This is a genomic window from Micromonospora sp. NPDC005367 (assembly GCF_040606825.1).
Taxonomy (GTDB): Bacteria; Actinomycetota; Actinomycetes; order Mycobacteriales; family Micromonosporaceae; genus Micromonospora.
This window is the reverse complement of the sequence record NZ_JBEXFP010000002.1, coordinates 1-55,339: the sequence shown is the minus strand read 5'-3', so window position 1 is coordinate 55,339 and position 55,339 is coordinate 1. Positions and strand designations below refer to the sequence as shown.

Sequence of the window (55,339 nt, the reverse complement as noted above, 5' to 3'; positions counted from 1 at the left end):
GCTGGTCTGCCTACTGGTCACGATCGCGGCGGTCGCCGGTGACCAGGTGGGGTACGCGTTCGGCCGGAAGGTGGGGCCATCGCTCTTCCGGCGACCCAACTCCCGGCTGTTCAAGCAGGAAAACGTGCTGAAGGCGCACGAGTTCTTCGAGAAGTACGGTGCCCGCTCGATCGTGCTGGCCCGCTTCGTGCCGATCGTGCGGACGTTCACGCCGATCGTGGCCGGGGTCAGCGGGATGAACTACCGCACGTTCGTGACGTACAACGTGATCGGCGGGGTGCTCTGGGGCAGCGGTGTGACGGTGCTCGGCTACTTCCTCGGCCAGATCCCGTTCGTGAAGGACCACATCGAACTCATCCTGGTCGCGATCGTCGCAGTTTCGGTGATTCCGATCGCGATCGAATTGCTCCGGGCGCGGATCGCGGCCAAGCGGGGTGCCAGCGCTGCGGAACGGGCCGCCACCGAGGAGGCGATTCGAGAGACCCGGCAGCACTACGGCAAGCACTGACCGGCCGGCCGTCCGGCGCCGTCCCTGTTCGGGGAGGGCACCGGACGATCGGTACGGGTCAGCGGGCCTTCTTGGTGGCCCGCTTGCGCGGCGGGGTCAGCAGGTCGGCGATCGTGGCGATCGCCGACGGCACCAGCCGGTAGTAGGCCCACACACCGCGCTTCTCCCGCTCCAGCAAGCCGGCCTCGGTGAGGATGCGCAGGTGGTGGCTGACCGTCGGCTGCGAGAGGCCGAGCGGCGCGGTCAGGTCACAGACGCACGCCTCGCCCTCTGGAGCCGACTGGATCAGGCTCAGCAGCCGCAGCCGGGCAGGGTCGGCGAGGGCCTTGAGGACCCCCGCGAGACGCTCGGCATCGGCACGTTCGATCGGCTCGCCGGCGAGCGGCGAGATCTGAGGCATAGTCATTTCAGCCAACGCAGTTCCCACGTTTTCCATCCTTCCACCAGCAGCATCGATCCGCCTGCATATCAGCAGATCCGAATCGGCAGACTTTTACGCCACAAGGCCGAGGTCAGCCAACGTATAGGCCGCCCGATAAGGCAGTCCGGCGGCTCGCACCGCGTCGCCGGCGCCTCGATCAACAATAACCGCCACACCGATGACCTCGGCCCCGGCCTCGCGTAGCGCTTCCACCGCGGTCAGCACACTCGACCCCGTCGTCGATGTGTCCTCAACCGCGAGTACTCGACGACCGGCGACATCCGGTCCCTCGATCCGTCGCTGCAACCCATGCGCCTTACCGGCCTTGCGCACCACGAAGGCGTCCAGAGGCCGATCGGTCGGAGCAGAGGCGTGCAGCATCGAGACGGCGATCGGATCGGCACCCAGGGTCAGGCCGCCGACCGCGTCGTACTCCCAGTCGGCGGTGAGGTCGAGCATCACTCGACCGACCAAAGGTGCCGCCTGGTTATGGAGCGTGACACGTCGTAGATCGACGTACCAGTCCGCCTCGATGCCGGAGGAGAGCACCACCTTGCCGTGTACCACGGCCAGATCGGTGATGAATTTACGCAGGTCGTCGTGGTCCCCCATGGCGATAGAGGGTACTGCTCAAGTCTGTGAGCCGCGTCTGGGGTCCACCGGTATCCATCGCTCGGGCGACCGATGCATGGCGATATACGACTACTCTGCGCGACGAAGCCCGATCCGATCGCCACCTACCGAACGAGATCCGGGCGGTGCCGGTCCCGCGCGACGGATCAGTTCGCGTCGCGGCCGATCCGGCCCCGGGCGTCCCTGGCGACCGCGTGCAGCAAGCGCCGCGGCGCGTGCCGAAGACCGGCGGCAGCGAGCTTGTACTTCCACGCCGGAACGCTGACCAGCTTGCCTTTCCGCAGGTCACGCATAGCTTCGTCGACCACGTCGTCGGCTTGCAGCCACATCCAGTCCGGCGTCTTGGACATGTTGATGCCGGCTCGCTGGTGGAACTCGGTACGCGTGTAGCCGGGGCAGAGCGCCATCACACGTACGCCGAACGGCCGCGCCGACTGTCCGATGGACTCGCTGAAGTTGGTGACCCATGCCTTGCTGGCCGAGTACGTCGAACCGGGCATGACAGCGCCGAAACCCGCTACCGAAGAGACATTTATCACTGCCCCGCGCCGCCGCCCGGTCATCGGTCGCAACGCGGCGAGGGTCAGGCGCATCACCGCGTGCACGTTGAGCCGCAGCAACCGGGCCTCGTCCTCCGCCGAGGACCGCAGAAATGGCATGTTGAGGCTGATCCCGGCATTGTTGATCAGCAGATCGATCGGGGGGTCGGCGGCGAGCCGCCCCTCCACCACGACACAACCGTCGTCCGTGGACAGATCGGTCGAGATGATTTCGACGTCCCGTCCGTGGCGCTCCCTCAGCTCGGCGGCCATGCCGGCGAGGCGGTCGGCGTCGCGGGCGACCAGCAGCAGGTGCCAACCGTCGGCTGCCAGCCGGCGGGCGAACGCCGCACCGATGCCGGCCGTCGCACCGGTCACCAGGGCTCGCTGCTCGTTGGGCGCAGAGTGGGACGTCACGGGAGTCCTCAGCTGTACGGCGGCAGGATCGGTACTGGCAGGTGCGGGGCGGGTGGGGACCCGGGTGGTGCGGCCGGCGCGGATCGAGGCCGGAACCACGCGTTCGCCGCCGGCAAGGCCAGCAGCACCGCTACCACAAGGTAACCGAGTGTTTGGCCGATCGAAAGCCCCCCGCCCAGGGGGATCCACCATGACGGGTAAGCATCGGCGATCAGGCCGAACAGTTCGGCGTCCGCCTGGTCCTGGGCGCCCAACTGCAACGGCACCGACCGCTGGCCGACGACCAGCGCTAGGCCACCGCAGCCGCAGATCGCACCGATGCCGCTGACGGCCCAGACCGTCACCCGGGCGCCGGCGCGTCCACCACCCACACCGATAGCCAGGCCGGCGAGGAGCAGGCCGGCCAGCAGGCTGACCACGGCGGAGACCACGGCGCAGGCGTGCAGCAGCGCGACCGTGCCGTCGACCTGGTCGGCGGAGGCACCGCTCGCGGCGGAGCGGAACCGGTCGACGGTGCCGTTGAGCACCAGCAGCCCGGCCACGGCGTACGCGAGGGCGACGACCGCCATCAGCAGCAGCGCGGCCATCGCCAGCGTGACCGGGGCGGGACGCCGGGCCGGCACCGGATACGGGTACGACACGACGGATCCCTCCGATAGACGTCGACTGCAACCTATCGAAGGGATCCGTCAGCGTGGCCGTTCTCCGGCCGTCAACTCATCGGCGGCGGGGTCGGACCGGGCCGGTCCGACGAGGGCGGCTGGTCACCGGGCTGGCCGAACGTCGGCGGCTGACCGGCCGGCGGCTGACCGGGAATCGGCGGGTAGGAGGGGTCGCCGGAGGACGGATAGCCCGGCTGGCCCGGACCCTGCGGATAGCCCGGCTGGCCCGGACCCTGCTGGTAGCCCGGCTGGCCCGGACCCTGCGGGTAACCCGGGTAGCCGCCGGGGTAGGCGGCGCCGGGCGTCGGCGGCTCCCAGACGGGCTGCGGCTTGCGGAAGAACTCGTTCGCCTTGGGCAGCGCGAGCAGGATCAGCGCCGCGAGCAGCGCGAGGACAGCGATCAACGAGATGGCGGTGCTCAGCGGATTGAACCAGCCGGGCAGCGCCGCGTCGACCTGACGCTGGATCTCGTCGGGGCTCGGTGCGTTGCCACTGGCACCGCTGGTGGCACCACCGGTGAAGCCGCCCGCGGCACCGCCGGCCACGTTGCCACCGGTGCAGCAGACCATGATGCCGCCGAGAACCCAGGTCGTGATCCGGGAACCGTTCTTGCCGCGGTTGTTGAGCAACGCCAGCACGACCAGGCCGGCCGCGATGAGCAGGCCGAAGATCGCGCCGCCGATGCCGACTGCGTAGGTGATGCCGCTGACCGCGTCGGCCATCTCGGGATCGCTGCTGGCGTACGCGTCCCGCATCACGTCCCGGATGGTGCCGATGCTGGACAGCGTGATGATGAGACCGACGAGCTGAAGGACGGCGAAGAGGATCAGCAGATAGCTGGAAATTGTCACCACACCCGGCCGTGACCGGGCCGGCGTGCTGGGGGAATCGACCACGATGCTCCTTCCCTAGATCGCGCCCACACCGTATCGGCAATCGGCCAGCACGGCAGGCCGCGACGCCGCCGCGAGGCACCGACGCGGTGCTGCGGAAATGCGCGGATCAGTAGCCGCGCCACTCCGTGCGGGCGTACTCCAGGACCCGGGGTTGCAGCAGGGTCGAGGCGGGCACCACGATGCGGCCCCGGTCGACGGGGAAGGTGGCCGCCGCCGCCAGGGTCGCCGAGTTCAGGAAACGCAGCCTCGGCGCGTCGGTGGGCAACGCCAGCGGGGGCGGCTCGGCACCGGGCGCGGCCAGCAGGAAACCCCAGTCGCCGAAGGACGGCACGTCCACGTGGTACGGCACGGTGGCGAAGCCGGCCTCCCGTACCGACGCCTCGATCGACCAGTACGACCGAGGTGCGAAGTAGGGAGATCCCGCCTGCACCACCAGCCTGCCGTGTTCGGTGAGCACGGCACGGATCAGCGCGTAGAACTCGACGGTGTAGAGCTTCGCGGTTGCGGTCTCGTCCGGGTCGGGCAGATCCGCGACCACCGCGTCGAACCGTTGACGATTGCCCCGCAGCCACCCGAAGGCGTCCGCGTTCACCACGCGGACCCGCGGATCGTCGAACGCGTCCCCGTTCAGGCGCCGCAGTTGCGGCTCGGTACGCGCCAGCGCCACCACCGCCGGGTCGAGGTCGACGACCGTGATGCGCCGGACGTCGGGATAGCGCAGCAGTTCCCGTACGGCGAGCCCGTCGCCGGCCCCGAGCACCAACACCTCGCCGCGTGGGCCGTTCAGCACCGGATGCACGAGCGCCTCGTGGTACCGGTACTCGTCCACCGAGCTGAACTGGAGGTCGCCGTTGAGGTACAACCGCAGGTCGGTGTCGGCGTGGCCGACCTCACGTACGGATCGGGTCAGCACGATCTCCTGGTAGCGGCTGCGCTCGGCGTGCACCACGGGATCGCGGTAGAGCTGCTGGCGCGCGGTCACCTCGAAGTCGTGCGCGGTCAGCCAGGCGTACCCGAGGCAGAGGGCGACCACCGTGGCGCCGGCTCCGAGCGCGACCCGCGACCGGGCGGTCAGCTCGCCGCGGAAGACCGTGAAAACCAGGACGAGCCCGGCCACCGCGTTGACCGCTCCGACCACGATCGCCCCCTTGAGCTGGCCGAAGACCGGCAGCAGCAGGAACGGGAAGGCGAGCCCGCCCAGCAGCGCGCCCACGTAGTCGGCGGCGAACAGGTCGGCCACCGCGCTGCCTGCGGCCTGCTTCCTGATCCGTTGCAGCAGCACCATGAGCAGCGGGATCTCCGCGCCGATCAGGAGACCGAGCAGAAACGCGGTGCCGACGAGCGCCGGCCCGTAGAGGTCCAGCCAGGCGAACGCCGCGTACAGGCCGAGGACGGAGAGGCCGCCGAGCAACGCGAGGGACAGCTCGATCGCGGCGAACGCCGCAGCGGCCCAGGGCTGCAACGGCTTGGCGGCGAGCGCGCCGACCCCCATCGCGAAGACCATCACACCGAGCACGATCGACGCCTGGCCGACGCTGTCGCCGATGAGGTAACTGCCGAGGGCCACCAACGCCAGCTCGTACACCAGGCCGCAGGCGGCACAGACGAAGACCGCGGCGAGCACCGCCGCGCGGGCCACCCGTCGCCGGGGAGGCTGCGCCGCGCCGGTGGTCACCGCTCCTCCGGCGTACGTCCGGACGCCGTGACCGCGGTGGCCGGCGCTGTCGCCTCCCGGCGCTCACGGCGCCGCTGCACCAGCCCGACGGTGACCAGCAGTGCGGTCAGCAGCAGCATCCCAGCGGCGGCGAGCAGGTAGCCCCAACGGTCCCGCCACAGGTCGTTGCCCGCGGCGGGCAACGGTGGTGGCGGCGCAGCGGCCGGAGTGGTCGTGGCGATCGGCACCGGAACGGCCGCGCCTGCCTCGGCGAGCAGCAGCGGAAGGCTGACGGCGGCCCGGGTCACCGCCCAGCCCGGCTCGTCGAGGAACGCGTCCTCGTTGAGTCCGAAACGTTCGAGCCCAGCGGCGACGGCCAGCAACGGGCTCTGGTCCAGGTCGGTCGAGCCCTCGACCGTCACGTACGCGTAGTCGTTCGACTCGCTGCTCTCCGACACGTAGGTGATGTCCGCGACGACCCGAACCCAGCGCGGGCACCGTGGGTCGCCCTCGACGACCACCCCTTCGCCGAGGTTGGAGCCGACGCTGACCACGTCGGTGCCCGTCTGGAGCGTCCAGCCGTAGCAGATTCCCTGTGCGGCGGCCGCCCGCTGGAGAATCGGCACGGTGTCGGTCCGCTCGGTGGCGGTCGGCGGGGAGACGGCGGGCCCGTCGTCCCCGCTCAGCGCACCGGCGCCACAACCGCCCGTCAGCACGACCACGGCACCGAGTCCCGTGGCGATCTGCCACCCGGTCTTCTTCGCCGGCCCTGCCTTGTGCGGCTGCGCGGTCGGTCGTCCACCCGCCATCAGCTGATCGCGGCGGCGATGATCGCGCCGGTGGCCAGGTGGACGACCGCGGAGACCCAGACCGCCGGGTGTGGCTCGGGCTCGACCAGGATCTGCCCGAGTCGGCCCGGCGTGAGGGCGTCGAGCAGCAGGAACGCGGCCGCCATGATGACCAGCCCCAGGATTCCGTACGCGGCCGCGCCGATGATCCCGAGCACGAAGTCGTCCTCGCTGGTGGCGATCGCGGCGACCACGATGACGCCGACCCCGATCAGGTTCGAGGCGAGCAACAGGGCGGCGTTGCGGTTGCGGTCGACCCAGATCAGCTCGCTGAGCCGACCGGGGGTCGCCATGTCGACCAGGGCATAGCCGATGCCCATCAACAGCACCCCGACCACCCCGTAGGCGAGGGTGACCAGGAGATCGGTGACGAGGGTCTGCACGGGGGCTCCAGGGGTGAGGGGACTGGGTCGACCGCTACTTGCCGGCGCCGGGGCCGCCGCCCCGGACCGTGCTGCCACGTCCCCAGCCCCAGTACGAGCCGACCGTGGAGTGGTAGCGCGGGTACGCGGTCCGAAGGTTTTCCAAGAGGATCACCGAGCCGGTGGCGGCCGGCAGGATCACCACCGAGTCGTCGTCGTAGCGCAGGTAGACCCCGCTGCCGTCGACGTACTGATCAGCCGGCTGCCACGCGTCGGTGATCTCCTTCGCCACCCGGCTGGGCGTACCGGCCGAGGTGTAGGCGACCGCCTCCCGACCGATGTCCCGGCCGGCGTCGCGCTTGTAATGGTCCTCGACGTACCCGCGGGGGGAGAAACTGCCGTAGAAGACGGCGAAGGCGGCGACGAGTGCGCCGATGACCGCGAAGGCCGCACCCACCACGAACCACCGTCGGTACGTCATCGCAGCGCCACCACCGTCTCGGTCAGGACCAGCTCGTTGGTCTGTGGATAGGCGTGCCAGGTCCGCCAGGCCACCGTGCCGCCGGGCAACCCGGAACGAACCGCGAGCGCGGTCACCGCGTCCGGGTCACCGGGGAAGACACCGACCAGGGCGAGCCGGTCGTCGGCCAACTCCGCGCGGAGTGCGGTGACCCGGTCACGAAGGCCGGAGTCGGGTGGCCGGAGCACCGTCGCGACGAACCGGTAGCCGGTCGCCTCGTCGAGCACCGTGGCCGGCAGTTCGGGTGGTCGCCCGGGCAGGCAGGCCACCGTCTCGGTCAGCCTGCTGTCGCCTGCGCGCAGCACCACCTGGTGCGAGGCGCCGAGCAGCCGCAGCTCGAGTCGGACCGGCCCGGGCAGGGCGAGGTCGAGCACGTGCAGCGCGGGCCGCTCCACGTCGTCGCGGGCCAGGCTGAGGTCGGCCGCGCTGGTGTCGACGTACGGGGCGTCCAGGGTGACCAGCACTCAGTGCTCCCCGCTCCGGTTCTCGCCGGCCTGCGGATAGATCATCACCTCGGTACGGTGCAGGAGTTCGCCGCGCGCCACCTCCCAGCCGGCTTCCCCGTAAGCCTCGAAGGAGAGCCGTGCCCCGCCCGGTGCCTGGTAGTCGTGGTACCGCATGCTGCCGGCCGGGTCGAGGCCGGTGGTGCCGGTGGCCGTGAACCGGGCCTGCCCGGACTCTTTCCAGCTGTATCGCCTGTCGGCGAAGTCGATGGTCGGTGCCCCGGGAGTGACGGTGGCACCGGTCTCGGCGGTCCAGAGCACCAGTTCCAGCTCTGGATCCTCCTCCACGGAGAGCCAGCGCCGTACGCCCTGCGCGTCGTCGAGCAGGTGCTCGACCCAGCTCCAGCCGCCCTCGACGAGACGGATCGTGCCCCGCACCAGGTATGAAACCTGACGGATCTCGACGATGTCGCCGGGGCGCAGCCGGCGCGGGTCACCGCGCAGCACATCGGCGTCGTGGTCCCGGAGCGGATCGGTCGGTGCGGCTTCGGGTGGGCGGCTCCGGGACCGACGCAGCGCCACGACGGCGATCACCACTCCGACGGCTCCGACCAAGCAGCCCACCGCCGTCACCAGCCACGCCACGGACCCGTTCACCGACCACCCTCCCCGGTACGTCGGCGCGAACGGTAACAACCCCGTGCACCAGGCTGAACGTGACGCAGGCCGAGTGAGCATCCAGTCACCCGGTGTCCGTCGGGCGCAGTCCGGTCGCGGAGGTTCACGCCTCGGCGAGACGGCTCGCGGCGTACTCGCCCAGGGAGGAGCGGCCCATGAGACAGCCGCTGAACGTGTTGAACTCGCCCGGATCGCCGCTCATCGCGGTCCACGCCGCCCGCGCGGCCGGCGGGTCGACCCGTTCCAGCAACGTCGCCGCGTAGGCCCGGCCGGCCGGCGAGCCGTGCGTCAGCAGCCGATCGAGCTGCTCGCGTAGGGTCTCGGGCTGCTCGGCCAGGGCGGTCTGGACAATGCCGTACGCCTCGGTGACCGGCAGCAACGCCCCCGCGAACCCGACCCCGCCGAAGGCGAGCGTGTCCGCCCCCGCCAACTCCTCGATGGCGTCCCCGATCGCGCCGCCACTCTCCGCCGCTCCATCCACACCCACACCCTTACCCCACCCGAGCCCACTCACCCACCCCCGATCGGCTCGCCCCCTTCCGACGATCAAGAGGTTGACGGGGCTTCCGAAGATCGAAGCCGCCGCCAACCTCGTGATCGACTTGTCGGAATCAGGGGTGAGGGGTGGTCGTCAGGCCGAGGTCACGGTCAGGGCGTCCCCGGTGGGGGTCAGGTCGACCTTGACCGTCTGGCCGTCGCGGATCTGACCGGCCAGCAGAGCCTTGGCGAGTTGGTCGCCGATCGCGGTCTGGACCAGGCGACGCAGCGGGCGGGCACCGTAGATCGGGTCGTAGCCGTGCTCGGCCAGCCAACCGCGAGCGCCGTCGGTGATGTCCAGCGCCAACCGGCGGTCGGCGAGGCGGTTCCGCAGCCGGACCAGCTGGATGTCCACGATGGATCGCAGATCCTCCCCGCGCAGCGCGGCGAAGACCACCACGTCGTCGAGCCGGTTGAGGAACTCCGGCTTGAAGTGCGAGCGGACCACCGACAGCACGCCCTCCCGGCGCTGCTCCTCGACGAGCGTCAGATCGCTGACCACCGAAGACCCGAGGTTGGACGTGAGGATCAGGATCGTGTTGCGGAAGTCGACCGTCCGGCCCTGGCCGTCGGTGAGCCGGCCGTCGTCGAGCACCTGGAGCAGGATGTCGAAGACGTCCGGGTGGGCCTTCTCCACCTCGTCGAGCAGGATCACCGAGTACGGCCGGCGACGCACCGCCTCGGTGAGCTGTCCACCCTCCTCGTAACCGACGTACCCGGGCGGGGCACCGACCAGGCGGGCGACCGAGTGCTTCTCGCCGTACTCGCTCATGTCGATGCGAACCATGGCCCGCTCGTCGTCGAAGAGGAACTCGGCGAGCGCCTTGGCCAGCTCGGTCTTGCCGACACCGGTCGGCCCGAGGAAGAGGAAGCTGCCGGTGGGCCGGTCCGGGTCGGCGACGCCGGCCCGCGCCCGACGTACCGCGTCGGAGACCGCGCCGACCGCTTCGCGCTGGCCGACCACCCGCGCGCCGAGCGACTCCTCCATCCGCAGCAGCTTGGCCGTCTCACCCTCCAACAGCCGGCCGGCCGGGATGCCCGTCCAGGAGGCGACCACGGCCGCGATGTCGTCCGCGCCGACCTCCTCCTTGAGCATCGCGCCGTCCGCCTGGAGTCGGGCCAGCTCCCCCTCGGCCTGCTTCAGCTCGGCCTGCAGCGCCGGAATCCGGCCGTACCGCAGCTCGGCAGCGCGCTCCAGCTCGCCGTCGCGCTCGGCCCGCTCGGCCTCGCCGCCCAGCCGCTCCAGCTCTTCCTTGGCGGTCGAGAGCTTGGTGATGTGGCCCTTCTCCAGCTTCCAGCGGTCGGAGAGCGCGGTCAGCTGTTCGCGCTTGTCGGCCAGCTCCCGGCGCAACCGCTCCAGCCGCTCGGCGGAGGCGTCGTCCGGCTCCTTCGCCAGCGCCATCTCCTCGATCTCCAGCCGCCGGACCGCCCGCTCGATCTCGTCCACCTCGACCGGACGGGAGTCGATCTCCATCCGGAGCCGCGACGCCGACTCGTCGACCAGGTCGATCGCCTTGTCCGGCAGGAAGCGGTCGGTGATGTAGCGGTCGGAGAGGGTGGCGGCGGCAACCAGCGCGGCGTCGGTGATCCGTACGCCGTGGTGCACCTCGTAGCGCTCCTTGAGCCCGCGCAGGATGCCGATGGTGTCCTCGATGGTCGGCTCACCGACCAGCACCGGCTGGAAACGCCGCTCCAGCGCCGGGTCCTTCTCGATGTGCTCGCGGTACTCGTCCAGGGTGGTCGCGCCTACCATGCGCAGCTCACCACGGGCCAGCATCGGCTTGAGCATGTTGCCGGCGTCCATCGACCCCTCGCCCTTGCCGGCGCCGACGACGGTGTGCAGCTCGTCGAGGAACGTGATGACCTGCCCGTCGGAGTTCTTGATCTCCTCGAGCACCGACTTCAGCCGCTCCTCGAACTGCCCGCGGTACTGCGCGCCCGCGACCATCGCGCCGAGGTCGAGCGAGACGAGCTTCTTGTCCCGCAGCGACTCCGGCACGTCACCGGCGACGATCCGCTGGGCGAGCCCCTCGACGATCGCGGTCTTGCCCACGCCGGGCTCGCCGATCAGGACCGGGTTGTTCTTGGTACGCCGGGAGAGCACCTGAATGACCCGCCGGATCTCCGAGTCCCGGCCGATCACCGGGTCGATCTTCCCCTCGCGGGCGCTCGCGGTCAGGTCGACGCCGTACTTGGCCAGTGCCTGGTAGGTCTGCTCCGGGTCGGCGGTGGTGACTCGTCGGTCCCCGCCCCGTACGGTCGGGAAGGCGGCGACCAGGTTCTCCTCGGTGGCGCCGGCGGCCTTCAGCGCGTTCGCGACCGCGCCACCGACCCGGGCCAGGCCGGCCAGGAGATGCTCGGTGGAGGTGTACTCGTCGCCCAGCGGGCGGGCGATCTGCTCGGCGGCGCCGATGGCGTTGACGAACTCGCGGGCCAGCGTCGGCTCGGCGATGCTGGAACCGCGCGCGGCGGGCAGGGCGTCGACCGCGCGCTGGGCCGCCCGGCGCAGCTCGGCGGGGTCGGCCCCGACGGCGCGCAGCAGGCCGGCGGCGGTCGAGCCCTCGGTGTCCAGCAGCGACGACAGCAGGTGCCAGGGCTCCACGGTGGCGTGACCGCGCTGATTCGCCATCGCGACGGCACCGGTGATGGTTTCGCGGCTCTTGGTGGTGAGACGTTCCGTGTTCATGACTCCCCCGGATCGACAGGTCCGCTAGGAAGGACACAACCAGAGTTGAGCCTATTCCGCTCAACCCTGGAGGTGTGACTCCTGTCACTCGCCGCGGCGGCCGGCCCACCGACGGCGCCACGCGGCCGCGCCCGTCGAGCTCAGGACCTGAGCAGACGGTGCGGCCCCGGGCCCCGTTCGGCGAGCGCATCACCGGGATTGACCAGGGCACACTCGTCGAACGACAGGCAACCGCAGCCGATGCACCGGGTGAAGCGGTCACGCATCCGTTCCAGCCTCGCGATGCGTTCGTTGATCTCCCTGCTCCAGCACTCCGAGGCCCGCTCCCAGAACTCCTTCGTCGGTGGGGCATCGGCCGGCAGCAGGGCGAGCACCTCGCGGATGACCGCCAGCGGCACACCGGTGTGCTGGGAAGCCCGGATGAACGCGATCCGGCGCAGGGTGGCGCGGTGGTAACGGCGCTGGTTCCCGGCCGTCCGCCGACTGTGGATGAGTCCCTGCCGTTCGTAGAACCGCAAGGCCGTGTGCGGTACGCCGCTACGCCTGGACAGCTCCCCGATGGTCAGCAACTGCGCGCTCGTCGGCGCCGAATCCGTCACGCCGAGCACCGTAGCTTGACCTCCACATTTGTGTAGGTACCAGCCTTGGCGTTGGCCGGGCACAGCCGTGACCCGCTCACCGACAGATCCCGGAGTCGCCATGACCCGTCAACCACTTCAGCTCGCGGTCATAATCGGCAGCGTTCGCCAGGGCCGCTTCGGCCCGACCGTGGCGAACTGGTTCGCAGGTCAGGCCGATGAACGCGACGACCTGACCGTCGACGTCATCGACCTGGCCACGGTCGCCCTACCGATGACGCTGCCGGCGTTCGGCGCGCCGCCCGTACCGGAAGCGGTCCTCGCGCTGCGGAACCTGACCCCACGGCTCTCCGCCGCCGACGCTTTCGTCGTGGTCACACCGGAGTACAACCACAGCTTTCCCGCAGCGTTGAAGAACGTCATCGACTGGCATCACCAGCAGTGGCACGCCAAGCCGGTCGGGTTCGTCTCCTACGGCGGGATCAGCGGCGGGCTGCGGGCGGTCGAGGCCCTTCGCCTCGTGTTCGCCGAACTCCACGCCGTGACCGTTCGCGAAACGGTCAGCTTCCACGATGCCTGGCGCCAGTTCGACGCCGACGGGTCACCACTGAGCCCGGACGGGTGCAACCGGGCCGCCGACAGCCTGCTCGACCAGCTCACCTGGTGGGCCCATGCCCTGCGGGACGCGAAGGCGACCGCCCCGTACCTGGGCTGATCAACCCCCGATTCCATCCGGACCGATCAGAGGAGATCACATGGAACCGCTCGCTCCCGCATCCGCGGACACCGCTCCCTCCGGACCAGGCGTGGTGGTGACCAGCCGCTGGCAGGTCGCGGATCGCCACGCCCAGCGCGCCACCGCCGACAGCGCAATGGCTCGATGGCGGCGCGTGCCCTGGCCCGAGGGATGCCTCTCGGTGACCTGCCTGCTGAGCACCGACGGCCACCTCGTCATGTTCTACAGCCGATGGGCGAGTGAACCGGACTACCGGCGGCATGTCGCCAACGTCGTCGAAGGGGACACCGCGGACGGGGTCGGCGATCACCACTCCGGCGTCACACATCTCGACGCCATCGTCTCCAGGCTCGCCACCTCGCCGGGCAGCCCGTCCGGCGACGCGCCCCACCCCGGCTGCGTCGCGCTGATCAGCATCGCGACCGACGGCCACGAACTCCAGCGACAGGCGGCGGAGAGAATTGCCGCATTCCGGGCAGACGCGCACCCGGGCGCCATCGGCGGGCACCTGCTGTTCAGCCTCGACGGCGCACGGGTGACCCTCTACGCGGAGTGGACCAGCGAAGAGGCACACCAGGAGGCGATCGCCGGGTCCAGGTTCGGCGGCCGGCGCGGGATCTTCGACGGCGTGCCCGGCATCCGCGGGCTCAGCATGCACCGATACCAGCGCTACCGCACCGCCGGCCGGTGACCGCTCCGGGGCGGGCGACCCCGGAGCGGTCGGTCGGGACCGCCGGTCAGGTGCGGACATCGGCCGACGTTAACGCCATGGGAATCGACGGCCCTGGACGCGGTAGCGTTGACCAGGTGCGAGTACGTGTCGAACAGACCGCGCTGCCGGGTATCGGCGTACGTCATGACCTCGTGACGGAATCCGGGCGCCGCGTAGGCGTGGTCTCCCACCGCAACGGTCGTCGCGACCTTGTCCTTTACGACCCGGATGATCCTGATTCATGTCAGGCTGACATCCCGCTGACCGACGACGAGGCGGAGGCGCTGGCCGACATCCTCGGCGCGTCGCTGATGCTCGGTCAGCTCTCCGGACTACGCGAACAGGCGGCCGGGCTGCTCACCGAGCAGATCCTCATTCCGGCCGGCTCTTCGTACGTCAACCGGAGGCTCGGCGACACCAAGGCTCGCACCCGGACGGGAGCCTCGATCGTGGCGGTCCTCCGCCAGGGCGAGGTGAACGTCTCGCCGGACCCGGCCTTCCGTTTCGCCGCCGGTGACGTGGTGGTCGTGGTCGGGACCCGCCAGGGTCTCGACGGAGTGACCGCCATCCTCGCCGACAGTGACCCGGACGGCTGAGGCGCGTATGCACGAGACCAACACCCTGCTCATCGAGGTCGGCGCGCTACTTTTCCTGCTGGGTCTGCTCGGCCGGTTGAGCCGCCGGATCGGCCTCTCTCCCATCCCTCTGTACCTCCTCGCCGGGCTCGCGTTCGGGCACGGTGGGTTGCTGCCGCTGAACGCCAGCGAGGAGTTCTTCGCCGTCGGCGCCGAGATCGGCGTGATCCTGCTGCTGGTGATGCTCGGCCTCGAGTACTCAGCCAACGAACTCGTCGGCAACCTCCGCTCGGCAGCCCCCGCCGGTCTGATCGACGCGGCGCTCAACGCGCTGCCCGGGGCGGCGTTCGCGCTGCTGCTCGGCTGGGACTGGGTGGCCGCCCTGGTCTTGGCGGGCATCACCTGGGTCTCCTCATCAGGAGTGATCGCCAAGGTCCTCGGCGACCTGGGCCGGCTCGGTAACCGGGAAACCCCGGTGATCCTCTCGGTCCTGGTGATCGAGGACCTGGCCATGGCGCTCTACCTGCCGCTGGTCACCGCCGTGCTGCTGGGCGCCGGCCTGATGGGTGGCGGCATCGCGCTCACCATCGCGGTCGCCACCGTCCTCGTGGTGCTGGTGGTCGCCATCCGCTTCGGCGGGGTGATCTCCACCCTCATGTCCGCGAAGGACGCCGAGGCGCTGCTGCTCGGAGTGCTCGGCCTGACGCTCCTGGTGGCCGGCTTCGCCGCCGAACTCCAGGTGTCGGCGGCCGTCGGCGCCTTCCTGGTCGGTATCGCCCTCTCCGGGCCGGTGGCGCATCACGCCACCGAACTCCTGACCCCACTGCGGGACCTCTTCGCAGCGGTGTTCTTCGTCTTCTTCGGTTTGACGACCGACCCGCGGGAGATCCCACCCGTACTGCTGCCGGCACTCGGTCTGGCGGTCGTCACGATGGCGACGAAGACACTCACGGGTTACCTGGCCGCGCGTCGGGTCGGCATCGCCGAGCCCGGCCGTTGGCGAGCCGGTCTCGCACTGGTACCCCGCGGTGAGTTCTCCATCGTCATCGCCGGGCTCGCCGTCTCGGCCGGCAGCGTCGAACCGCGGTTGGCCGCCCTCGCCACGGCGTACGTGCTGGTCACCGTGGTGACCGGCCCGCTGCTGGCCCGGCTGCCGGACTTCCCGTGGTTCAAGCGCTGGCTGCGCCACCGCGCGGCGACGGCCCAGCGACGGGAACTGGCACGGGTCGCGGACTGACGCTGGTCAACGCCTCTCCGAGCCGGGTCGGCCATACGGTCGGCCCGGCTCGGCCAACGGTTGACCAAATGCTCCCTGGAGGGCCTACCGCTACTGACCGGTACCGCGTTACCGTGTCGCCCCAGCAGCCAGATCCGCGGGCGGCCGTGCCAACTGTGGGCAGGATTGGAGGGTCGGCCGGTGAGCGTGCAGGAGTCGACGTTCCACGGTTTCGCCAACCCTGTGGACCCGTCACCTGCGGAGCTGCGCGCCTGGGCCTACCGCCCCGACTCCGTGCCGTTGGCCTCCATGCCGCCCGACTGGGACCTGCTGGTCTCCGGTGACAGACTGGTGGCGACACTGTTCGACCTGGCCATGGACCCGTCCTGCCCGGCACGCCGGTTCGCCCTGCACTGCCTCTACATCTACGCCGCCGACGGCATCCGGACGAAATTCCGGGCGCACCCCAAGCGCCGTTTCCGGAAGCTGGTGGAGCAGGCCGAGAAGAACGGCGACGAACTGATGCGAGTCTGGGCGCACAACAGCCGCGTGCTCCTGGCTCGGCCGGAACTCTTCGTGTACCGCGACTGGTGCGAGGGCGGCCTGGTCCGGGAGAACCGGCGCCTCGCCTGAAGCCGCCCCGCACGGGTTGACCGCAAGACCACCAGCTTCCCGGCCCGCCCTGCCCAGCGCCAACACGCCGAGACCCCCAGCACGGTCACCCAGCTTCCCGGCCCGCCCTGCCCAGCGCCAACACGCCGAGACCCCCAGCACGGTCACCCAGCTTCCCGGCCCGCCCTGCCCAGGGCGAACGGGCCGGGACCCCCCGTGGTTCCCGGCCCGCACGTCGGCGTCCGGTTCTCAGCCCGGCCCGCCCGGCTTTCCCTGGCGGCTCTCCGCTCTTTCCCGATCCGACCCCTGGTCGATCCGGTCGTCGAAGAGCCCCTGGTTCGCCAGGTCGGCGAAACGCCGCTTGGTGAGTTCCCCGAACTGCTCCCGGACCGTCTCGACGACCTTGTCGAGCCGGTCCTCCGTTCGCTGCGCAACCTGCTTCACCGCCTCCGTCATCGCCCCCCCTGCCATGCCGGTAGGTCCAGATTTGCGCGGAAAGGACCTCATTCGCAGGCTAACGGGAACGGCCCGGCCCGCGCCGGAAAACCGGCGAGCGGACCGGGCCGTCAGGGCTCCGGACAACGGGCAGATCAGCGGTCGGGCCCCCGCCGGGGACGCCAGACCACCAACGCCGTGGAGGTGCGGTTGGTCGGCACCAGGTCGCGGCCCGGGAAGCGGGCCAGCGCCTCCAGTTCGGCGATCCGGTGGTACGCGGCGTCCAGCTCCGCCTCGAGCCGGGCCACCCGCTGCTGGGCCTCTTCGAGCAGCCGCTCCAGCCCGATGATGCGCTTGACCCCGGCCAGGTTGATGCCATCGTCCTGGCTGAGCCGCTGCACCTCGCGCAGCAGCACCACGTCCCGGACGCTGTACCGCCGGCCGCCCCCTGCCGCCCGCCCGGCCTGCACCAGGCCGAGCCGGTCGTACTGGCGCAGGGTCTGCGGGTGCATACCCGCCATCCGCGCCGCGACCGAGATCATCAGCACCTTGGCCTCGTAGGCAGGGTCACTCGACGAAGCGGCGTACTCGCCCGACATCCTGCTCACCTCCGCGTCCGCGTCAACTGACTCGACGCACCCGCGCGTCGAGGTGTTCCCGGCTCGCCGGCGGGGTCTGCTCGGCGAACGTCTCCAGCGCCGCCCGCGCCTCGTCCGACAGCCGCGCGGGCACCACCACATCCAGTGTCACCAATAGATCGCCCGCTTGCCCATCGCGGCGGACCACGCCCTTGCCGCGAGCACGCAGGATCCGCCCGCTGGGCGTGCCTGGCGGGACCCTCAGGGTCACCGCGCCGTCGAGCGTGGGCACCCGCAGGTCCGTGCCGAGCACGGCCTCCGCGAACGTGATCGGCACGGTGAGCGTGAGGTCGTCGCCGCTGCGGCCGAAGATCTCGTCAGGCCGCACCTTCACCTGCACGTACAGGTCGCCGGGCCGGCCACCACGCTCACCCGGTTCGCCTCGCCCGGTCAACCGGATCCGCTGACCGTCGGCCACGCCGGCCGGGAAGCGGACGTTCATCGTCCGGGTCTTGGTCACGCCGCCGGTGCCGTGGCACTCCGGGCACTTCTCCTCGACGACAGTGCCGACACCCTGGCAGTTGCGGCACGGCTCGGAGAAGCTGAACGACCCCTGGTTGCGGGTCGTCACCCCGGCGCCGTGGCAGACCGGGCAGGTACGAGGCTGGGTTCCGGGCTTCGCCCCGTTGCCGTGGCAGGTGTCGCAGACACCGGGGGCGCGCAGGGTGAGCGGTAGGGTCACGCCCCGCACCGCGTCACCGAAATCCAGCGCCACCTCGGTCTCCACGTCCCGCCCGGGGGCCGGGCCGCGCGGAGCGGTCGGGCCGGCGGGCCCACCGGAGAAGATTGAGCTGAACAGGTCGGAGAAGCCGGCGCCGCCACCACCGAAGCGGTTTTCTCCGCCACCGCCGGCACCCCCGAACAGGTCGGAGACGTCGAACGGCATACCCCCCGGCTGGCCCGCGCCCTGCGCGTTACGGCGGAACGCGCCCGAGCCGAAGAGCGAGCGCATCTCGTCGTACTCCCGGCGTCGGCCGGAATCCGACAGCACGTTGTACGCCTCGGACACGGCCTTGAACCGCTCCTCGGCCGACGGATCACCCGGGTTGTGGTCCGGGTGCGACTCCCGGGCCAGCTTGCGGTACGCCTTCTTGATCTCGTCCTCGGAGGCGGCCTTGTCCACGCCGAGCACGGCGTAGAAGTCCTTCTCGATCCAGTCCTTGGAACTCACCGGTCCACCCCCTCCCCACCGGTCCGTCCCGCCCGCCGCCGTGCGGCGGCGGGCGGGACGCTCGGGTCACTGCTTGGCACTATTCCGGGTCCGCGACCGCTACCAACGCCGGCCGCAGCAGCCGCTCACCGAGCTGGTAGCCGCGCCGCATGATCTGCACGCAGGTCGGCTCGGTCACCTCGTCGGAGGTCTGGTGGGCCACCGCTTCGTGCCGAGTCGGGTCGAACGGGTCACCCTGTTCGCCGAACGGGGTCAACCCGAGCTTCCCCACCACCGTGGTGAGCTGCTCCGCCACTGATCCGAACGGTCCGACCAGGTCGCCGTGTTCCCGGGCCCGGTCCAGGTCGTCGAGGATCGGCAGCAGGGCGGCGAGCACGGAGCCGGTCGCCTGCTCGGCGACGGTGGCCCGGTCCCGCTCCACCCGCTTGCGGTAGTTGGCGTACTCCGCCGTCACCCGCTGCAGGTCCCGGGTCCGCTCGTCGAGGTCGGCCCGCAGCGCCTCCAACTCGGCGCCGAGGGTCGAACTGGTCGCCGCGTCCACCGGCTCGGCAGGCGCGTCGACCACCGGCGGGCCGTCGGGGGTGGCCCCGTCGACCGTGCCGGCCTCAACCTCGATCTCGTCGACGACGATCTCGGTGTCCTCGATCAGCCCCTCGGCCGGGACGTCGGTCCCGGCGTCGGCAGCGGTTCCCTCCGGCTCGGCGGGCTCGCTGATCTTCCGGTTGTTGCGGATGACGACCCGCGGCGCGTCGCCGGTTGCCGGCTCGGCGGACGCGGAGCCACCCGTCGTCGACCCGGTGTCACCCCGGTCGGCGGCTCGTGACTTCTCCGTCATGCGGCTACCTCACCTTCGCCGTGAGTCCGTGTCGTGAGCGGAACGTCACTTCTTGTCCTCGTCCACGATCTCGGCGTCGACGACGTCGTCGGCCCCGCCGGCCTGCGCGCCACCGGCCGCGCCGGTCGCACCCTCGCCCGGTCCGGCCTGGCCGCCCGCCTGCCCCTGCTCGGCCTGCTGCTGCGAGTAGAGCAGCGAACCGGCCTGCTGGGACACCTGCGCCAGCCGCTCGTGCGCCGACTTGATCTTCTCGATGTCCTGGCCGCCGAGGGCGCTACGCAGCTCACCGAGGGCCTCGTTGAGCTGGTCACGGTTCTCCGCGGGCAGCTTGTCGCCGCTCTCGGCGAGGAACTTCTCGGTCTGCCACTGGAGCGCCTCGGCCACGTTGCGGGTCTCGGCCTCGTCGCGGCGACGCTTGTCCTCGTCCGCGTGCTCCTCGGCGTCCCGGCGCATCCGCTCGATGTCGTCCTTCGGCAGCGAGGAGCCGCCGGTGATCGTCATCTTCTGCTCCTTGCCGGTGCCGAGGTCCTTCGCGTGGACGTTCACGATGCCGTTCGCGTCGATGTCGAAGGTGACCTCGATCTGCGGCACGCCACGCGGCGCCGGGGGGAGGCCGGTCAGCTCGAAGGTGCCGAGCTTCTTGTTGTAGGCCGCGATCTCGCGCTCACCCTGGAAGACCTGGATCAGCACCGACGGCTGGTTGTCGTCGGCCGTGGTGAAGACCTCGGAGCGCTTCGTCGGGATGGTGGTGTTGCGCTCGATCAGCTTGGTGAAGATGCCGCCCTTGGTCTCGATGCCCAGGCTCAGCGGGGTCACGTCGAGCAGCAGGACGTCCTTGACCTCACCCTTGAGCACACCGGCCTGCAGCGCGGCGCCGACGGCGACGACCTCGTCCGGGTTGACGCCCTTGTTCGGGTCACGGCCGGTCATCTGCTTGACCAGGTCGGTGACGGCCGGCATACGGGTCGAGCCGCCGACCAGGATCACGTGGTCGACGTCGGAGACCTTGATCCCGGCGTCCTTCACGGCCTGCTCGAACGGGCCCTTGCAGCGGTCCAGCAGGTCCTGCGTCATCCGCTGGAACTCGGCGCGGCTCAGCGTCACGTCGAGGTGCAGCGGGCCGGCCGCACCGGCCGTGATGTACGGCAGGTTGATGTTGGTGGTGGTGGCGGCGGACAGCTCGATCTTGGCCTTCTCGGCGGCCTCCTTGAGCCGCTGCATGGCCATCTTGTCCTGGGACAGGTCGATGCCGTGCTCGCCACGGAAGGTCTTCACCAGGTGGTCGATGACCCGCTGGTCCCAGTCGTCGCCACCGAGGTTGTTGTCACCGCTGGTCGACTTGACCTCGATGACGCCCTCGGCCAGCTCCAGCAGGGAGACGTCGAAGGTGCCACCACCGAGGTCGAAGACCAGGACGGTTTGCTCCTTGGAGCCCTTGTCCAGCCCGTACGCCAGGGCGGCCGCCGTCGGCTCGTTGACGATCCGCAGCACGTTGAAGCCGGCGATCTCACCGGCCTCCTTGGTGGCCTGCCGCTGGCCGTCGTTGAAGTACGCCGGAACGGTGATCACCGCGTCGGTGATCTGCTCACCCAGGTACGCCTCGGCGTCCCGCTTGAGCTTCATGAGCGTCCGGGCGGAGATCTCCTGGGGCGTGTACTTCTTGCCGTCGATGTCCACGGTCCAGTTGGTGCCGATCTCCCGCTTGACCGACCGGATGGTCCGGTCCGGGTTCGTCACCGCCTGCCGCTTGGCGACCTCACCGACGAGCACCTCGCCGTTGCGGGCGAACGCGACGATCGACGGAGTCGTCCGCGAGCCCTCGGCGTTGGCGATGACGGTGGGCTCACCGCCCTCGAGAACGCTGACGCAGGAGTTCGTCGTGCCGAGGTCGATACCGACCGCACGTGCCATCTTCGCTTCCTCGCTTCTAAGGTTTGAGCAGGTGACGGGCACCGCCCGCAGCGCACCCACCACAAGTTGAGTGAACTTGACTCAATAGTGCCACGCTCACGCGGAACGTCAAGTCGACATTGAGTCGACCCGACGCAACCCCTGATGCTACTGATCGGTTGTCTTGAGTTGCGTCGGTCGGGCACGCTTTAGCGGTGACGACGCACGGCGACCCCGCCAGCCACTCCGGCACGCCCGCCGTCGCAGCCCGCACCGGCCCACAGGACGCCCCGGCTGATCCGTCCGCCAACCCGGGGGACGAGAGCCTCCCCGCCGCTCTTCAGGCCCTGCGGGCCGCGATCGGGGCGGCCCGGTTCCCGTTGGCGCTGCCGTCGGCCGAGCCGGCCCGGCGGGACGGCGCCGCGCTCACCGACCAGCTCGACGACTACCTGCTTCCCCGCCTCTCCCGGCTCGACGCGCCCCTGCTCGTGGTCGTCGGCGGCTCCACCGGCGCCGGCAAGTCGACCTTGGTCAACAGCCTGGTCAAGGCACGGGTGAGCGCCGCCGGCGTGCTTCGCCCGACCACCCGGTCACCCGTGCTGGTGTGCAGCCCACCCGACACGTCGTGGTTCCGGCAGGGCGAGTTGCTGCCCGGCCTCACGCGTAGCAACGAGCCGAGCGAGGACCCCCGTACCCTCCAGATCGTCACCGCTCCGGCGCTCCCGGCCGGCCTCGCCTTCCTCGACGCCCCGGACATCGACTCGGTGGTCGACGCCAACCGGGCACTCGCCGGTCAGCTGCTCGCCGCCGCCGACCTGTGGCTCTTCGTCACCACCGCGGCCCGCTACGCCGACGCCGTGCCCTGGGAGCTGCTACGTGGCGCCCGGGCCCGCGGCACGGTGATCGCCATGGTGCTGGACCGGGTGCCCCCGGAGGCCGCCGACGAGGTTTCCGCCCACCTGTCGGAAATGCTCGCCGAGCAGGGGCTCGACCAGGCGCCGCTCTTCGTGCTGCCGGAGACCCGGGTCGACGGCCAGGGGTTGCTCCCGGAGCGGGTCACCACCCCACTGGCCGACTGGTTCAACCGACTGGCGGCCGACGCGAACGCCCGGGCCGCCGTGGTCCGGCAGACCCTGGACGGAGCGCTGGCCGCGCTGCACCCGACGGTCGAGGGGCTCGCCGACGCCGCCGAGGAACAACTCACCGCCGCCGACGCCCTCGACGAGCGGGTACGGGCCGCTTACCGGGGCGCGCACCGCACCGTCGAGCAGGGGTTGAGCGACGGCCGTCTGCTCCGCGGCGAGGTGCTCGCCCGCTGGCAGGAGTTCGTCGGCACCGGAGAGTTCTTCCGCACCCTGGAGGCCCGGGTCGGACAGCTGCGCGACCGGATGGTCGCCGCGCTCACCGGCCGTCCGGCACCGGCCGCCGGGCTGCGTAACGCGATCGAGTCGCAACTGGTCACGCTGCTGCGCGGGGTGGCCGCGGAGGCGGCCGAGCAGGCGTACACCGGGTGGAAGACGCATCCGGCCGGGGCCGCGCTGCTCGACCCGGCGCTGGCCCGCCCGGGCGAGGACCTGCCCGCCCGGGCCGAACGGCTGGTCCGGGACTGGCAGCGCGGGGTGCTGGAGCTCGTCCGGACGCAGGGCAGCGACAAGCGCTTCGTGGCCCGCACCGCCGCGTACGCGGTGAACGTCACCGGCCTGACCGTGATGATCGCCGTCTTCGCCTCGACCGCGTTCATCCCGACCGGGCTGGAGGTCGCCACCGGCGCCGGCACCACGGTGGCCGCGCAGGCCGTACTCCAGGCGATCTTCGGCGACCAGGCGGTGCGTACGCTAGCCGCCAAGGCCCGGACCGACCTGCTGGAGCGGGTGCGGACGCTGCTGGACGACGAGGCCGCGCGCTACCTGACCCGGAGCGCAACGGCCCGGCTCGACGAGGAGACCGCCGGCGCGCTGCGGGCCGCCGCCGACCGGGTGGAGACCGCACGCCGCCGCAGCGGACTGACCACCGGAGGGCCGACCGGGTGAGCACGAGGACTGGCGCGGCGGCCGCGAACGGAGTTACCGACGCGATGAGGGGATCCGCGAAGCCGGCGGCCACGAGCGGGAGGTCCGCGCGGTGAGCAACGTGGTCGGCCGGATGCGCGACGCGTTCCGCGGCGACCAGCGGGTCGACCCGGACGTGCTGCTCGCCCGCCTGGACGCGGTACGCCGCTTCCTCGCCGCAGCGGACGGGCACCTGCCGGACAGTCGACTCGTCTCCGCGCACACGCTGGTCGAGCGGGCCGGCACCCGCCTGGCGCTCTCCCGCGACCACACCGTTGTCGCCCTGGCCGGCGCGACGGGCAGCGGCAAGTCGAGCCTCTTCAACGGGCTGGCCCGGCTGGATCTCTCTCCGGTCGGGGTGCGCCGCCCGACGACCGGGGTCGCCCACGCCTGCATCTGGGGCGCGCAGGAGGGTGCGGCCCGGCTGCTCGACTGGATCGGCGTACTGCCCCGGCACCGGTTCGTACGGGAGAGCGCCCTGGACGCCGACGACGAGGCGGCGCTGCACGGCCTGGTTCTGCTGGACCTGCCCGACTTCGACTCGGTGCAGTGGTCCCACCGGCTGGAGGTGGATCGTCTGCTCGGTCTGGTCGACCTCGTGGTCTGGGTGGTCGACCCGCAGAAGTACGCGGACCGTGTGATCCACACGAGCTACCTGGGCGAGTTCCACCGGCACCGGGACGTCACGCTGGTCGTGCTCAACCAGGCCGACCGGCTCTCCCCGGCCGAGCTTCCCCGGGTCCTGGCCGACCTGCGTCGGCTGCTGGACGAGGACGGGCTGGAGGGCGTACCCCTGCTCGCCACCACCGCGACCGACCCCGGCGGCATCGTGGAGCTGCGCGCGGCGCTGGAGCGGACCGTCACCGACCGCCAGGCGGCGCTGCGCCGCCTGGCCGGTGATGTGGACATCGTGGTCGCGCGGCTGGACGAGTTGGTCGGCTCCGACCGCTCGACGGCCGGCCCGGACGAGGCCGCCGCCAGCGAGCTGACCCGGGCGCTGGCCGGCACGGCCGGGGTGCCGGCGGTGACCGAGGCGGTGCAGCAGGCGTACCGGCATCGCGCGGCCGCCAGCACCGGGTGGCCGCTGGTCCGTGGGTGGCGGCGGCTGCGACCCGACCCGTTGCGTCGGCTGCACCTGCCGGGCGGGCCCGGCGAGACCACCGACCCGGCGGAGAGCCTGGTGGCCGCGACCTCAGTGCCGGACCCGACCGCCGCACAGCGTTCCGCGCTCGGTCTCGCGATCCGAGCGGTGGCCGATCGCGCGGCGGCCGAGCTGCCCGCCGGCTGGCCGGACGCGGTGGCGGACGCGGCCCGGTCCCGCCTCACCGACCTGCCGGACGCGCTGGACCGGGTGGTGGCCGCCACCGACCTGGGCATGGCCCGCCGCCCCCTCTGGTGGCGGTTGGTCGGGGCCGGGCAGTGGCTGGTGACGCTGGCGGCGCTCGGCGGGCTGGGTTGGCTGGTGCTCGGCTACGTGCTGCGCGCGCTCGGCCTGCCCGACCCGGAGCACCCGATGGTGGGCGTGGTGCCGGTGCCGACGCTGCTGCTGCTCGGCGGCCTGCTCGCCGGTCTGCTGCTCGCGGCGCTGACCCGACCGGTCGTCCGTTGGGGGGCCGTCCGGGCCCGACGACGGGCCGACCAGCGGCTCACCGCAGCGGTGACCGCGGTGGGCGACGAGTACGTGTTGGCGCCGGTCCGGGATGTCCTCGCCGACTACGCCGTGGCGCGGGATGCCCTCCGGGACGCCACCCGACGCTGATCGTCGCCTATCGCCACCCGCTGCCCGCCACCCCCGCACGGGCGTAGGGTCGACGCATGGCCCCTCCCCGGACCCCGTACGACACCGTCCTGCACGCCGCCCGCGACGTGACCCGGCTGGACAACGCCCTGGACGCCGAGATGCTCGGCGCGGCGCTGCTCGGCAGCGTCTACGCCATCGCGGAGAGCGACCGCAACACCGCTGTCCGGGAGTTCGTCACCGGCTTCCTCGCCGCCACCGCCCGCCGGCGCACCGCCGCGGCGACCACGATCCGGGCCGTCTTCGCCGCCCTGGTCCCCGACGCCGAGGGTGCCGAACGGGTCCGACCGGGCAGCCAGGCGCCGGCCTGGTCCGGGCAGCTCGGCCGGGTGCACCTCACCGGCACCTGGGCGTACGGCGACGTGTACGGGGACCAGACCTCCTACCTGGCCACCTTCGCGTACGACGACACGGCCGGCGGCCAGGAGCACGCGCTGGTGGCACTGGTGGACCACAACATCGGCATCACCAAGGACATCTACGTCGGCGGGCCGGCCGATCGGATCCTCGAGCAGGTGCGGCAGATGTGCGCGGCCGACGAGCTGACCTGGTTCCGGGAGGAGGACCCGGCCCGGATGCGTGACGAGGTGATCCGTCACCTCGCGATCACCGACGACCTCGTCGAACTGCCGAGCGCTGGCGCTCTCGCCACCGACCGGGCGCTGGCCGGCGCGCGGCTCGCGATGCTGCCCATTGCCCCCGCGCCCGGGCGCTGGGCGCCCGAGCCGCTCTCCGCCATCGACCGGGCCGACCTGCTTCGGCGTTTCCTCGCCTCCCCGGAGGCCACCCGAGCCGGGCTGGACACCATCGACGGCCCCGAGCTGGCCTCGCTGCACTTCTGCCTCGGCCTGCTGCTGGACCACGCGGCGAGCTTCCCGGACGCCGACCCGCTGCGCTGGAGCCCGGCGGTCGCGGGGCTGTTCCTGCTCGACTGGGTGCACCGGCGCGCGGTGCTGGACATGGACGACGCCGCGATGCTGCCCCGGGTGCTGCGCGCCTGGGCCGCGTACGCCGCCCGGCAGCGCGACCTGCCGGCGCTCGCGGCGACACAGACCGACGAGGCGATCGAGGAGATGGTGCCCGAGTTCGCCCGGCTCTACAGCACCGGCGAGCGGCGCAGCCCGGCCACCGCGGCGGTGGCCGAGCTGATGGCCGACGGCGTGGACCCGGACGACCCGGTGGCGCTGAACGCCTGGATCGAGGCGAACCGCCACCGCCTGATCGAGCCCGACTGAGCCAGCCCGGACCGCGCCGGGCCGGAAGTTCCGACGCGCCGGACCGGAAGTTCCGACGTGGGGGCCGGACAGTTCTGGGGTGCCCGACCGGCGAGTTCCGACGTGGGGACCGGCGACGCGGCGGGAGTCCGGTCGCCGGCGCTAGCGCAGCGCGGCGAAGACCACCCCGGCGACCAGGCCGCCCACCAGTGCACCGACGAGCACCTGCGGCACCGTGTGGTCGAGCAGCCGCACCCGGGACCAGCCGACCAGGGCCAGCAGCGGCGCGGTGACCAGCAGGCGGGCCCCGAAGGTGAGGACCAGGATCACCACGGCGCCGGCGGCGACGGCCGAATGGATCGACATCTTCCACCAGTGGCTTACGGTCACCGCCACCACCAGGCCGACCGCCCCGGCCACGGCGAGCGCCACCACAGGGCGCGGCGCGCCGAGCCCGACCAGCAGAACCAGGCCGACGACCACCGAGCAGAGACCGACGAGCAGCGGAACGCGACGCTGTTCGGGCCGCCCGACGTGGTGGTCGGTGAGCCGCCCTCGGCGTACCCCGCCGACGATGTACGCGAACGGAATGCCGCTCACGAAGATGACGGCGAGCAGTGCCCACCCCAGCCCGGCCACGCCACCCCGGGTGCTGTGCCAGCCGATAGTGATCATCAGTACGGGGACCAGCACCGCGGGTGCGGTCAGCTCCGTGATCAGTCGGGCCAGCCGCAACGCCGGACCGGACCGGGGCACGGGGACCGGACCGGGGGCCGCACCGCCGTCCACGCTGTCTCCTCGAAGTGCGTCATCCGGGCGGTCCGGCCGCGCCTGATCATCACCGTATAGACGGCGAGCGGCGCGGACAATCGTTCGCCGGTTCCCGGCACGACGGGATGACGGGAGCGGTCGACGCGGCCGAACTCCTACCGGCGGTACGCGGACCGATGACCGGGGTGGGACGGGAAACGGCGGACGGGTGGGTGCCGGCGGACGGCCGGGGGCGGGCGGTCAGGGAAGGTGAGTCCGCGGGGTCGGGTGAATCCTCCGGGTGCGTCGAGTCGTCCGGGCCCTCGGTGGGCAGCGAGGTGGGTGGCGAGGGCGACCCGGACGGCGACGGACTGGCGGTCGGCCCGTCGGTCGGTGACGTGCTCGGGCTCGGCGACGGGCTCGGCGACGGTGGGCGCGAAGGTCCCGGTGGGCTGGTCGGAGTGGGACGCGGCGCCGGTGGCGTGGGCCGCCGGGTCGGCTCCGTGCCGGCCCAGGCGTCGGCCGGTCCGTTCCGGTCCGGGTCCGCCCGATCGGGGCCGGGCGACCAGCCGCGCACCTCTGACGGGCTGGTCGTGGGCCTGGCGGGCGGCTGACTGGTGGCCGGCAGCGGGACGAACACCGGCCCCACGGAGGGCGTCGGGATGAACGGGGTGCTGCTGTCCGGCAACGCTGTGCTGCCGACCGTGGCGGAACCGGCGCTGATCGCCGCGAGGATCGGCATCGAGGCGGTGCCGGCCAGCAGCGCGACGGTGAAGAGGTAGCCCCGGGACGGACCGGCGGAGCCGGGCGCGCGGTGCGTACCCACCACCCGCCGGTAACCGCCGTTGATGGCGCGGTGTCGCCCGAGCAGCGGCGTACCGGGTCCATCGGCTGGCTCGGACACCAAGCGCCTCCTCGTCGTCGGTAGTGGACGGACCGACACGGTGGGGCGGGCCCGGAGTGTGGCAAACCGGCCCGATCACGGCGATCCTGCGGGAATCAGCCTGACCCAGTGACGCTCCGTTCGCCAGATCCCTACAGCGTGTCGGCACGGGCAACTACCCGAACGGTGACGAACCACCACCGGATCGTCGTCGGGTGCTCCACGTGCTGATGTTGACAAAGGCCGCGAAGCGCTCCGGCTTCGTCGAGCAGGCCGGGCGTACTGTGGGGCCACTCACCTCCTCTGCGAATATGGAGCACGACGGCAACGCAGCCGCGGTCTCCGCGCACCCCCCGCGGCAGGCTCGGCGGACGCCGGCGCTCCCCGATCCGGGTTCGGCCAACTGAATCCGGCTCACGCCGCGCGGCAACCCTCACCGGGGCTAGGCGCGGCCGCCAGGACCGGTCCGGCACCGCCGGGCCGGCGCAGGATTTGCGCGGCCGGGCGACCAGCCGGTGCCGACGCAGACATGACAGGGAGAGACGGATGGCAAAGGGCGACCCCGGGGTCAGCACCCGCAGCAGGCGGGCGGCACCCCGTTCCAGGAAGGGCACGGGCGGCGACCCGGAACTGGTGCAGTTGCTCACCCCCGAAGGCGAGCGCATCGACAGCGTCGCCGGGCCGGACGGCACGGTGTACAGCGTCGACTTCACCGACGAGGAGTACCGCGGGCTCTACCGCGACCTGGTGCTGGTACGGAAGCTGGACGCCGAGGCCACCGCGCTGCAGCGCCAGGGCGAGCTGGGCCTCTGGGCCAGCCTCCTGGGCCAGGAGGCGGCGCAGGTCGGCTCGGGCCGCGCGCTGCGCACGCAGGACATGGCCTTCCCGACCTACCGGGAGCACGGCGTTCTCTACTGCCGGGGCATCGATCCGATCATGCCGCTCGGCCTGTTCCGCGGTGTCGACCAGGGCGGTTGGGACCCGAACGAGTTCAAGTTCAACATGTACACGATCGTGATCGGGGCGCAGACCCTGCACGCCACCGGGTACGCCATGGGTGTCGCCATGGACGGCAAGACCGGCACCGACGACGGCGAGGCTGTGATCGCCTACTTCGGCGACGGCGCCACCAGCCAGGGCGACGTGAACGAGGCCTTCGTCTGGGCGAGCGTCTTCAACTCCCCCCTCGTCTTTTTCTGCCAGAACAACCAGTACGCAATCTCGGAGCCGCTGGAGCGGCAGACCCGCGTCCCGCTCTACCGGCGGGCGGGCGGCTTCGGCTTCCCCGGCGTACGGGTCGACGGCAACGACGTGCTCGCGTCGTACGCGGTGACCCGTACCGCGCTGGACAACGCCCGGCACGGGCAGGGGCCGAGCCTGATCGAGGCGTACACCTACCGGATGGGCGCACACACCACCTCCGACGACCCGACCCGCTACCGGATCGCCAGCGAGGTCGAGGCGTGGCAGGCCAAGGACCCGATCGCCCGGATGAAGGCCTTCCTGACCAAGCAGCAGATCGTCGACGCGGACTTCTTCGCCGAGGTCGACGAGCAGGCCCGGCGCGAGTCGCTGCACCTGCGCGAGCGGGTGCTGGCCATGCCGAACCCGGAACCGGTCACCATGTTCGACCACGTCTACCCGAACGGTTCCCCGCTGCTGGACGAGCAGCGCGCGAAGTTCAGCCGCTACATGGAGTCGTTCGAGGGGAGCGCCCACTGATGGCCACGGAGACGCTCACCATCGGCAAGGCCCTGAACACCGGGCTACGGCGGGCCCTGGAGAACGACCCCAAGGTCGTGATCATGGGTGAGGACGTCGGCAAGCTCGGCGGCGTCTTCCGGATCACCGACGGGCTCCAGAAGGACTTCGGCGACCAGCGGGTGATCGACACCCCGCTCGCCGAGTCGGGAATCATCGGCACCGCCGTCGGCCTCGCCATTCGCGGGTACCGGCCGGTCTGCGAGATCCAGTTCGACGGCTTCGTCTACCCGGCCTACGACCAGATCGTGTCGCAGGTGGCGAAGATGCACTACCGCTCGGGCGGCAAGCTGCGGATCCCGATGGTGATCCGGATCCCGTTCGGCGGCGGCATCGGCGCGGTCGAACACCACTCCGAGTCGCCGGAGGCGTACTTCTCGCACACCCCCGGCCTGAAGGTGGTCTCCTGCGCGAACCCGCAGGACGCGTACGTGATGATCCAGCAGGCGATCGCCTCGGACGATCCGATCGTCTTCCTGGAGCCGAAGCGGCGCTACTGGGAGAAGGGGCCGGTCGACCTGGACGCGCCGCTGGCCGACGCGTACCCGCTGCACGCCTCCCGGGTCGCCCGGCCCGGCGCAGACGCGACCCTGCTGGCGTACGGCCCGATGGTGCGGACCTGCCTGGACGCGGCGACCGCCGCCGCCGAGGAGGGCCGTGAGCTGGAGGTCATCGACCTGCGCTCGATCTCCCCGCTGGACCTGACCGCGGCGTACGAGTCGGTGCGGCGCACCGGCCGGGCCGTGGTGGTGCACGAGGCGCCGTCCAACGTCGGACTCGGCGCGGAGATCGCGGCACGGATCACCGAGGAGTGCTTCTACTCGCTGGAGGCTCCGGTGCTGCGGGTGACCGGCTTCGACACCCCCTACCCGGCCGCCCGGGTGGAGGAGGAGTACCTGCCCGACATCGACCGGGTGCTCGACGCCGTCGACCGCACCTTCGGCTGGTGAGCGACATGTCCCGGATCAAGGAGTTCAACCTGCCCGACCTGGGCGAGGGCCTCACCGAGGGTGAGATCCTCAACTGGCTGGTCAAGGTCGGCGACATCATCGAGCTGAACCAGCCGATCGTCGAGGTCGAGACGGCCAAGGCGGCCGTGGAGATCCCCGCGAAGTGGGGCGGCCGGGTCCAGGCGATCTTCCACCCGGAGGGCGCCACCGTCGACGTCGGCGCCCCGATCATCTCGATCGACACCGACCCGGACGCCGGCCCGGTGGACACCCCGCAGGCGCCGTCGGCCGCCTCGCTGGCCGCGGTCGAGGTGGCACCGGCCGAGGGCGCGGTCGAGCCGGGCCTGATCGGTAGCCCGGCGCCGGGTGGACGGACGCCGGTGCTGGTCGGCTACGGACCGCGTACCAGCACCGCGAAGCGCCGCCCGCGTAAGGGTGCCGTCCCGGCGCAGGCCGGTGCGGTGCCGGCACAGGCGGCTCCGGCGCAGGCATCCGCGGCACCGGCGGTGCCTAAGCAGGTCACGCCGGCACCGGCCGTTTCCGCTCCGAACGGACACGGCACGGCGACCGGCGTGCTGGCCAAGCCGCCGGTTCGCAAGCTCGCCAAGGATCTCGGCGTCGACCTCGGCGCGCTGACCGGCTCGGGCCCGCTGGGCTCGATCACCCGGGAGGACGTCCAGCGGGCGGCGAACGCCACGGCCGAGCCGGCCCCGGTCGTCACGACCGCCACCACGGCGGCGAGCTTCGGCGCGGACCGCGAGCAGCGCATCCCGGTCAAGGGGGTACGCAAGCTCACCGCCGAGAACATGGCCCGGTCGGCCTTCACCGCGCCGCACGTGACGGAGTTCCTGACCGTCGACGTGACCCGGGCGACGAAGGCGCTGGACCGGCTCCGCAACCGCCGGGAGTGGCGCGACGTGCGGGTCTCGCCGCTGCTGCTGGTGGCCAAGGCCGTGCTGCTCGCGGTGAAGCGACACCCGATGATCAACTCCACCTGGGCGGGCGACGAGATCGTCGTCAAGGAGTACGTCAACCTGGGGATCGCCGCGGCCACCGACCGCGGTCTGATCGTGCCGAACGTCAAGGACGCCGGGCGGCTCACGCTCCGCGAGCTGGCCGACGCGCTGACCGACCTCGTGCAGACGGCCAAGGCCGGTCGCACCACACCGGCGGACATGTCCGGCGGCACGCTGACCATCACGAACGTCGGGGTGTTCGGCGTGGACAGCGGGACGCCGATCCTGCCTCCGGGTGAGTCGGCGATCCTGGCCTTGGGCGCGATCCGGGAGATGCCCTGGGTGCACAAGGGCAAGGTGCGCCCACGCCAGGTCACCACGCTCGGTCTGTCGTTCGATCACCGGATCATCGACGGTGAGCTCGGGTCGAAGTTCCTCCGGGACGTCGGGGACTTCCTCTCCGATCCGGAGGCGGCGCTGCTCGCCTGGACCTGACCGGTCCATCCCTCCACCAGCCACGGCCGGTGTGCCACGGGTTAACGCCCGGCACACCGGCCGTGTCCATTGAGAGGCGGAAACATAGGCAAGGGAGGCTAAAAACCTTTGATTGTTCGGCTCGTGGCGCAGCTCACCTAATAATCGATGGAAGTCTGCCTCTGGTTGGTGTTCAATAGAGACATCAAGGGGCTTACAACCGAATAGCCGGAGGAGAGACCGACCATGAGCATGATCGAGCGAATCAAGACCCGCCGCGACGCCAACCGCCGCGCCCGCGCCATCGAGCACGCGCTGCGCTCCGCCAACTCGCCGGCCGTCCGCGAGGAGCTCCTCGTGATCGCCCAGCGTCACATGAGCTGACGCACCAGACCTTTCCTCACCTCCTCCAGATCGATGACCCGCCCGGGAGCACCGGGCGGGTCATCGGCGTTTCACACCCATTGACACCGGGATTCCGCCTAGGCGCAGCGCCCGGTACGGTGGGCTTCGGTCGTCGCCACCGGATTCGAGACAGGTCGAGCCAACTGACGCAGTTCGAGACCACCCGACCACGTGGAGTGACGGCCGATGCTCCCCGGATGCCCTGGGCGGTCACCGGATACGGTGCGGGGAGCCCGGCACGGCCGGTACGCCGGCAACGCCGGCAGCCAAGCCGAGGAGACCGATCGGCACCGGCAGCCGACATGTGATGAGGAGGCGCACCGATGACGTCCGAGGGCCCGCACCACCCCGGCCAGGAGCCGGACGAGGTGCCACCGGGCGCCGGCGGACCGGCGCCGTACGGCGACCGCCCGGCGCAACCGGCCAACGGCTACGGCGCCGGCCCGGACCTGGGCTGGGCGCCCCCGCCACCGGCAGGACACAATCCGGCCGCGCCCAACTGGGCGGCCCAGAACGACCAGCCGCCCGCCCACTGGGGCGCGCAGACCCCGCCGCCGGCCGACGCGGGGCAGCCCGCGCCGTGGCCCGCGACCGGCACCCCCCAGCCGGCCTGGGGCGGGCAGCCAGAGCAGTCCGGTCAGGGCTGGGTCGGCGCGGCCGAGCAGTCCGGTCAGGGCTGGACCGGCGCGGCCGAGCAGCCCGCCTGGGCGCAGGCCCAGCCGGCGGCCCGCGGTGCGGCTCAGGTTCCCTCGCCCGCATCACCTCCGCAGGCGTGGCCCCAGGACGACCCGGCGCGTTCGGGCGGATGGACTCCGCAGCAACCGGGCGAGGCGGCGCAGTCCGAGCAGCCCGGCTGGGGCGCTCCGGCTCAGCCCGGCCCGGCCAACGGCGGTTGGCCCGGCGGCGGCCCCCAGCCGCAGACGCCCGGGAACGGCTGGAACGACGGCGGGCAGCAGGCCGAACAGCCGGCCTGGGCGCAGGCCGAACAGAACTCACCGGCGTGGCCGCCGGCCGAACCGGCCGCACGCGGCGCCGCACAGGTACCGACGGCCGGTGACTCCGGCCCCGCCGGCTGGCCGCCGGCTACCCCGGGCCAGGCCGACCAGCCCGCGCAGCCGGACACCTCCGGCAGTTGGAGCACCGGCGCCACGAGCCAGCCGGACCAGACCGGGCAGCCTTGGCGAGCGGCTCCGGAGAGCCAGCCGCAGCAGCCCGACTGGATGCTCCCGCAGACCCAGGAGCGCTCGTCCGACGGCCCTGCCACGGGTGGCTGGGGCGAGGCCCCCGCCGATCCGGCCCGCTCCGGCGGGTGGTCGGCCGAGCCGAACGGCACGCCCGCGCGGGCCAGCGCCAGCGTGCCCGGTGCCGGCAGCCTGCCGCAGCGCACGCCCGGCGAGCGGCAAGGGGCGTCGGAAGTGGAGCCGTGGGCGCCCGGGGAGGCGTGGGGCAACACCGACGCCGACTCGGCGAACCGCTCCGCCGGGCGTCCCGAGGAGTCCCCCGTCTACCAGCCCGGCCCCGCGCCGGGCATCTCCCCGGCGAACGCCGTACCGCTGCCTCCGCAGGAGCAACGGGTGCCGGGTGCCAGCCTGGCCGCCACGCCGCCGGCCGACTACGTACCGCCCGCCGAGCACCCGCCGGCTCAGTACGGCGCAGCCGCCGGGCAGCCGGCCCAGTTCGGGCAGCCGGCGTCGAACGAGCGCGCCGACTGGCCGCCCGCCGAGGCGACCGGACCGGCGTACGAGTCGGAGCAGCCGGCCTGGGGAGGCGAGGCCCACCCCGACGAGCCGTCCTCACCGGCCGGTCCGGTGGTCCCCGCGCCACGTACCTCCCCCGAATCCGGTGCGGCCGGTCGCACCACGGCGAGCGCCGCCGTGCCGCTGGCCAGCCGGGTGATGCCGCCGGCCGATCAGTCCCTGCGGCCCGACGCCACGTCCGCACCGCAGCCCCGGGTGTACGGTCGCCCGACCCAGCCCGAGCCGGCGGACGAGCCGGAGCAGGTCCAGCCGAACGGGTACGGCATGGACGCCCGGCCCGAGGTCGGTCCCCGCTTCGACGACCGCGACCTGGCCCCGCCGCCGGTCGGCTACGCCGAGTCCGCCCCGGCGAGTTCGGGGCCACCGCCCCCGCCGGCGTTCCCGCCGGGTGTGCCGAGCTTCGTCGACCCGCCGAACAACACTCGGCCCGTCAACGGGAACCGGCCGCACCCCGGCGAACGGCCGGCCGACCCGTTCGGGTCGCCGGTGCCCAACGATCCGGGGATGCCCGCCGCCGCGGGCTACGGGCCGCCCTCGCTGCCCGACAACGAGCCGGCGCGCACCAGCACGTTCCCGCCCGCCTTCCCGCCGGCCCCGCAGCAGCCCGTACCGTCGTGGCCGCAGAACGGGCCCGACCAGCAGCAATCCGCTCCCGCCTGGGCGCAGAACGAACCGGACCAGCGGTCCGTCCCCAACTGGGGGCAGGGCGCGCCGGAGACCGACCAGGGCCGGTTCGACGCGTTCAAGCCGGACGAGGAGCCGAAGACCGAGGCGCCGCCGCCGAAGGTCCGCAACGGGCGGGTGCTGGCGGCGGTGCTGACCGCCGCGGTGCTGATCCTGGCGGTGCCGCTCGGCCTGCTCTTCCTGCTGGGCAAGGTCGGCGGCGAACAGGCGCCGGCCTTCGACCCGGCGGTCGGTTCCTGCGTGAAGCAGGCCGGTGAGGGTGCCGTCGCGGCCGACTGCGGTGAGGCGAACGCGTTCACCGTGGTCTCGAAGGTGGACAACAAGGACAAGTGCGGCGACCCGAGCCTGCCGCACGTCGTGCTGCAGGGGGACGGCCCCAACCGGGTGCTCTGCCTGAAGCCGGCCACCGCCGGCGAGTAGTCGCCTCGACGGGGGCCACGGTCGTCCGTGGCCCCCGTCGTCGTGTCCGGGACCGGGCAGGTGTGATCGAGCCCGCTCGGGGTACCGCCGGGCACCACCGGCCGAGTCCGGCAGACTGGACGCATGAGCGCACGAGTACGGGCTCCCGAGCTACGCGGTCGAGGCTGGCTGAACACCGGCGGCCGCGACCTCACCCTCGCCGACCTCCGCGGCAAGATCGTCCTCGCCGACTTCTGGACCTTCGCCTGTATCAACTGTCTGCACGTGCTCGACGAGCTGCGACCGCTCGAGGAGAAGTACGGCGACGTGCTCGTGGTGATCGGCATCCACTCGCCGAAGTTCGAGCACGAGAAGAACGCCGACGCGCTCGCCGCGGCGGTCGAGCGGTACGGGGTGCACCACCCGGTGCTCGACGACCCCGAGATGGACATGTGGCAGCAGTACGCCGCCCGCGCCTGGCCGACCCTCTCGGTGATCGACCCCGAGGGGTACGTGGTGGCCACCATGGCCGGCGAGGGCCACGCCGAGGGGCTGGCCCGGCTCATCGACGAGCTGATCGCCACCCACGAGGCGAAGGGCACCCTGCACCGGGGCGACGGCCCGTACGTCCCGCCCGCCGAGCCGGAGAGCACGCTGCGGTTCCCCGGCAAGGCTGTGCTGCTGGACGGCGGCAACCTGCTCGTCTCCGACTCGGCCCGGCACTCGCTGGTCGAGCTGGAGCCGGACGGCGAGACGCTGGTACGCCGGATCGGCTCGGGCGACCGGGGACGAACCGACGGCCCGGCCGAGGTCGCGACGTTCTCCGAGCCGCAGGGGCTCTGCGTGCTGCCCGGGCAGGTGGCCGAGGTCGCCGGCTACGACCTGGTGGTCGCGGACACCGTCAACCACCTGCTCCGCGGTGTACGCCTGGCGACCGGCGAGGTCGTCACGATCGCCGGCACGGGGCGGCAGTGGCGCTCGACGGCCGACAACCACGCCCACGACGCGCTCGCCGTCGACCTCTCCTCCCCGTGGGACCTCGCCTGGTACGACGACAAGATCATCATCGCGATGGCCGGCATCCACCAGCTGTGGTGGTTCGACCCGATCAAGCGGACCGCCGGCATGTATGCCGGCACCACCGTCGAGGCGCTGCGCGACGGACCGCTGGCCGAGGCGTGGATGGCCCAGCCGTCCGGCCTCTCCGTCTCGACCGACGGCACCCGGCTCTGGGTGGCCGACAGCGAGACCAGCGCGATCCGGTACGTGGAGAACGGTGTCATGGGCACCGCGGTCGGGCAGGGGCTCTTCGACTTCGGCCACGTCGACGGGCCGGCCGCGTCGGCGCTGCTCCAGCACCCGCTGGGCGTGTGTGCGCTGCCGGACGGTTCGGTGCTGATCGCGGACACGTACAACGGGGCGGTCCGCCGGTTCGACCCGGCGACCGACCAGGTCTCGACGGTCGCCGACGGCCTGGCCGAGCCGAGTGACCTGGTGGTCACCCGGGACGGCGACGTGCTGGTGGTGGAGTCCGCGGCACACCGGCTCACCCGGCTGGCGCCCGGCGCCCTCTCCGCTGCCGGTGCGAACACGGTGGACGGTCCCCGGCACCGCGCCGAGCGCAAGCCGATGGACGTGACGGCCGGCGAGCTGACGCTGGACATCGTCTTCACCCCGGCGCCCGGCCAGAAGCTGGACGAGACGTACGGCCCGTCCATCCGGCTGGTGGTCTCCGCGTCCCCGCCCGAGCTTCTCGTCGAGGGGGCGGGGACGAGCACCGAGCTGTCCCGACGGCTGGTGGTCAACAGCGCGGTGACCGACGGCGTGCTCCAGGTGACCGCGCAGGCCGCGACCTGCGACGTCGACGTCGAGCACGCGGCCTGCCACCTGACCCGGCAGGACTGGGGCGTACCGGTCCGGGTGGTGGACGGCGGCGCGGACCGGCTGCCGCTGGTGCTGCGCGGCCTGGACGCCTGAGTCTCGAGGAGGGGCCCTGGGACCGGGGCCTCTCCGCTCAGGCGAACGGGTTGAGCTGAACTCCCGCGTCGATCAGCGCGGCGCGCACCATCTCCGCCGAGGCGACCGCGCCGGGGCTGTCGCCGTGCAGGCAGATCGATTCGACGGGGCACGGCACGACGGTGCCGTCCACCGCCACCACGGTCCGCTCGGTGGCCATCCGGACGGCCCGCTCGGCGACCTGCTCGGGGTCGGTGACCAGCGCGCCCGGCGCGTGGCGGGGTACCAGCGTGCCGTTGGGCAGGTAACCGCGGTCGGCGAAGCCCTCGGCGACGACTCGCAGTCCGGCGCCGACGGCCAGTTGGGCGAGCACCGACCCGGGCTGGCAGAGCAGCGGCAGCCGGTGGTCGTACTCGTTGACCGCCGCCACCAGGGCCGCTGCCTCCTTCTCGTCGGACATCGCCGCGTGGTAGAGCGCCCCGTGCGGTTTCAGGTAGCGCACCCGGACCCTGAACAGCCGGCAGAACGCGTCCAGCGCGCCGAGCTGGTAGATGACCTCGTCGCGCAGCTCCGCGAAGTCGTACGTGATGTGCCGCCGGCCGAATCCGGCCAGATCCCGGTAGCCGACCTGCGCGCCCACCGCGACCCCGCGTCGTGCCGCCTGTTCGCAGACTCGGCGCATGATGGGCGGGTCGCCGCCGTGGAATCCGCAGGCGACGTTCGCCGAGGTGACCAGGCTCAGCAGTGCGTCGTCGTCGCCGAGCTGCCAGATGCCGAATCCCTCGCCGAGGTCAGCGTTGAGGTCCATGGAATCTGACGGTAGTGCCTGGGCGGGCCTGCGCGAGCGGGGTCACGTCGGCCACCACCCCGATGACCGGGTATCCGCCGGTGGCCGGATGGTCGGCCAGGAAGATCAACGGTTGGCCGTCCGCCGGCACCTGGACGGCGCCGAGCACGATCCCTTCGCTGGGCAGTTCGCCGGCGACCGCGCGGGGCAGCGTTGCGCCGGCCAGCCGCGCGCCGACCCGGTTGCTCACCGGGCTCACCGTGTACGCCGTGCCGAAGAGCTGGTCCAGCGCCGCCGGGCTGAACCAGTCGTCGCGTGGGCCGAGCCGTACGGTGAGCCGCAGTTCGTCGCGGGGCGGCGGACCGACGGTCAGGTCGACAGGTGGGGGCGGCCCGACCGGGGTGCCGAGGGGGATCCGGTCACCGTCGCGCAGCGGCGCCGGGCCGAGCCCGGACAGGGTGTCGGTGGCCCGGCTGCCCAGTACGGACGGCACGTCGACTCCGCCGGAGACGGCCAGCCAGTTGCGTACGCCGTTGCGGGCCGCGCCGATCCGCAGCACTGCTCCGGCCGGTACGGACAGCGGGCGGCCGGTGTCGCCGGGGCGGGACCCGATGCGGATCTCCGCCTCGGCGCCGGTGACCGCGACAGTGGCCGCCCGGGTGAGCCGCAGCGTGCAGCCGGTCACGGTGATCTCCAGCCCGGCCGCGCCCTCGGGGTTGCCGACCAGCCGGTTCGCGAGCCGGAGCGCCGCCGGGTCGAGGGCGCCGGATCGGGGCACGCCGAGGTGCGCGTAGCCGGGTCGACCGAGGTCCTGCACGGTGGTGAGCGCTCCGGCCCGGAGCACGACGAGTTCGTTGGTCATGCCGGTACCAGCCGGACTCGGGTGCCGGGGGTGAGCCGGGACGGCGGATCGGCGGTGACGTCGAAGAGCACCAGCCCGGTCCGTCCGACCAGCAGCCAGCCGCCCGGGGACGGACTCGGATAGATCCCGGCGTACGGGCCGGCCAGGGCGACCGAGCCAGCCGGGACGCGGGAACGTGGAGTGGGCAGCCGGGGCAGCGCGAGCGCGTCCGGGAGTCCGGTGAGGTACGGGAAGCCGGGTGCGAAGCCGCAGAAGGCAACCTGGAACTCGGTGCGGGTCAGCCGGTCCACCACGTCGGCCACGTCGGTGGCCCAGTGCCCCGCGACGACTGGCAGGTCCTCCCCGTCGTAGGTGACGGGTACCTCGACCGGGTCGGCGGTGCTGCCGACGGTGGGCGGGCGTGGCGTCCAGCCGGTGATCAGGTGGGCGGTCGCCTCCGGATCGGGTACCCCGTCGAGCAGCACGGTGGTCGCCGCCGGGACGATCTCCACGGCGGCCAGCTCGCCCAGGTCGCGGCGGCGGGCCAGTTCCGCCCGCCACGCCGCCACCCGACCGGCCACCTCGGCCCGGGCGGACTCACGGTCGGGCGCGAGGTCGAGCAGCAGGGCGTGCTCCCCAACGGGTCGGATCCGCATGCCGCCATCTTGGCCCAACCGGCCTGGATGCGGGTACCTACATGCGTCGATGCGTTGGGTGACGAGGCGCACTACCTACAAGTAACCTACGGTGTCGTAGCCTGTTCGCGTGACCACCTCCGCACCGTTCCGGCTCAAGCCGGTCGACATCGGCAAGCCCCGGATGCGCGGCTGGCTGCACACGTACGCGTTCTTCGTGGCCGTGGTCTGCGGGATCGTGCTCTGCGCTATCGCCGCCACCCGCCCCGGCTGGGCACCGTTGATCAGCTGCGCCATCTACAGCCTGACCGTCTGCGGGCTCTTCGGCACCAGCGCGCTCTACCACCGTCGGGTGTGGTCGGAGCGCGGCTACCAGATCATGCGCCGGATGGACCACTCGATGATCTTCGTGTTCATCGCCGGCACGTACACGCCGTTCTGCGTACTGCTGCTGGAGGCACGCCCGGCGACGGTGATGCTCTCGCTGGTTTGGGGCGGCGCGCTCGCGGGCGTGGCGCTCAAGCTGATCTGGCCGCACGCACCGCGCTGGGTCTCCGCTCCGCTCTACCTGGCGCTCGGCTGGGTGGCGGTGGCGATGCTCCCGCAGATCCTGCACGAGGGCGGGGTGACCGCGTTGGTGCTGCTGCTCGCCGGTGGGGCCGTCTACAGCGCCGGCGCCGTCTTCTACGCGCTGCGCAAGCCGAACCCCTGGCCCACCGTCTTCGGGCATCACGAGTTCTTCCACGCCTGCACACTGCTCGCCGCGATCTGCCACCACGTCGCGATCTACTTCGCGCTCTTCGCCTGAGCACAGATCGACGGCCCCGCGGTGTCGCGGGGCCCTCGACGAGCAGTGGGCACCTGTCAGACGGGGTGACCCGGCCGGCGTACCTCGCGGTACTCCTCGACGACCCGGGCGTCCTGGGCCGGCACCACCCGGTCGGTGACCACTCGGTCCGCCCGGGCCGGGGCGGTCGTGACCACCGTGCGCCGGCGGTTGTTCCAGAAGTAGAGGGTGACGAGCAGGCCGGCGACACCGGCGAGCATCAGCACCCACCCGACGACGGCGAGGTTGAGCCAGCCGAGGTCGGCCTCCACGGCGAACGCGAAGATCGCACCCAGTGCGATCAGGAAAATGCTGCCACCAATGCCCATCGGTCGTCTCCTCGGCTGTCAGCTGGCGATAACTCCCGCCGCGGCCATCGGTGAGGTTGCGGCATCCATCGACTTACCCCGGCACCGTGATCGCCAATCGGGCAAGCTGGTGGCATGACGGACGCGTACGCCGGAGCCCGGACACTGGTGTTGCTGCGCCACTCGAAGGCCGAGCCGTCCGAGGAGGGGCCGGACGTGGACCGCCCGCTCACCACTCGCGGGCGCGCCCACGCAGAGTCCGCCGGCGCCTGGTTGGCCAAGCACGGTCTGCTGCCGGACGTGGTGCTCTGCTCGACCGCCCGGCGCACCCGGGAGACCTGGCACGGTGTGGCGATGGGGATGACCGGCTCGCCGCCGGAGGGGGGTTCCGCCGGCCCCTGGCCCGATGTCCGGTACGAGGCGGACGCATACGAGGCGCACCCGGATGACCTGTTGGCGCTGGTTCGCCGGGTGAACCCGGTCGCCCGGACGGTGTTGGTCATAGCTCACAATCCGGGTATCTCGCTGCTCTCCGCGCTGCTCGACGCGGGGCGGGCGCCGGAGGAGCTACGGACGACGGAACTCGCGGTGCACCGGAGCCCTGGCCCGTGGGTGGAGCTCGACCGTGGCGGGGCGCAGCTCACCGAGCGGTACGCCGCACGAAGCTGAGCCACCCGCCAGTGGACGGGTGGCTCAGCGCTACGCGGGCTCAGGAGGGCGGCGCGGTGGGCGGCGGCGGGTCGGGAGGCGGCGGCATCATCGCGGTGGGATGGGACAGCCGGTTCTCCTCGACGATGAGGGTTCGTGCCCGCTTGCGCCGATCCTGCCAGTACCAGAGCGTGGTGAGCAGGACGGCCAGACCGGCCAGGATGAACACCCAGCCGACCGCGCGCAGGTCGACCCACCAGACGTTGGCTCTGATGGCGAAGGTCAGGATCGCGCCGACCGCGATCAGGAAGATACCGCTACCAATGCCCATGTCCGCTGGACTCCCCCGTGCGATGGGTTCGGGCGTGTTCCGACGTGGTCTCGCAGGGGTTACCCGCCACGACGGCCGGCTACCCGGCGGGGGTTGCCGAATGCGTGTCCGAACCCGGTGCCACGGCCCGGTTCGCCGGTGCGATCCGGCCGCCGCGGGGAGCACCGGAACGCCGACGGCCGGCGGGTTGGTCCCCGCCGGCCGTCGTGCCGGTCATCGCCGCGGAAGGCGCGGCCGTCCGTTCCGTGTCATGGGCGGTACGGTTCAAAACGCCTCTTCCGGCAGGTCCATGATGTCCAGGTCGGTGCCCTCGATGATCCGCCGGTCGGCGCCGATGCGGGGCAGCACCTCGCGGGCGAAGAACCGGGCGGCGGCCACCTTGCCGATGTAGAACGCCTGGTCGGTGGCGGCGAGCTCACCGTTCAGCGCCCGCAGCGCCACCTCGGCCTGCTTCTGCAGCAGCCAGCCCACGACCAGGTCGCCGATCGCCAGCAGGAACCGCCGGCTGCTCAACCCGACCTTGTGGAGGGCCCGGGCGTCGCCGCCCTGCGCGGCGCCCAACCAGCCGGTCATGACGCCGAGCATCGTCTGAACCTCGGCGAGCGCCTTGCCGAGCACCTGGCGCTCCTCCTTGAGCTGGCCGTTGCCGCCCTCGGAGGTGATGAATTCCTGGATCTCGCCGGCGACCGTCGCCAGGGCCTTCCCGTTGTCCCGGACGATCTTCCGGAACACCAGGTCGAGGCTCTGGATCGCGGTGGTGCCCTCGTACAGGGTGTCGATCTTGGAGTCGCGGACGTACTGCTCCAGCGGGTAGTCCTGGAGGAAGCCGGAGCCGCCGAAGGTCTGGAGGGCCTCGTGCCCGAGCAGCTCGTACGCCCGCTCCGAGCCGACGCCCTTGACCAGCGGCAGGAGCAGGTCGTTGACCCGCTTGGCGAGCCTGGTGGCCTTCTCGTCACCGGCCGCCTCGGCTATGGCCACCCGGTCCTGCCAGCACGCGGTGTACAGGACGAGCGCCCGCAGGCCCTCCACGTACGACTTCTGCAGCAGCAGCGAGCGTCGGACGTCGGGGTGGTTGGTGATGGTGACCCGCGGCGCGGTCTTGTCGGCCTGCTGGACGAGGTCGGCGCCCTGGACCCGGCTCTTGGCGTACTCGAGGGCGTTCAGGTAGCCGGTGGAGAGCGCGGCGATCGCCTTCGTGCCGACCATCATCCGGGCGTACTCGATGATCATGAACATCTGCCGGATGCCCTCGTGCTTGTCGCCCATCAGCCAGCCCTTGGCCGGTACGCCGTGCTCGCCGAAGGTCAGCTCGCAGGTGTTGGAGACCTTCAGCCCCATCTTGTGCTCGACGTTGGTGGCGAAGACGCCGTTGCGCTCGCCCAGCTCGCCGGTCTCCTCGTCGAAGTGGTACTTCGGCACGACGAAGAGCGAGAGGCCCTTGGTGCCCGGGCCGCCGACGCCCTCGACACCGACCGGACGGGCCAGTACGTAGTGGACGATGTTGTCGGTCAGGTCGTGCTCACCCGAGGTGATGAAACGCTTGACGCCCTCGATGTGCCACGAGCCGTCCGGCTGGGGAACGGCCCGGGTGCGGCCGGCGCCGACGTCCGAGCCGGCGTCCGGCTCGGTGAGGACCATGGTCGAGCCCCACTGCTTCTCGACGAAGAGCTTGGCCCACTTCTTCTGCCGTTCATTCCCCTCGACGTGCAGCACGTGCGCAAAGGACGGGCCGGACGCGTACATCCAGACCGGAGCGTTGGCGCCGAGCACCAGCTCGGCGAGGGCCCACCAGAGGGCTCGTGGGGCGTTCGTGCCGTCCAGCTCGGGCGGGAGGTCCAGCCGCCAGAACTCCGACTCCATGAAGGTCCGGTACGACTTCTTGAACGACTCCGGCAGTGGCGCGGTGTGCGTGGCCGGGTCGAAGACCGGCGGGTTGCGGTCGCTGTCCGTGTAGCTGGCGGCCAGGTCCTCGCGGGCGAGGCGGTCGACCTCGGCGAGGATGCTGCGCGCGGTGTCGGCGTCGAGCTCGGAGTACGGCTGCTGGCCGAACGCCCGGTCCGCCCCGAAGACCTCGAACAGGTTGAACTCGAGGTCCCGCAGGTTGCTCTTGTAGTGGGTCATGCTCACTGGCCCCGCTTCCGGACAGGTGTTACCGATCAGTAACTCCGACTCTATTACCGGCAAGTAGACAGCGACAAGCCGATCACCGAAGTGACGGCGGTTACACAATCGGGTAGGCGTACGGGCGGTAGTCGTCGTGCACGCGAGGCGTGACGATCCGTTGCCGAGCGGCGTCAGCTCTCCGCCGTGCCGACCTCCCAGCTCGGCACGGCCGCCGTCGCCCCGGTGCCCGCACCCGTGTACTCCATCAGGACCAGGGCGATGTCGTCGTCGAGGCGGCCGTGCACCCACTCGACCAGGGCCGTCTCCAGTGACGCGAGCCCGTCGGCGACGGTGCCGTGGCCCAGTAGCCGCCAGGCCCGGTCGGCGGTCGGGAAGAACTCGCCGTCGCGGCGCGCCTCACCGAGCCCGTCGGTGAAGAGCAGCAGCCGGTCGCCGGGCTCCAGCCGCTCGACCCGTGGCCGCACCGCGGGCATGAACCCGAGCGGAGGCGCCGGCGCGGGCGGTTCGAGCGGGATCACCGCGCCCCGCCGCAGCAGCAGCGGCGGCGGGTGTCCACAGTTGACGATAGTGAGCGTCCCACCCCGCTCCTCGACGAGCGCCGCAGTGACGAAGTCCTCGTCACCGACGCTGCGGGCCACCGCCCGGTCCAGATCGGCGACCACCGCTCGCAGGTCGGTCCGCTCGAACGCCACGTGCCGGTACGACCCCAGCACGATGCTCGCCAGCCGTACGGCGTCCAGCCCCTTGCCGCGCACGTCGCCGATGATCATGCGTACGCCGTACGGGGTGTCGAGCGCCTCGTACAGGTCGCCGCCGATCTCCGCCGTCGCGGTCGACGAGATGTAGCGACCGGCGACCGACAGCGTGCCGACCTGCGGACCGAGCGGACGCAACACCGCCTGCTGGGCCACCGCCGCGAGCTTGGACAACTCGGCGATCCGCTCGGCCTGCCGCTGTCGAACCGAGGCCACCACCACCGCGATCCCGGTGGCGAGCGCGATGCCGGCCACGCTCACCCCGTTGATCAGGGAGACGGACTTCTCACAGGAGGCGTCGGCGGTGCTCATGGCAGTGGCCGCGAACGTGGTGCCGACGGCGGTCGCCACGACGCCGACGCCCAGCACCACCCGCCAGGACGCCAGCGCGGCGGCCAGGAAGGGCACCGCCACCATCAGCGCGATGTAGTGCGTGGCGCGGCCGTCCGCCAGGTCCACCGCGGAGACGATCGCGAGCAGGGCGACGGCCGCGCCGAGACCGGCGCGGGATCCGGGGCTCAGCGGGCTTCGGCCCGGCTGGAAGGGATGTGTACGTACGAAGGACAGCATGCCTGATCGACGTGAACGGGTGAATGAACCTGGCCCGTCGTCCGAGCAGGTTCTGTCCGGCCGGTTCGTGACGTCGGCCGTATCGCTGCCGGGCATCCGCTCAGCCGAGCACCTCGTACCGGACGGTCATCGCGCCGACGTCGAGGGACGCGATGTCGGCGAAGGCGGCCCGGGACAGGTCGAGGCAGCGCCCGTCGACGAAAGGGCCACGGTCGTTGATCCGCACCACGACCGACTTCCCGTTCGCCGGGTTGGTCACCCGGACCTTCGTGCCGAACGGCAGGGTCTTGTGCGCCGCGGTCAACGCGTCCGGGTTGAACGTCTCCCCGTTCGCGGTCAGTTGGCCATCGGAGTAGAAGGAGGCGCCGCAGGAGCCGCTGTCGACCGCCTTCGCTGCCGTCGTGGTCTTCTTCGCCGTCGGCTTCGGGACGGCCGTACGTGTCTTGCCCCGGGAGGCCGCCTGTGGGGAGCGGGTCAGCGCCGGGGTGGCGGTGGCGGTGGCGCTCGGCGACACGCTGGGGCTCGGCGACGCGGCAGGCGAGCTCGGGGCCAGGCTGGTGGGCACGGTACTGGGGGTCAGCTCGATGGCCACCGGCCGGGAGTCCGTACCCGACGTCAGGTGCACGGCGCCGACGGCGCCGCCCACGGCGAGCGCGACGCCGAGCGCCGCCGTCGCCGCGATGCCGGCCGGCGAGGAGATCCTGCGGGTACGGGAGTGCCTAGCAGCCACCAGCCCGGGTCCTTTCATCTTGCTGAACAAGCTGGGTCGGACCGTAACGAGAGAGGCACTTCCGAAGTCAACGTGATCACGGCGATATGCCCGTATTTGCAAGCATACGTGTAGCCGATCATCCGACCCGTGATCCACCGGGCGGCCCGGTCGCCCGGAGCCGCGCAACCGGGTCCAGCCCTACCATCGCCCCGGCCTACCGCCTGCCCGGGCGGCTGCCGGAAGATGGGCAGATGCCCGCTGAGCTGAGCCAACGTCTTGTTGAACTGTTCCAGTGGCTCGACCCCGGGCCCGGCTCGACCCACCTGGTCAGCGACATCTCCGGCTGGTGGCGGGACCCGGACGTGCTGGCCGAACTCGGACCGGCCCTCGTGGCGCCGTTCCGCGCCGCCCGGCCCACCGTGGTGCTCGCCCCCGCGGTCACCGGCCTGCTGGTCGGCCCGCTGGCCGCCACCGCGCTCGGCGTCGGCTTCGTACCGGCACACAAGCCCGGCGACGGACGGCTGCCGGCCGGCCCACTGACCTGGGCGCAGAGCCCGCCGGACTTCCGGGGCCGCCAGGTCGACCTGGCCGTACGGGAGCGGCACCTCGGCCCCGGCGACCGGGTGCTGGTGGTCGACGACTGGGTGGCGACCGGCGCGCAGGTACGCGCCCTCTACGACATCTGCCGCACCCGTGGCGCCGAACCCCTCGGCACCGCTGCCGTCGCCGTCGACTGCACCGCGCAGACCGCCGCCGAGCTGCGCGTGCGCGGGCTGGTCTCGGGCACCGACCTGAACGCCTGACCTCGGTCGAGCCCGTCGCGCTCTGCACGCACACCGACATCGCCGGCTACTTCCCCCACATGACCTGCACGAACTCCTCGACGGCGGTGCAGACCCGGCCCAATGCCTCGGCCGAGCGGACCAGCGGCCCCGGCAACAACAGCGAATGGTCGGCCTCCGGGATCTCCATCAGGTGCGGGCTGAGCCGGCGGGCCGCCGCGCCGTCCCACGTCCGGTCCGCGGCACCCCCGATCAGCAGGAACGGGGCCTCCGTGCGCTGCAGCGCGTCGACCACCTCGGGGAGATGCAGCAGCGGGGTGAGCCAGACCGCCGGCAGCGCCCGGTCGGCGGCGAGCGGCGCGGCGAGGCTACCGAGCGACTTGCCCACCAGCAGGTCGGTCGGCTCGGTCAGGGCCGGACGGACGCGCTCCGCCACCCACGAGCCATGCTGTTCGGCGGCGAGCCCGGCCGGGAACTCCCAACCGATCTCGTGGAGGGCGAACCCGGCCCGGCGCAGCGACTCCCCGACGTACGCGAACAACGGCGCCCGGGTGTCGTACCCCATTCCGGGGATGAACACCGCACGTCGCTTCGCCATGGTCGCCTCCAGTAGTCGACTGCCGCCGCTCCCGTCACCGTACGCCCGACCACAGCCGCCCGGGGCCAACGAGCGAGCCGCACGGCAACCGCCCCGCCCCGGGCCGGGAAAAGCAACGGCGGACGGTCCCGCGCTCGCCTAGCCTCGGCAGGATGTGGCCTCGAATCGGTGAACTGCGCACCCTCGCCCTCGGCACTCCCGGCGAGCTGCGGGGCACCCTGAACGGCCTGGTGCTCGCCGGGGTGAAGACGGCGACCGCCGGTCTGCTCAGCGAGTACGCCGAGGATGGCGAGGAACTGGAGCGGGTCGGCGAGCGGCTGGTGCTGGTCGACGACGACGACCACCTGGTCGGGGTCGTGGAGGTCACCGGCGTCGAGGTGGTCCGCTTCGCCGACGTCAGCTGGGACTTCGCCCGCTCCGAGGGTGAAGGTGACCCGTCGATCGAGGACTGGGGCTCGGGCCACGCAGCCTACTGGGCCCGACTCGGCACCCCGGTCACGGACGACACGGACGTGGTCTGCCTGCGCTTCCGGCTCCTCCCGACCGACGACGGCATCATCGGCACCTGACGAACCGGTCGCGCCGGAGCGGCTCAGGCCCGGCGCAGCTCCGGCAGCAGCCGGGTGGCCACGTCCACCAGAATCTCCTCGTCGCCCGCGTACCAGCTGCTGGCCCGTGGCCAGTGCGTCACCACGTCGGTGAAGCCCAGTTCGGCGGCCCGTCCGACCTGATCGGCGAAAAACTGGGCGCTGCTCAGCGAGAAGACCGGGGCGGCGTCCATCGAGAGGTAACGGTCCATGGTCGCCGGGTCACGGCCGGCTTCGTCCAGCGTCCGATCCAGCCGCTTCGACAACTCCGCGACCCCGGCCCACCAGCTCTCCAGGTCGTCACCACCGTCACCCGTGGTGACCCAGCCCTGGCCGAAGCGCGCAACCAGCCGCATCGAGCGGGGCCCGTTCGCGGCCACCACGAACGGCACGCGGGGAGTCTGCACGCAGCCGGGGTTGTTCCGGGCGTCGACCGCAGTGAACCACTCGCCGCGCCAGGTCGTGCCGTCCTCCCGCAGCACCAGGTCGAGCAGCTCGACGAACTCCGCGAACCGATCCACCCGCTGCCGTGGGGGAAGGGTCTCCCCACCCAGCACGGCGGAGTCGAACCCGATCCCACCGGCACCGACGCCGAGTAGCGTACGGCCGCCGGAGACGTCGTCGAGCGCGGTGATCTGCCGGGTGAAGGCGGCCGGGTGACGGAAGTTGGGCGAGGCGACCAGGGTGCCGAGCTTGATCCGCGATGTCACGGTGGCCGCCGCGGTGAGCGTCGCCATCGAGTCGAACCAGGGACCGTCGACTAGGTCACGCCAGCCCAGGTGGTCGTACGTCCACGCGTGGTCGAAGCCCCACTCGTCCGCCTGCCGCCAGCGTCGCTGCGACTCCGCCCAGCGCTGGTCCGGAAGGATCACGATGCCAATACGCATGATCGCAGCCTAGTCCGGCGGTCGGCGGTTTCCTTGACCCTACGTTGATCATCGATATAACGTCCGGCATGCGCAAGCACCTGGGTCGGCCGGAAAGTCGTACCGTCGTCGTCTGGGCGGTGCTCACGGCCGTCATCTGCGGGCTGTTCAGCGCCGCGTTCGCCACCTGGGCCGCCTGGCACACGGCGCGGCCGTTGCCCGATGCCACCGAGACCACCGCGCTCGTCGCCGAGGTGCTCCCCGGATACGAGATCAACGAGGTCGATCCGGGGGCGGCGCTCTTCACCTTCTACAGTCAGCCGCTGCGTCCCCGTAACCTCAAGGCAATGCTGTTCCTCGACGGCGGCGAGTACCAGCAGGGCGCGACGGTGGCGACCGTGAAGACCGCGCCGCGGGCCGTCCAGCACGAAATGGTGGCGCTCGCGCAAGGCCGGCTCCGCGAGACCGGCTGGCGCGTCCTCCCGCCGCACGTCGAGCCCGAGCTGACCTGCCGGGCCGGCGGTGGCTGCACGCCGACCGGCGGGCCGAGCAACGTCAGCCTCGTCGCACGTCGCGACGACACCGCCCTCGACATCCATTGGCTGGCGAACCCGTCGATCGACGGCACGCACCTCACCGTGGCCGTGTACCGGGCCACTCCGCCCGCCGTGCTGCCCGCCGGCATCGGCGGTGGCCTGGTCGGCGCCCTCCTCGGCGGGCTGGTCTTCGCCTGGGCGAGCCGGCGGACGCGGCCTCCGCACCCCGCCACCAACGGCGTGACCGCCCTCTACGCGATCACCATGCTGTTCTGGTGGACGCCGGTGCTGCTCGCCGCGCCGAACCTGCTCGGACACCACCGCGACGAACCGCACCCGGTGTGGCATCCGCTCTGGGAGTGGCTCGGTCAGCCCGCGCTCTCGCTCTTCTTCGTGGTCGGGGCGGGCTCCGCGCTCGTCGCGCTGGCGCTAGCCACTGTGCCCCGCCGTGACGCCGATCCGCTCGCCACCGCCACCCCGGAGTTCGCGCAATAACCCGGGGGCGCGGGTCGGACCGACCTGGCCGTCTGACCGTCCCCGCTCAACGTCCGGCCCGGCGCTTGTGCTTCGACCTGCCCGTGAACGCACCGCCAGGAGCTGGCTGGACGCGCCGCCGAGGCGGACTGCGCCGGGGAAACCAGCGCCGCCACGGAACACGGGACAGCGTGAGCAGCGCCCCCAGGAGTAGAGCCACGAAGCCGACGACGCCCAGCCCGCCCTGTAGGCGGCCCCGGTGCCCACTGAGCTGGTCGAAGTCGGTGACGAAGTCGGTCGGGTCCGAGCGGTTGACCCAGATCCCCACCTTCTCGCCGTACGACCGGCACACCTCGACGCAGGGGACCTCCTGCTCGTACGTCCGGCCGCCGAAGTCGTAGCGGAAGTACATGGTCGTCCCGCCGCGACGCTTCGTGATCCGGTCGTAGATGATCGCCTGCGCCGGCTCGCCGCCCGCCCGCAGTTCGACGGCCCAGTCGTCCAGCGCGTTCTGGGTGTGGATCGGCAGCCAGAGCAGGAGACCGCCGACCACCAATAACAGGATGCCGCCGACCGCTTGCCAGGTCGGGGTGTTCAGCCGGGTGAGCGCAGCATGCACGCGATCACCGTTCCACCCCGACGCAATCGCGAGCCGAGGTGCGGTCGAGCGGATCGGGGGCAACGTCGTCCGTCAGGTGGCCGTGCAGCGGGTGGCTCCCCGGTCCCGGAGAGCTGCCAGCTTGCCCAGCATCCGGCTCAGGTGCGGTTCGACGGCCCCCGGAGCGGCGGCGGCCACGTCATGCGGCGTCCACCACCGAACACCGTGGAACTCGCCGGAGTCGGGGACGAACGTCTGATCGCGGTCACCGCTCAACACGAACCAGAGACTCACGTCGACGTGCTGCTCCGCGGGCGAACCGACGGTCCGACTGACGGTGAGGAAGGCCGGCCGCGCACCGAAGCGCGGATGGAACACCGCCGGCGCACCCAACTCCTCCAGCATCTCCCGACGCACCGTCTCGGCCGGGTGCTCCGCCGGCTCGACGTGGCCGCCGCTGGGCAGCCACATCCCGGCCTTACGGTGATCGACCAGCAGTACGCTGCCGTCCGTCTCGTCGTACAGCAGGAAGTACGCCACCAGGTGCGGCGACGGGGTGCGCGGCTTCTCCCGCCGGAAGATGTCGCGGGTCTCGGCCAGCCAGGCCAGGCACTCCGCTCGGTGCCGGGCCTCCAACTCGTCCACGGGCACGATCGCCTCGACCATCGCCCGGATCTCCTCGCGTACCTGCACCCGGCAAATACTGTCAACCGCCCACGACACTCGTCGTCCGGCCGGCCATTCGAGGCTTGTCGCGGCTGGCCACACGCTGCTCACCTCGACGTTGTACCCAACTTGCGCCCGATGATCTTGATGCTGAATCCCACCGTCCGACGTCGGCGTGCACTCAGGAGGGTGGCCGGCCCGGCGTGTCATTGGCGGAGGGGTGGGGCGTTACGCCTGCGCGAGCTACGGGCTCCGAATTGAACCCGTCATGGTTTCGTAAGTTCTTACGGGGTCTGGTGTTGTTTCCTTGGAGTCCGGCGCACGTCTGACGCCGATTGACCTTGGGGAGGAACTATGCAGAACGTACGTGTTCGCACGCTGCGTGTATTCGGCGCGGCTGCGGCTGTCGCCGCGGCCGCTGTCCTGGGCTTGGCCGGTCAGGCCTCGGCTGGGGTATCCGGTCCCGCCTTCTACGCGGATGGAGCGCTCTACCGGACCGTTGGCACCCCGACTGACTTGTCGCGTACCGGCGCACCCGACCACGCGTGGGACATCCTCTACAGCTTCGGAGACGCGCAGCTGAAGGTGGCCGAGGCAGCACCAGGCGACACCGGCTACAACGGCGGCCGGTGGCAGGTTCACGAGCTGGCATTCCCTGCGGGCTATGCCGCCGCCGTGACCAACGGTGACTTGGACGGCGACGGGGTTCTGGGTTCGGCCCTGGAGGTTCGGGCAGCGATGACGGCTGGCAGCGCCGTCGACACCGGTGTCGTCAAGCAGTTCGAGTGCCCCGCTATCCCGCTCCACAACTGAGTGCCGATATCTGCCGGCCATCACTAAGTCCCAACACAAGATGCTCTATTCAGAGTGACTAGTACGGCACCCGCCGTATGGGATCTTGTTGCTTGGGGTGAGGTAGGCGCGAGGCGGCCACCGCATGATCGTCTGTACGTTGTGGATATCACTTCAGATCTGGCGGCGTCGGTGGATTTCTGGATTCGCGGACTCGGGTTCTTCGAACTGTTCAGCATCCCCGGCAGGCTCGTGCATCTGCGCCGATGGGCGTTCCAGGACGTACTCCTCGTCCCGACAGCGAACGTTCCAGCGCAGGCACCCGCGATCAGCTTCAGCTTCGCGTGCGTGCTCAGCCAGATCGATAGCGTTGCCGAGGACTGCCGTGCGCTGAATCCGGACTCGGTCGACGGTCCACGGGATACTCCCTGGAACACCCGGGATGTGGAGGTGATCACCCCCGAGAGGGCACGGATCGTGTTCACCGCGGCGAAGCCCTGGGATCCGGCCAGTCAGGAGGCACGGAACCTCGAAGCCGTGGGGATCACGCCAGGCGCGGGCCGCGACGACAATGAAGAGCATGCCTGATGCCACTGACGCCGATGGCCTGACCGTCGGTCAGGTCTCGGCGGATCTCGGCGTCACCGTGCGCACGCTGCACCACTGGGATGAGATCGGTCTGGCGCGGCCGTCGCTGCGTACGGCTGCCGGTTACCGGCTCTACACCGCTGGTGACCTGGAACGCCTGCATCGGATCGTCGTCTACCGCGAACTCGGCCTCAACCTGGCCAGGATCCGGGTCATCCTGGACGACTCGACCACCGACGTGCCCGGCGCATTGCGCGCGCAGCAAGCCCAGGTTGCCGAACGGATCGACCGCCTCCAGCAGCTCAGCGTCGGACTGGATCGGATGGTCGACGCCCACGAGCGCGGCCTGCTGCTGACCGTCGAGCAGCAGGCCGCGATCTTCGGGCCCCAGTGGGACCCGGACCGGCACGCCCAGGCCCGTCAACGCTACGGAAACACCACGCAATGGCGGCAGTACGCCGAACGCTCAGCCGCTCGCAGCCCGGAGGAATGGCAGGCGATCGCCGACAGCATCGCCGGCCTTGACCGCGCCCTCGTGGAGGCGCTGGACGCAGGCGTCACACCTGGCAGCACCGACGCGAATCAACTCGTCGAGCGGCACCGCGAGGTGTTCACCTCGTCGTACTTCCCCCTCAGCAGGCAGATGCAGGTCTGTCTCGGCCGCAGGTTCGCGGCCGATCCGGGGTTCGCTGCCCACTACGACGGCATCCGCGCCGGCCTTGCCACCTGGTTCCGTCGAAGCATCGACGCCAACGCACGTGCTCACGGCATCGACCCCGCCACCGCAACCTGGCAGTAGAGCGCGGGGCCGAAAGGCGCCCGCCCTCACTGCACGGCGACCCGGACCAGGCCGACAACGGCTCAGCGACCGGGGACACGGATGGCGGAGGACGCCGGCGGGCACATGATTCCGGCGGGCACGCAGAGGTACGACGCCGAATCAGTGACCGAGAAATGCCAAGGCCCAGCACCGGGAGTTCCCTCCTGACCTGGGCCCTTGCCGTTTAAGCGGGTGACGGGAATCGAACCCGCGCTGTCAGCTTGGGAATCGAATTGATCTACACGTTGGGTAGCCGCATCGCCCGGTAGGGAAACACAGGGCGTTCGGGTTATTGCCGGCGCCGTGCCGGTGTCGGCTCGTGTTGACCTCTTCATCGGGCACGCGATCGATGCCCGCCGTCGTCCGACTGGGCGCCTGGGGGCGGCGATCATCAATATATGTCCACGTCTTGCGGCGACGGGACCCTGGCCGACCGTGGCTATTTGGCGTCCTCCTAGGAGAGACTGAGCTCCGACTGTCGGACGGGGGCACAATGACCGATTCAGCCATTCCTAACACCCTCAGCACCTCCACCACCCTCGGTGAGGCCACTCTCAATGCTCTCCGCCGCTCTCTCGGTACGCGTGCGCGCGGCTTCCTACTCGCGGTCACCCTGCTGCTGGGACTGCTAGCCGCCGCAGGGCTTGCGCTGGATGGACCGCCTGGTGATCGCACTGTCGCCAAGCTTTCCGACGCAGTACAGAGCCTGATGTCCGTCATCGTGCCGGCCTTCGGTATCCTGCTCGTCCGCGACCTGAAGCGGGCGTCCGGGATTGCTCGCCTCACGCCTACCCTGCTGGCCGCGACGCTGCTCGCCGCCGTCGTGGGTCTGTTCGGTTTCCTGGTATGCGTCGTGGCCCTCACGGTCACCACGTCGACTGCTCAGGACCCGTGGCGGCACGTCGGAACCATCGCGGTAGGTAGCGTTCTGGTCCAGGTGGTGGCCCAGCTTGTGGGTACAGGGCTCGGCCTGCTGATGCGGCGTCCCGCCATCGCGTTCGTCGCCACCATCCTCCTGCCGCTCGGCCTGTGGTTCCTGCTGGGTGCCATCGATGTCCTCAGGCCGACCCAAGCCTTGACTCCGTATTCCTCCGTCCGACACCTGCTTTCCGGCCAGATGGATGCACTGAACTGGGTCCAGTGGCTCGCCGTTCTGCTCATCTGGGGTGTGAGTCTGAACGCTCTTGGCGCAGCACGGTTCCGGCAGAAGAATCATGACGGACATCCCGCCTCAGCTCTCGCCGAGCAAAGCCCATCGCTAAGCCAGTAGCCATTCCGTTTGCCGCCGACCCGCCCGTCTGGGCAGCGGGGCGCCGCCCGGCCCGTCACGTCACGTCACGCGAACCTTGACAGACGCACGGACGCTGGCGGGCCGGGCGTGGGTCTGGTCGGCTCGCCCGGATCGTCGGCTGGCGGGATGGCCCAGCGCAACCACCCACGGAACGCGCCCCGCCGACGGGGCCCCGGCCATCCTGAAGTCGTTGCGCTCCCGCCGGAGGCGCAGTGACCGAGCGGGTACGGCCCGGATGGGCCATGCCTCGACCCGTGCGGCGATGATCTATCAGCACACCGCCCGCGAGCGCGACGCGCACATCGCCGACGCTCTCAGCTCACAGATCAAGCAGACCAGGGGATCGAGCACGTAGCGGGCACGGCCAGCGCAAGAAACGGGAGCAACGATCAAGGCCCCAGCCGGGAAACCTGTCCCGAGCTGGGGCCTCACGTTGGAGCGGGTGACGGGAATCGAACCCGCACTGTCAGCTTGGGAATTGCCGATCTCCGTCAGGTCACCGGCTTGGCGGCCTGGTCTCGGCAGTCTCCCGTGGCCTCGACTGACCCCTGATGTCCTCACCCAATGGCACGCTAATGGCACGCCGGTTGCTCGCCACGGGACTAAGATCGCCCACGTGATGACGCGGGAGGACGAGCGTGTCGCCTGCACGGCCTGTGGCCAGGACTGGCAGACGTGGTACCGGGTTCGCGAGGACGGCCGGGTGTTCCTGCTCTGCCCGGAGTGCGACTCGATCTGGCTACCCGGCGACGATCGCCATGGGCCTCCGACGGGGGACCTGCGCGACCTGTTCGGTCCGCAGCCGAAGTTCTTCAATGCCTGGGAGTTGATCGAGGAGTGCGAGCCGCCGTCCGCTGACTGAGAGCGGATCTCCTCGTCGGGCAGTCGGCAGACCGTCCAGCCTCCCCGGACGGGGACAAGGTGGAGCGCCCTACCGGACGAACGACCTGGTCCCCGTCCGGGGAGG

The 55,339-nt window shown here is 71.4% G+C and carries 58 protein-coding genes (1 of these 58 cut by a window edge); 26 read left to right on the top strand and 32 right to left on the bottom strand.

Annotated elements, in window-relative coordinates; all coding sequences use genetic code 11:
• On the top strand, positions 1–508 hold the 3' portion of the coding sequence (locus ABZS42_RS01760) for a VTT domain-containing protein (RefSeq protein ID WP_355141478.1). It extends 206 nt beyond the left edge of the window; 508 of the gene's 714 nt are visible here — the last part of the coding sequence; its start codon lies beyond the left edge, outside the window; its stop codon occupies positions 506–508.
• Positions 509–566: 58 nt separating this feature from the next.
• Here the strand turns inward: ABZS42_RS01760 and ABZS42_RS01755 are convergent, their stop codons facing one another.
• The 14 genes from ABZS42_RS01755 to soxR form a co-directional block, all read right to left on the bottom strand.
• Entirely contained in the window at positions 567–944 is a 378-nt protein-coding gene (locus tag ABZS42_RS01755) for a metalloregulator ArsR/SmtB family transcription factor (protein ID WP_091081602.1), read from the bottom strand.
• A 57-nt stretch (positions 945–1,001) separates the two neighbouring features.
• Complete coding sequence (gene pyrE, locus ABZS42_RS01750; RefSeq protein ID WP_076468716.1) at positions 1,002–1,541, bottom strand: orotate phosphoribosyltransferase; 540 nt, start codon at positions 1,539–1,541, stop codon at positions 1,002–1,004.
• A gap of 167 nt (positions 1,542–1,708) precedes the next feature.
• Positions 1,709–2,518: an SDR family oxidoreductase gene (locus ABZS42_RS01745; RefSeq protein WP_355141475.1), complete on the bottom strand. Its 810-nt coding sequence runs from the start codon at positions 2,516–2,518 to the stop codon at positions 1,709–1,711.
• A gap of 8 nt (positions 2,519–2,526) precedes the next feature.
• The gene (locus ABZS42_RS01740) at positions 2,527–3,105 is read right to left on the bottom strand and encodes a hypothetical protein (protein ID WP_355141896.1); all 579 of its coding nucleotides are present in this window, start codon (positions 3,103–3,105) and stop codon (positions 2,527–2,529) included.
• 125 nt (positions 3,106–3,230) lie between these two features.
• Positions 3,231–4,076 (bottom strand): hypothetical protein, encoded by an 846-nt coding sequence (locus ABZS42_RS01735; RefSeq protein ID WP_355141473.1) that lies wholly within the window; start codon positions 4,074–4,076, stop codon positions 3,231–3,233.
• Positions 4,077–4,182: 106 nt separating this feature from the next.
• Positions 4,183–5,751 carry a polyamine aminopropyltransferase gene (locus tag ABZS42_RS01730; RefSeq protein WP_355141471.1) on the bottom strand — a complete coding sequence of 523 codons (1,569 nt, stop codon included), beginning with the start codon at positions 5,749–5,751 and terminating at the stop codon, positions 4,183–4,185.
• A complete protein-coding gene (locus ABZS42_RS01725; protein ID WP_355141469.1) occupies positions 5,748–6,539 on the bottom strand; it encodes a hypothetical protein in 792 nt (263 codons plus the stop codon). Before ABZS42_RS01725 ends, ABZS42_RS01730 begins: the two co-directional genes overlap by 4 nt.
• The gene (locus ABZS42_RS01720; protein WP_355141467.1) at positions 6,539–6,961 is read right to left on the bottom strand and encodes a DUF350 domain-containing protein; all 423 of its coding nucleotides are present in this window, start codon (positions 6,959–6,961) and stop codon (positions 6,539–6,541) included. Before ABZS42_RS01720 ends, ABZS42_RS01725 begins: the two co-directional genes overlap by 1 nt.
• A gap of 34 nt (positions 6,962–6,995) precedes the next feature.
• Positions 6,996–7,421, bottom strand: coding sequence for a DUF4247 domain-containing protein (locus ABZS42_RS01715; protein ID WP_350785504.1), 426 nt, complete (start codon positions 7,419–7,421; stop codon positions 6,996–6,998).
• Entirely contained in the window at positions 7,418–7,924 is a 507-nt protein-coding gene (locus tag ABZS42_RS01710) for a DUF2617 family protein (RefSeq protein ID WP_355141465.1), read from the bottom strand. Before ABZS42_RS01710 ends, ABZS42_RS01715 begins: the two co-directional genes overlap by 4 nt.
• Entirely contained in the window at positions 7,925–8,560 is a 636-nt protein-coding gene (locus ABZS42_RS01705) for a DUF4178 domain-containing protein (protein WP_355141463.1), read from the bottom strand.
• Between the two features lie 124 nt (positions 8,561–8,684).
• Positions 8,685–9,062 (bottom strand): hypothetical protein, encoded by a 378-nt coding sequence (locus ABZS42_RS01700; RefSeq protein ID WP_355141461.1) that lies wholly within the window; start codon positions 9,060–9,062, stop codon positions 8,685–8,687.
• Between the two features lie 150 nt (positions 9,063–9,212).
• Positions 9,213–11,804 (bottom strand): ATP-dependent chaperone ClpB, encoded by a 2,592-nt coding sequence (gene clpB, locus ABZS42_RS01695; protein WP_355141459.1) that lies wholly within the window; start codon positions 11,802–11,804, stop codon positions 9,213–9,215.
• A 140-nt stretch (positions 11,805–11,944) separates the two neighbouring features.
• A complete protein-coding gene (gene soxR / locus ABZS42_RS01690; RefSeq protein ID WP_355141457.1) occupies positions 11,945–12,403 on the bottom strand; it encodes a redox-sensitive transcriptional activator SoxR in 459 nt (152 codons plus the stop codon).
• A gap of 100 nt (positions 12,404–12,503) precedes the next feature.
• On the opposite strand from soxR, the gene ABZS42_RS01685 reads away from it, so the two are divergent.
• The 5 genes from ABZS42_RS01685 (at position 12,504) to ABZS42_RS01665 (ending at position 16,254) form a co-directional block, all read left to right on the top strand.
• Positions 12,504–13,097: an NAD(P)H-dependent oxidoreductase gene (locus ABZS42_RS01685; protein ID WP_355141455.1), complete on the top strand. Its 594-nt coding sequence runs from the start codon at positions 12,504–12,506 to the stop codon at positions 13,095–13,097.
• Positions 13,098–13,137: 40 nt separating this feature from the next.
• Positions 13,138–13,809 carry a hypothetical protein gene (locus tag ABZS42_RS01680; protein ID WP_355141453.1) on the top strand — a complete coding sequence of 224 codons (672 nt, stop codon included), beginning with the start codon at positions 13,138–13,140 and terminating at the stop codon, positions 13,807–13,809.
• Positions 13,810–13,925: 116 nt separating this feature from the next.
• Positions 13,926–14,426, top strand: a complete 501-nt coding sequence (locus ABZS42_RS01675; RefSeq protein ID WP_355141451.1) for a TrkA C-terminal domain-containing protein — start codon at positions 13,926–13,928, stop codon at positions 14,424–14,426.
• A 7-nt stretch (positions 14,427–14,433) separates the two neighbouring features.
• On the top strand, positions 14,434–15,642 hold the full coding sequence (locus ABZS42_RS01670) for a cation:proton antiporter (protein ID WP_355141894.1): 1,209 nt from the start codon (positions 14,434–14,436) through the stop codon (positions 15,640–15,642).
• Positions 15,643–15,822: 180 nt separating this feature from the next.
• Positions 15,823–16,254, top strand: a complete 432-nt coding sequence (locus ABZS42_RS01665; protein ID WP_076468700.1) for a hypothetical protein — start codon at positions 15,823–15,825, stop codon at positions 16,252–16,254.
• A 228-nt stretch (positions 16,255–16,482) separates the two neighbouring features.
• Here ABZS42_RS01665 and ABZS42_RS01660 read toward each other — a convergent pair whose 3' ends face one another.
• The 5 genes from ABZS42_RS01660 to dnaK form a co-directional block, all read right to left on the bottom strand.
• On the bottom strand, positions 16,483–16,689 hold the full coding sequence (locus tag ABZS42_RS01660) for a hypothetical protein (RefSeq protein ID WP_355141449.1): 207 nt from the start codon (positions 16,687–16,689) through the stop codon (positions 16,483–16,485).
• 134 nt (positions 16,690–16,823) lie between these two features.
• Positions 16,824–17,267, bottom strand: coding sequence for a MerR family transcriptional regulator (locus tag ABZS42_RS01655; protein WP_355141447.1), 444 nt, complete (start codon positions 17,265–17,267; stop codon positions 16,824–16,826).
• Positions 17,268–17,289: 22 nt separating this feature from the next.
• Positions 17,290–18,477 carry a molecular chaperone DnaJ gene (dnaJ, locus tag ABZS42_RS01650; RefSeq protein WP_355141445.1) on the bottom strand — a complete coding sequence of 396 codons (1,188 nt, stop codon included), beginning with the start codon at positions 18,475–18,477 and terminating at the stop codon, positions 17,290–17,292.
• Positions 18,478–18,556: 79 nt separating this feature from the next.
• Entirely contained in the window at positions 18,557–19,312 is a 756-nt protein-coding gene (gene grpE / locus ABZS42_RS01645; protein ID WP_355141443.1) for a nucleotide exchange factor GrpE, read from the bottom strand.
• Between the two features lie 45 nt (positions 19,313–19,357).
• Entirely contained in the window at positions 19,358–21,223 is a 1,866-nt protein-coding gene (gene dnaK, locus ABZS42_RS01640; RefSeq protein ID WP_355141441.1) for a molecular chaperone DnaK, read from the bottom strand.
• Positions 21,224–21,417: 194 nt separating this feature from the next.
• Here dnaK and ABZS42_RS01635 point away from each other — a divergent pair, with 194 nt between their 5' ends.
• The 3 genes from ABZS42_RS01635 (at position 21,418) to ABZS42_RS01625 (ending at position 26,283) form a co-directional block, all read left to right on the top strand.
• Entirely contained in the window at positions 21,418–23,232 is a 1,815-nt protein-coding gene (locus tag ABZS42_RS01635; protein ID WP_355141439.1) for an ABC transporter, read from the top strand.
• Between the two features lie 112 nt (positions 23,233–23,344).
• Positions 23,345–25,009, top strand: a complete 1,665-nt coding sequence (locus ABZS42_RS01630; protein ID WP_355141892.1) for a GTPase — start codon at positions 23,345–23,347, stop codon at positions 25,007–25,009.
• Positions 25,010–25,065: 56 nt separating this feature from the next.
• Positions 25,066–26,283 carry a hypothetical protein gene (locus tag ABZS42_RS01625; RefSeq protein WP_355141437.1) on the top strand — a complete coding sequence of 406 codons (1,218 nt, stop codon included), beginning with the start codon at positions 25,066–25,068 and terminating at the stop codon, positions 26,281–26,283.
• A 141-nt stretch (positions 26,284–26,424) separates the two neighbouring features.
• Here the strand turns inward: ABZS42_RS01625 and ABZS42_RS01620 are convergent, their stop codons facing one another.
• Positions 26,425–27,051, bottom strand: a complete 627-nt coding sequence (locus tag ABZS42_RS01620) for a phosphatase PAP2 family protein (protein ID WP_355141435.1) — start codon at positions 27,049–27,051, stop codon at positions 26,425–26,427.
• Positions 27,052–27,158: 107 nt separating this feature from the next.
• Here ABZS42_RS01620 and ABZS42_RS01615 point away from each other — a divergent pair, with 107 nt between their 5' ends.
• The 7 genes from ABZS42_RS01615 to ABZS42_RS01585 all read left to right on the top strand — a co-directional run bounded on the left by ABZS42_RS01615 (position 27,159) and on the right by ABZS42_RS01585 (position 37,258).
• Positions 27,159–27,626, top strand: coding sequence for a hypothetical protein (locus tag ABZS42_RS01615; protein ID WP_355141433.1), 468 nt, complete (start codon positions 27,159–27,161; stop codon positions 27,624–27,626).
• A gap of 815 nt (positions 27,627–28,441) precedes the next feature.
• Positions 28,442–29,617 (top strand): pyruvate dehydrogenase (acetyl-transferring) E1 component subunit alpha, encoded by a 1,176-nt coding sequence (gene pdhA / locus ABZS42_RS01610; RefSeq protein ID WP_355141431.1) that lies wholly within the window; start codon positions 28,442–28,444, stop codon positions 29,615–29,617.
• A complete protein-coding gene (locus ABZS42_RS01605) occupies positions 29,617–30,606 on the top strand; it encodes an alpha-ketoacid dehydrogenase subunit beta (protein ID WP_355141429.1) in 990 nt (329 codons plus the stop codon). Before pdhA ends, ABZS42_RS01605 begins: the two co-directional genes overlap by 1 nt.
• A 5-nt stretch (positions 30,607–30,611) precedes the next feature.
• Positions 30,612–32,057, top strand: coding sequence for a dihydrolipoamide acetyltransferase family protein (locus ABZS42_RS01600; RefSeq protein WP_355141890.1), 1,446 nt, complete (start codon positions 30,612–30,614; stop codon positions 32,055–32,057).
• A 225-nt stretch (positions 32,058–32,282) separates the two neighbouring features.
• The gene (locus ABZS42_RS01595; protein WP_175649134.1) at positions 32,283–32,420 is read left to right on the top strand and encodes a hypothetical protein; all 138 of its coding nucleotides are present in this window, start codon (positions 32,283–32,285) and stop codon (positions 32,418–32,420) included.
• 344 nt (positions 32,421–32,764) lie between these two features.
• Entirely contained in the window at positions 32,765–35,302 is a 2,538-nt protein-coding gene (locus ABZS42_RS01590) for a hypothetical protein (protein WP_355141427.1), read from the top strand.
• Positions 35,303–35,425: 123 nt separating this feature from the next.
• Positions 35,426–37,258 (top strand): NHL domain-containing thioredoxin family protein, encoded by a 1,833-nt coding sequence (locus ABZS42_RS01585; RefSeq protein ID WP_355141425.1) that lies wholly within the window; start codon positions 35,426–35,428, stop codon positions 37,256–37,258.
• Between the two features lie 37 nt (positions 37,259–37,295).
• On the opposite strand, the gene ABZS42_RS01580 is transcribed toward ABZS42_RS01585, so the two are convergent.
• Genes ABZS42_RS01580 through ABZS42_RS01570 form a run of 3 tightly spaced genes read right to left on the bottom strand, consistent with a single transcriptional unit; the run spans position 37,296 to position 39,521 of the window.
• Positions 37,296–38,045, bottom strand: coding sequence for a 5-oxoprolinase subunit PxpA (locus tag ABZS42_RS01580; RefSeq protein WP_355141423.1), 750 nt, complete (start codon positions 38,043–38,045; stop codon positions 37,296–37,298).
• Positions 38,029–38,886, bottom strand: coding sequence for a biotin-dependent carboxyltransferase family protein (locus ABZS42_RS01575; protein ID WP_355141421.1), 858 nt, complete (start codon positions 38,884–38,886; stop codon positions 38,029–38,031). Before ABZS42_RS01575 ends, ABZS42_RS01580 begins: the two co-directional genes overlap by 17 nt.
• Entirely contained in the window at positions 38,883–39,521 is a 639-nt protein-coding gene (locus ABZS42_RS01570) for an allophanate hydrolase subunit 1 (protein WP_355141419.1), read from the bottom strand. Before ABZS42_RS01570 ends, ABZS42_RS01575 begins: the two co-directional genes overlap by 4 nt.
• Before the next feature lie 109 nt (positions 39,522–39,630).
• Here ABZS42_RS01570 and ABZS42_RS01565 point away from each other — a divergent pair, with 109 nt between their 5' ends.
• On the top strand, positions 39,631–40,308 hold the full coding sequence (locus ABZS42_RS01565) for a hemolysin III family protein (protein ID WP_355141417.1): 678 nt from the start codon (positions 39,631–39,633) through the stop codon (positions 40,306–40,308).
• A 56-nt stretch (positions 40,309–40,364) separates the two neighbouring features.
• Here ABZS42_RS01565 and ABZS42_RS01560 read toward each other — a convergent pair whose 3' ends face one another.
• The gene (locus ABZS42_RS01560) at positions 40,365–40,655 is read right to left on the bottom strand and encodes a DUF6458 family protein (protein ID WP_355141415.1); all 291 of its coding nucleotides are present in this window, start codon (positions 40,653–40,655) and stop codon (positions 40,365–40,367) included.
• Positions 40,656–40,769: 114 nt separating this feature from the next.
• Here ABZS42_RS01560 and ABZS42_RS01555 point away from each other — a divergent pair, with 114 nt between their 5' ends.
• On the top strand, positions 40,770–41,303 hold the full coding sequence (locus ABZS42_RS01555; protein WP_355141413.1) for a histidine phosphatase family protein: 534 nt from the start codon (positions 40,770–40,772) through the stop codon (positions 41,301–41,303).
• A 40-nt stretch (positions 41,304–41,343) separates the two neighbouring features.
• On the opposite strand, the gene ABZS42_RS01550 is transcribed toward ABZS42_RS01555, so the two are convergent.
• From ABZS42_RS01550 to ABZS42_RS01535, 4 genes are all read right to left on the bottom strand, one after another.
• Positions 41,344–41,613 (bottom strand): DUF6458 family protein, encoded by a 270-nt coding sequence (locus tag ABZS42_RS01550; RefSeq protein ID WP_076468661.1) that lies wholly within the window; start codon positions 41,611–41,613, stop codon positions 41,344–41,346.
• A gap of 264 nt (positions 41,614–41,877) precedes the next feature.
• On the bottom strand, positions 41,878–43,734 hold the full coding sequence (locus tag ABZS42_RS01545; protein WP_355141888.1) for an acyl-CoA dehydrogenase: 1,857 nt from the start codon (positions 43,732–43,734) through the stop codon (positions 41,878–41,880).
• Between the two features lie 173 nt (positions 43,735–43,907).
• The gene (locus ABZS42_RS01540; RefSeq protein WP_355141411.1) at positions 43,908–45,062 is read right to left on the bottom strand and encodes a PP2C family protein-serine/threonine phosphatase; all 1,155 of its coding nucleotides are present in this window, start codon (positions 45,060–45,062) and stop codon (positions 43,908–43,910) included.
• A gap of 100 nt (positions 45,063–45,162) precedes the next feature.
• Entirely contained in the window at positions 45,163–45,792 is a 630-nt protein-coding gene (locus ABZS42_RS01535) for a septal ring lytic transglycosylase RlpA family protein (protein WP_355141409.1), read from the bottom strand.
• Positions 45,793–46,025: 233 nt separating this feature from the next.
• Here ABZS42_RS01535 and ABZS42_RS01530 point away from each other — a divergent pair, with 233 nt between their 5' ends.
• Positions 46,026–46,577, top strand: coding sequence for a phosphoribosyltransferase (locus ABZS42_RS01530; RefSeq protein ID WP_355141407.1), 552 nt, complete (start codon positions 46,026–46,028; stop codon positions 46,575–46,577).
• Positions 46,578–46,623: 46 nt separating this feature from the next.
• On the opposite strand, the gene ABZS42_RS01525 is transcribed toward ABZS42_RS01530, so the two are convergent.
• Positions 46,624–47,154, bottom strand: coding sequence for an alpha/beta hydrolase (locus tag ABZS42_RS01525; RefSeq protein ID WP_355141405.1), 531 nt, complete (start codon positions 47,152–47,154; stop codon positions 46,624–46,626).
• Positions 47,155–47,306: 152 nt separating this feature from the next.
• Here ABZS42_RS01525 and ABZS42_RS01520 point away from each other — a divergent pair, with 152 nt between their 5' ends.
• Entirely contained in the window at positions 47,307–47,723 is a 417-nt protein-coding gene (locus tag ABZS42_RS01520; RefSeq protein ID WP_355141403.1) for an ASCH domain-containing protein, read from the top strand.
• A gap of 23 nt (positions 47,724–47,746) precedes the next feature.
• Here the strand turns inward: ABZS42_RS01520 and ABZS42_RS01515 are convergent, their stop codons facing one another.
• Complete coding sequence (locus ABZS42_RS01515) at positions 47,747–48,628, bottom strand: LLM class flavin-dependent oxidoreductase (RefSeq protein ID WP_355141401.1); 882 nt, start codon at positions 48,626–48,628, stop codon at positions 47,747–47,749.
• A gap of 68 nt (positions 48,629–48,696) precedes the next feature.
• On the opposite strand from ABZS42_RS01515, the gene ABZS42_RS01510 reads away from it, so the two are divergent.
• Complete coding sequence (locus tag ABZS42_RS01510; RefSeq protein ID WP_355141399.1) at positions 48,697–49,638, top strand: hypothetical protein; 942 nt, start codon at positions 48,697–48,699, stop codon at positions 49,636–49,638.
• A gap of 46 nt (positions 49,639–49,684) precedes the next feature.
• Here ABZS42_RS01510 and ABZS42_RS01505 read toward each other — a convergent pair whose 3' ends face one another.
• Both ABZS42_RS01505 and ABZS42_RS01500 read right to left on the bottom strand, forming a co-directional pair.
• Positions 49,685–50,236: a hypothetical protein gene (locus ABZS42_RS01505; protein ID WP_355141397.1), complete on the bottom strand. Its 552-nt coding sequence runs from the start codon at positions 50,234–50,236 to the stop codon at positions 49,685–49,687.
• Positions 50,237–50,308: 72 nt separating this feature from the next.
• Positions 50,309–50,908: an NUDIX domain-containing protein gene (locus ABZS42_RS01500; protein ID WP_355141395.1), complete on the bottom strand. Its 600-nt coding sequence runs from the start codon at positions 50,906–50,908 to the stop codon at positions 50,309–50,311.
• Between the two features lie 327 nt (positions 50,909–51,235).
• Here ABZS42_RS01500 and ABZS42_RS01495 point away from each other — a divergent pair, with 327 nt between their 5' ends.
• The 5 genes from ABZS42_RS01495 to ABZS42_RS01475 all read left to right on the top strand — a co-directional run bounded on the left by ABZS42_RS01495 (position 51,236) and on the right by ABZS42_RS01475 (position 55,234).
• A complete protein-coding gene (locus ABZS42_RS01495) occupies positions 51,236–51,694 on the top strand; it encodes a hypothetical protein (RefSeq protein WP_355141393.1) in 459 nt (152 codons plus the stop codon).
• A gap of 141 nt (positions 51,695–51,835) precedes the next feature.
• Positions 51,836–52,261: a hypothetical protein gene (locus ABZS42_RS01490; RefSeq protein ID WP_355141391.1), complete on the top strand. Its 426-nt coding sequence runs from the start codon at positions 51,836–51,838 to the stop codon at positions 52,259–52,261.
• The gene (locus tag ABZS42_RS01485) at positions 52,254–53,060 is read left to right on the top strand and encodes a MerR family transcriptional regulator (protein WP_355141389.1); all 807 of its coding nucleotides are present in this window, start codon (positions 52,254–52,256) and stop codon (positions 53,058–53,060) included. The genes ABZS42_RS01490 and ABZS42_RS01485 overlap by 8 nt, the downstream gene beginning before the upstream one ends.
• Positions 53,061–53,574: 514 nt before the next feature.
• Positions 53,575–54,351 carry a hypothetical protein gene (locus tag ABZS42_RS01480; RefSeq protein WP_355141387.1) on the top strand — a complete coding sequence of 259 codons (777 nt, stop codon included), beginning with the start codon at positions 53,575–53,577 and terminating at the stop codon, positions 54,349–54,351.
• Positions 54,352–54,991: 640 nt separating this feature from the next.
• Positions 54,992–55,234, top strand: coding sequence for a hypothetical protein (locus ABZS42_RS01475; RefSeq protein WP_355141886.1), 243 nt, complete (start codon positions 54,992–54,994; stop codon positions 55,232–55,234).
• The last annotated feature ends 105 nt before the right edge of the window (positions 55,235–55,339 follow it).

Excerpts from the sequence above, each read along its gene's own strand:
- ABZS42_RS01755 (WP_091081602.1), bottom strand. The coding sequence starts at position 944 with ATGGAAAACGTGGGAACTGCGTTGGCTGAAATGACTATGCCTCAGATC.
- pyrE (WP_076468716.1), bottom strand. The coding sequence starts at position 1,541 with ATGGGGGACCACGACGACCTGCGTAAATTCATCACCGATCTGGCCGTG.
- ABZS42_RS01740 (WP_355141896.1), bottom strand. The coding sequence starts at position 3,105 with ATGGCCGCGCTGCTGCTGATGGCGGTCGTCGCCCTCGCGTACGCCGTG.
- ABZS42_RS01725 (WP_355141469.1), bottom strand. The coding sequence starts at position 6,539 with ATGGCGGGTGGACGACCGACCGCGCAGCCGCACAAGGCAGGGCCGGCG.
- ABZS42_RS01715 (WP_350785504.1), bottom strand. The coding sequence starts at position 7,421 with ATGACGTACCGACGGTGGTTCGTGGTGGGTGCGGCCTTCGCGGTCATC.
- clpB (WP_355141459.1), bottom strand. The coding sequence starts at position 11,804 with ATGAACACGGAACGTCTCACCACCAAGAGCCGCGAAACCATCACCGGT.
- ABZS42_RS01685 (WP_355141455.1), top strand. The coding sequence starts at position 12,504 with ATGACCCGTCAACCACTTCAGCTCGCGGTCATAATCGGCAGCGTTCGC.
- ABZS42_RS01680 (WP_355141453.1), top strand. The coding sequence starts at position 13,138 with ATGGAACCGCTCGCTCCCGCATCCGCGGACACCGCTCCCTCCGGACCA.
- ABZS42_RS01670 (WP_355141894.1), top strand. The coding sequence starts at position 14,434 with ATGCACGAGACCAACACCCTGCTCATCGAGGTCGGCGCGCTACTTTTC.
- ABZS42_RS01660 (WP_355141449.1), bottom strand. The coding sequence starts at position 16,689 with ATGACGGAGGCGGTGAAGCAGGTTGCGCAGCGAACGGAGGACCGGCTC.
- ABZS42_RS01655 (WP_355141447.1), bottom strand. The coding sequence starts at position 17,267 with ATGTCGGGCGAGTACGCCGCTTCGTCGAGTGACCCTGCCTACGAGGCC.
- grpE (WP_355141443.1), bottom strand. The coding sequence starts at position 19,312 with ATGACGGAGAAGTCACGAGCCGCCGACCGGGGTGACACCGGGTCGACG.
- dnaK (WP_355141441.1), bottom strand. The coding sequence starts at position 21,223 with ATGGCACGTGCGGTCGGTATCGACCTCGGCACGACGAACTCCTGCGTC.
- ABZS42_RS01630 (WP_355141892.1), top strand. The coding sequence starts at position 23,345 with ATGCGCGACGCGTTCCGCGGCGACCAGCGGGTCGACCCGGACGTGCTG.
- ABZS42_RS01625 (WP_355141437.1), top strand. The coding sequence starts at position 25,066 with ATGGCCCCTCCCCGGACCCCGTACGACACCGTCCTGCACGCCGCCCGC.
- ABZS42_RS01615 (WP_355141433.1), top strand. The coding sequence starts at position 27,159 with ATGACGGGAGCGGTCGACGCGGCCGAACTCCTACCGGCGGTACGCGGA.
- pdhA (WP_355141431.1), top strand. The coding sequence starts at position 28,442 with ATGGCAAAGGGCGACCCCGGGGTCAGCACCCGCAGCAGGCGGGCGGCA.
- ABZS42_RS01605 (WP_355141429.1), top strand. The coding sequence starts at position 29,617 with ATGGCCACGGAGACGCTCACCATCGGCAAGGCCCTGAACACCGGGCTA.
- ABZS42_RS01600 (WP_355141890.1), top strand. The coding sequence starts at position 30,612 with ATGTCCCGGATCAAGGAGTTCAACCTGCCCGACCTGGGCGAGGGCCTC.
- ABZS42_RS01595 (WP_175649134.1), top strand. The coding sequence starts at position 32,283 with ATGAGCATGATCGAGCGAATCAAGACCCGCCGCGACGCCAACCGCCGC.
- ABZS42_RS01590 (WP_355141427.1), top strand. The coding sequence starts at position 32,765 with ATGACGTCCGAGGGCCCGCACCACCCCGGCCAGGAGCCGGACGAGGTG.
- ABZS42_RS01585 (WP_355141425.1), top strand. The coding sequence starts at position 35,426 with ATGAGCGCACGAGTACGGGCTCCCGAGCTACGCGGTCGAGGCTGGCTG.
- ABZS42_RS01580 (WP_355141423.1), bottom strand. The coding sequence starts at position 38,045 with ATGGACCTCAACGCTGACCTCGGCGAGGGATTCGGCATCTGGCAGCTC.
- ABZS42_RS01575 (WP_355141421.1), bottom strand. The coding sequence starts at position 38,886 with ATGACCAACGAACTCGTCGTGCTCCGGGCCGGAGCGCTCACCACCGTG.
- ABZS42_RS01570 (WP_355141419.1), bottom strand. The coding sequence starts at position 39,521 with ATGCGGATCCGACCCGTTGGGGAGCACGCCCTGCTGCTCGACCTCGCG.
- ABZS42_RS01560 (WP_355141415.1), bottom strand. The coding sequence starts at position 40,655 with ATGGGCATTGGTGGCAGCATTTTCCTGATCGCACTGGGTGCGATCTTC.
- ABZS42_RS01555 (WP_355141413.1), top strand. The coding sequence starts at position 40,770 with ATGACGGACGCGTACGCCGGAGCCCGGACACTGGTGTTGCTGCGCCAC.
- ABZS42_RS01550 (WP_076468661.1), bottom strand. The coding sequence starts at position 41,613 with ATGGGCATTGGTAGCGGTATCTTCCTGATCGCGGTCGGCGCGATCCTG.
- ABZS42_RS01545 (WP_355141888.1), bottom strand. The coding sequence starts at position 43,734 with ATGACCCACTACAAGAGCAACCTGCGGGACCTCGAGTTCAACCTGTTC.
- ABZS42_RS01540 (WP_355141411.1), bottom strand. The coding sequence starts at position 45,062 with ATGCTGTCCTTCGTACGTACACATCCCTTCCAGCCGGGCCGAAGCCCG.
- ABZS42_RS01530 (WP_355141407.1), top strand. The coding sequence starts at position 46,026 with ATGCCCGCTGAGCTGAGCCAACGTCTTGTTGAACTGTTCCAGTGGCTC.
- ABZS42_RS01525 (WP_355141405.1), bottom strand. The coding sequence starts at position 47,154 with ATGGCGAAGCGACGTGCGGTGTTCATCCCCGGAATGGGGTACGACACC.
- ABZS42_RS01520 (WP_355141403.1), top strand. The coding sequence starts at position 47,307 with ATGTGGCCTCGAATCGGTGAACTGCGCACCCTCGCCCTCGGCACTCCC.
- ABZS42_RS01515 (WP_355141401.1), bottom strand. The coding sequence starts at position 48,628 with ATGCGTATTGGCATCGTGATCCTTCCGGACCAGCGCTGGGCGGAGTCG.
- ABZS42_RS01510 (WP_355141399.1), top strand. The coding sequence starts at position 48,697 with ATGCGCAAGCACCTGGGTCGGCCGGAAAGTCGTACCGTCGTCGTCTGG.
- ABZS42_RS01495 (WP_355141393.1), top strand. The coding sequence starts at position 51,236 with ATGCAGAACGTACGTGTTCGCACGCTGCGTGTATTCGGCGCGGCTGCG.
- ABZS42_RS01485 (WP_355141389.1), top strand. The coding sequence starts at position 52,254 with ATGCCTGATGCCACTGACGCCGATGGCCTGACCGTCGGTCAGGTCTCG.
- ABZS42_RS01480 (WP_355141387.1), top strand. The coding sequence starts at position 53,575 with ATGACCGATTCAGCCATTCCTAACACCCTCAGCACCTCCACCACCCTC.
- ABZS42_RS01475 (WP_355141886.1), top strand. The coding sequence starts at position 54,992 with ATGACGCGGGAGGACGAGCGTGTCGCCTGCACGGCCTGTGGCCAGGAC.